Annotated in this window: 41 protein-coding genes and 1 other annotated feature (1 of these 42 running past the window's edge); of the genes, 28 read left to right on the top strand and 13 right to left on the bottom strand. The window is 54.8% G+C overall.

The features are described from left to right. Positions 1-190: 190 nt before the first annotated feature. On the top strand, positions 191-1,294 hold the full coding sequence (phnW, locus tag OC597_RS06540) for a 2-aminoethylphosphonate--pyruvate transaminase (RefSeq protein WP_262208070.1): 1,104 nt from the start codon (positions 191-193) through the stop codon (positions 1,292-1,294). Between the two features lie 8 nt (positions 1,295-1,302). Then, the gene (gene phnX, locus OC597_RS06535) at positions 1,303-2,112 is read left to right on the top strand and encodes a phosphonoacetaldehyde hydrolase (protein ID WP_262208069.1); all 810 of its coding nucleotides are present in this window, start codon (positions 1,303-1,305) and stop codon (positions 2,110-2,112) included. A 63-nt stretch (positions 2,113-2,175) separates the two neighbouring features. Here the strand turns inward: phnX and OC597_RS06530 are convergent, their stop codons facing one another. The 4 genes from OC597_RS06530 to OC597_RS06515 all read right to left on the bottom strand — a co-directional run bounded on the left by OC597_RS06530 (position 2,176) and on the right by OC597_RS06515 (position 6,707). Beyond that, positions 2,176-3,567, bottom strand: coding sequence for an L-cystine transporter (locus OC597_RS06530; RefSeq protein ID WP_261255409.1), 1,392 nt, complete (start codon positions 3,565-3,567; stop codon positions 2,176-2,178). A gap of 184 nt (positions 3,568-3,751) precedes the next feature. Then, positions 3,752-4,300, bottom strand: a complete 549-nt coding sequence (locus tag OC597_RS06525; RefSeq protein WP_085116429.1) for a metal-dependent hydrolase — start codon at positions 4,298-4,300, stop codon at positions 3,752-3,754. 399 nt (positions 4,301-4,699) lie between these two features. Continuing rightward, complete coding sequence (gene hxpB, locus OC597_RS06520) at positions 4,700-5,365, bottom strand: hexitol phosphatase HxpB (protein WP_261255405.1); 666 nt, start codon at positions 5,363-5,365, stop codon at positions 4,700-4,702. A 64-nt stretch (positions 5,366-5,429) separates the two neighbouring features. Beyond that, on the bottom strand, positions 5,430-6,707 hold the full coding sequence (locus OC597_RS06515; RefSeq protein ID WP_262208067.1) for an HdeD family acid-resistance protein: 1,278 nt from the start codon (positions 6,705-6,707) through the stop codon (positions 5,430-5,432). Between the two features lie 195 nt (positions 6,708-6,902). Between OC597_RS06515 and OC597_RS06510 the strand changes: the two genes are divergently transcribed. Continuing rightward, a complete protein-coding gene (locus OC597_RS06510) occupies positions 6,903-7,463 on the top strand; it encodes a YniB family protein (RefSeq protein ID WP_261255400.1) in 561 nt (186 codons plus the stop codon). A gap of 58 nt (positions 7,464-7,521) precedes the next feature. Here the strand turns inward: OC597_RS06510 and OC597_RS06505 are convergent, their stop codons facing one another. Continuing rightward, the gene (locus tag OC597_RS06505; protein ID WP_261255398.1) at positions 7,522-8,388 is read right to left on the bottom strand and encodes a fructosamine kinase family protein; all 867 of its coding nucleotides are present in this window, start codon (positions 8,386-8,388) and stop codon (positions 7,522-7,524) included. A 264-nt stretch (positions 8,389-8,652) separates the two neighbouring features. Here OC597_RS06505 and OC597_RS06500 point away from each other — a divergent pair, with 264 nt between their 5' ends. Then, positions 8,653-9,102, top strand: a complete 450-nt coding sequence (locus OC597_RS06500) for a GNAT family N-acetyltransferase (RefSeq protein ID WP_099065522.1) — start codon at positions 8,653-8,655, stop codon at positions 9,100-9,102. 38 nt (positions 9,103-9,140) lie between these two features. On the opposite strand, the gene OC597_RS06495 is transcribed toward OC597_RS06500, so the two are convergent. The 5 genes from OC597_RS06495 to ghoS form a co-directional block, all read right to left on the bottom strand. Then, positions 9,141-10,001 carry a metal ABC transporter permease gene (locus tag OC597_RS06495; RefSeq protein ID WP_085116435.1) on the bottom strand — a complete coding sequence of 287 codons (861 nt, stop codon included), beginning with the start codon at positions 9,999-10,001 and terminating at the stop codon, positions 9,141-9,143. After that, positions 10,001-10,861 carry an iron/manganese ABC transporter permease subunit YfeC gene (gene yfeC, locus OC597_RS06490; protein ID WP_112348367.1) on the bottom strand — a complete coding sequence of 287 codons (861 nt, stop codon included), beginning with the start codon at positions 10,859-10,861 and terminating at the stop codon, positions 10,001-10,003. Before yfeC ends, OC597_RS06495 begins: the two co-directional genes overlap by 1 nt. After that, on the bottom strand, positions 10,861-11,751 hold the full coding sequence (locus OC597_RS06485; protein WP_262208063.1) for a manganese/iron ABC transporter ATP-binding protein: 891 nt from the start codon (positions 11,749-11,751) through the stop codon (positions 10,861-10,863). The genes yfeC and OC597_RS06485 overlap by 1 nt, the downstream gene beginning before the upstream one ends. After that, positions 11,748-12,692: a metal ABC transporter substrate-binding protein gene (locus tag OC597_RS06480; RefSeq protein WP_262208061.1), complete on the bottom strand. Its 945-nt coding sequence runs from the start codon at positions 12,690-12,692 to the stop codon at positions 11,748-11,750. Before OC597_RS06480 ends, OC597_RS06485 begins: the two co-directional genes overlap by 4 nt. A gap of 132 nt (positions 12,693-12,824) precedes the next feature. Further along, a complete protein-coding gene (ghoS, locus tag OC597_RS06475; protein ID WP_261255394.1) occupies positions 12,825-13,124 on the bottom strand; it encodes a type V toxin-antitoxin system endoribonuclease antitoxin GhoS in 300 nt (99 codons plus the stop codon). A gap of 109 nt (positions 13,125-13,233) precedes the next feature. On the opposite strand from ghoS, the gene OC597_RS06470 reads away from it, so the two are divergent. The 6 genes from OC597_RS06470 to OC597_RS06445 all read left to right on the top strand — a co-directional run bounded on the left by OC597_RS06470 (position 13,234) and on the right by OC597_RS06445 (position 20,873). Then, positions 13,234-13,899, top strand: coding sequence for a transglycosylase SLT domain-containing protein (locus OC597_RS06470; protein WP_261255393.1), 666 nt, complete (start codon positions 13,234-13,236; stop codon positions 13,897-13,899). A 307-nt stretch (positions 13,900-14,206) separates the two neighbouring features. Continuing rightward, positions 14,207-14,929, top strand: a complete 723-nt coding sequence (locus OC597_RS06465; RefSeq protein ID WP_261462454.1) for a gluconate 2-dehydrogenase subunit 3 family protein — start codon at positions 14,207-14,209, stop codon at positions 14,927-14,929. Positions 14,930-14,931: 2 nt separating this feature from the next. After that, a complete protein-coding gene (locus OC597_RS06460) occupies positions 14,932-16,713 on the top strand; it encodes a GMC family oxidoreductase (protein WP_099065529.1) in 1,782 nt (593 codons plus the stop codon). A gap of 12 nt (positions 16,714-16,725) precedes the next feature. Beyond that, positions 16,726-18,045 carry a c-type cytochrome gene (locus tag OC597_RS06455; protein ID WP_261462455.1) on the top strand — a complete coding sequence of 440 codons (1,320 nt, stop codon included), beginning with the start codon at positions 16,726-16,728 and terminating at the stop codon, positions 18,043-18,045. A gap of 261 nt (positions 18,046-18,306) precedes the next feature. Beyond that, a complete protein-coding gene (locus OC597_RS06450) occupies positions 18,307-19,590 on the top strand; it encodes an SLC5/6 family protein (protein WP_262208057.1) in 1,284 nt (427 codons plus the stop codon). Between the two features lie 149 nt (positions 19,591-19,739). Beyond that, positions 19,740-20,873 (top strand): ABC transporter substrate-binding protein, encoded by a 1,134-nt coding sequence (locus tag OC597_RS06445; RefSeq protein ID WP_262208056.1) that lies wholly within the window; start codon positions 19,740-19,742, stop codon positions 20,871-20,873. Positions 20,874-20,908: 35 nt separating this feature from the next. Here the strand turns inward: OC597_RS06445 and OC597_RS06440 are convergent, their stop codons facing one another. Together OC597_RS06440 and OC597_RS06435 are read right to left on the bottom strand one after the other, a co-directional pair. Then, positions 20,909-21,598 carry a MarC family NAAT transporter gene (locus OC597_RS06440; protein WP_314733041.1) on the bottom strand — a complete coding sequence of 230 codons (690 nt, stop codon included), beginning with the start codon at positions 21,596-21,598 and terminating at the stop codon, positions 20,909-20,911. A gap of 116 nt (positions 21,599-21,714) precedes the next feature. Further along, a complete protein-coding gene (locus tag OC597_RS06435; protein ID WP_262208055.1) occupies positions 21,715-22,005 on the bottom strand; it encodes a hypothetical protein in 291 nt (96 codons plus the stop codon). Between the two features lie 310 nt (positions 22,006-22,315). Here OC597_RS06435 and thrS point away from each other — a divergent pair, with 310 nt between their 5' ends. The 8 genes from thrS (at position 22,316) to ihfA (ending at position 29,542) form a co-directional block, all read left to right on the top strand. Continuing rightward, entirely contained in the window at positions 22,316-24,244 is a 1,929-nt protein-coding gene (gene thrS / locus OC597_RS06430) for a threonine--tRNA ligase (protein WP_261255384.1), read from the top strand. Between the two features lie 3 nt (positions 24,245-24,247). Then, complete coding sequence (gene infC, locus OC597_RS06425) at positions 24,248-24,799, top strand: translation initiation factor IF-3 (RefSeq protein ID WP_013812633.1); 552 nt, start codon at positions 24,248-24,250, stop codon at positions 24,797-24,799. Between the two features lie 98 nt (positions 24,800-24,897). Next, positions 24,898-25,095 (top strand): 50S ribosomal protein L35, encoded by a 198-nt coding sequence (gene rpmI, locus OC597_RS06420; protein ID WP_085116448.1) that lies wholly within the window; start codon positions 24,898-24,900, stop codon positions 25,093-25,095. A 43-nt stretch (positions 25,096-25,138) separates the two neighbouring features. After that, on the top strand, positions 25,139-25,495 hold the full coding sequence (gene rplT / locus OC597_RS06415; protein ID WP_004943595.1) for a 50S ribosomal protein L20: 357 nt from the start codon (positions 25,139-25,141) through the stop codon (positions 25,493-25,495). Between the two features lie 115 nt (positions 25,496-25,610). Then, positions 25,611-25,733, top strand: a sequence feature (Phe leader region). Continuing rightward, positions 25,615-25,659, top strand: coding sequence for a pheST operon leader peptide PheM (gene pheM, locus OC597_RS06410; RefSeq protein WP_106120997.1), 45 nt, complete (start codon positions 25,615-25,617; stop codon positions 25,657-25,659). Its footprint overlaps the feature before it by 45 nt. A gap of 122 nt (positions 25,734-25,855) precedes the next feature. Then, entirely contained in the window at positions 25,856-26,839 is a 984-nt protein-coding gene (gene pheS / locus OC597_RS06405; RefSeq protein ID WP_085116449.1) for a phenylalanine--tRNA ligase subunit alpha, read from the top strand. Between the two features lie 14 nt (positions 26,840-26,853). Next, entirely contained in the window at positions 26,854-29,241 is a 2,388-nt protein-coding gene (gene pheT / locus OC597_RS06400; RefSeq protein ID WP_262208054.1) for a phenylalanine--tRNA ligase subunit beta, read from the top strand. A 4-nt stretch (positions 29,242-29,245) separates the two neighbouring features. After that, positions 29,246-29,542, top strand: coding sequence for an integration host factor subunit alpha (gene ihfA, locus OC597_RS06395; protein WP_004943604.1), 297 nt, complete (start codon positions 29,246-29,248; stop codon positions 29,540-29,542). 215 nt (positions 29,543-29,757) lie between these two features. Here ihfA and OC597_RS06390 read toward each other — a convergent pair whose 3' ends face one another. Continuing rightward, a complete protein-coding gene (locus OC597_RS06390) occupies positions 29,758-29,889 on the bottom strand; it encodes a hypothetical protein (RefSeq protein WP_261255381.1) in 132 nt (43 codons plus the stop codon). A 232-nt stretch (positions 29,890-30,121) separates the two neighbouring features. Here OC597_RS06390 and OC597_RS06385 point away from each other — a divergent pair, with 232 nt between their 5' ends. The 10 genes from OC597_RS06385 to arnE form a co-directional block, all read left to right on the top strand. Continuing rightward, complete coding sequence (locus tag OC597_RS06385; RefSeq protein WP_261255380.1) at positions 30,122-30,562, top strand: DUF2502 domain-containing protein; 441 nt, start codon at positions 30,122-30,124, stop codon at positions 30,560-30,562. A gap of 175 nt (positions 30,563-30,737) precedes the next feature. Beyond that, positions 30,738-31,745, top strand: a complete 1,008-nt coding sequence (gene btuC, locus OC597_RS06380) for a vitamin B12 ABC transporter permease BtuC (protein ID WP_261284428.1) — start codon at positions 30,738-30,740, stop codon at positions 31,743-31,745. 41 nt (positions 31,746-31,786) lie between these two features. Beyond that, positions 31,787-32,338: a glutathione peroxidase gene (locus OC597_RS06375; RefSeq protein ID WP_262208051.1), complete on the top strand. Its 552-nt coding sequence runs from the start codon at positions 31,787-31,789 to the stop codon at positions 32,336-32,338. A gap of 23 nt (positions 32,339-32,361) precedes the next feature. Beyond that, positions 32,362-33,117: a vitamin B12 ABC transporter ATP-binding protein BtuD gene (gene btuD / locus OC597_RS06370; protein ID WP_261423733.1), complete on the top strand. Its 756-nt coding sequence runs from the start codon at positions 32,362-32,364 to the stop codon at positions 33,115-33,117. A 400-nt stretch (positions 33,118-33,517) separates the two neighbouring features. Next, a complete protein-coding gene (gene arnB / locus OC597_RS06365) occupies positions 33,518-34,672 on the top strand; it encodes a UDP-4-amino-4-deoxy-L-arabinose aminotransferase (protein WP_261255374.1) in 1,155 nt (384 codons plus the stop codon). Further along, on the top strand, positions 34,659-35,639 hold the full coding sequence (gene arnC, locus OC597_RS06360; RefSeq protein WP_261255373.1) for an undecaprenyl-phosphate 4-deoxy-4-formamido-L-arabinose transferase: 981 nt from the start codon (positions 34,659-34,661) through the stop codon (positions 35,637-35,639). Before arnB ends, arnC begins: the two co-directional genes overlap by 14 nt. Then, positions 35,639-37,621, top strand: coding sequence for a bifunctional UDP-4-amino-4-deoxy-L-arabinose formyltransferase/UDP-glucuronic acid oxidase ArnA (arnA, locus tag OC597_RS06355; RefSeq protein ID WP_261255370.1), 1,983 nt, complete (start codon positions 35,639-35,641; stop codon positions 37,619-37,621). Before arnC ends, arnA begins: the two co-directional genes overlap by 1 nt. Further along, complete coding sequence (arnD, locus tag OC597_RS06350; protein WP_261255368.1) at positions 37,618-38,523, top strand: 4-deoxy-4-formamido-L-arabinose-phosphoundecaprenol deformylase; 906 nt, start codon at positions 37,618-37,620, stop codon at positions 38,521-38,523. The genes arnA and arnD overlap by 4 nt, the downstream gene beginning before the upstream one ends. After that, positions 38,520-40,187: a lipid IV(A) 4-amino-4-deoxy-L-arabinosyltransferase gene (gene arnT, locus OC597_RS06345; protein ID WP_262208049.1), complete on the top strand. Its 1,668-nt coding sequence runs from the start codon at positions 38,520-38,522 to the stop codon at positions 40,185-40,187. The genes arnD and arnT overlap by 4 nt, the downstream gene beginning before the upstream one ends. Beyond that, positions 40,184-40,463, top strand: the 5' portion of a protein-coding gene (gene arnE / locus OC597_RS06340) for a 4-amino-4-deoxy-L-arabinose-phosphoundecaprenol flippase subunit ArnE (protein WP_261284431.1). It continues 68 nt past the right edge of the window; only the first 280 of its 348 coding nucleotides appear in the window; the start codon lies at positions 40,184-40,186; its stop codon lies beyond the right edge, outside the window. Before arnT ends, arnE begins: the two co-directional genes overlap by 4 nt.

Here is a 40,463-nt window from a genome sequence, read left to right as displayed (position 1 = left end):
AGGAGCCATCGTGAAAAGACAAAAAGAAGTTAGCTCGAAAACCGCCTCCTTTCCTCCCCGGCCTGAAGGCCGAGGTTTCCCGGAGGCACTCTGATGAATTTTTTGTTTCAGCTGCGGTTGCCGTTTGACCCGAAGGCAAATTTACCGCCACTATACCCGCTATCTGGTATAGACCAAATGGGTGAGTGAAATGTCTGAACATAATTACCTGCTGTTGACGCCCGGCCCGCTGACCACCTCAAAAACGGTGAAAGAGGCGATGCTGTTCGATAGCTGTACCTGGGATGAAGACTACAACCTGGGCGTGGTACAGAGTATTCGTCAGAAGTTGGTGACCCTGGCGACTCAATCGACGGGTTATACCTCGGTGCTGTTGCAGGGCAGCGGCAGTTTTGCGGTAGAGGCGGTGTTGGGCACGGTGATGGGGCCGCAGGACAAACTGCTGATCGTCAATAACGGCGCTTACGGCGCACGTATGGTCGAAATGGCCAGACTGATGGACATCAACCACCACGAGTTTCACTGTGGTGAAGTGAATGAGCCAGATGTGGATGCCATGGAAACGGTGCTGAAAGGCGATGCACAGATTAGCCATATCGCCATGGTGCATTGCGAAACCACCACCGGAATGCTCAATCCGTTGGAGCGGGTTTCGGGCCTGGCGGCGCGTAACGGTAAAACCCTGATCGTGGATGCGATGAGCAGCTTCGGTGGCATTCCGTTGGACGTCGATGCGCTGGGCATTGATTACCTGATCAGCTCTGCCAATAAATGCATTCAGGGCGTGCCGGGTTTCGCTTTTGTGATTGCCCGCCGCAGCGAACTGGAAAAGTGCGCCGGACGGTCCCGTTCGCTCTCGCTGGACCTGTACGCCCAGTGGCGCTGCATGGAAGATAACGCCGGCAAATGGCGTTTTACCTCGCCGACCCACACCTTGCTGGCCTTTGCGCAGGCGCTGCGTGAACTGGAGCAGGAAGGGGGAATTGATGCCCGTAACATCCGTTACCGCGCTAACCAGCAACGTCTGATAGCAGGGATGCGCAAACTGGGGTTCGAGACTTTGCTGGAAGATGGGTTGCACTCGCCAATCATTACCGCCTTCTATTCGCCGAAGGCCGAAACCTACCGCTTTACCGAGTTTTATCAGCGTCTCAAGCAACAGGGCTTCGTCATTTATCCAGGCAAAGTCTCGCAGAGTGACTGCTTCCGCATTGGCAATATCGGCGAGATTTATCAGCAGGATATCGAAGGCTTGCTGACCGCGGTCGGGCAGGCGATGTATTGGGATCTTTAAGGATGAGCATGAAGCAGATTAACGCAGTGATACTCGATTGGGCCGGCACCACGGTGGATTTTGGCTCCTTTGCGCCGACGCAGATCTTTGTTGAAGCCTTTAAGCAGACCTTTGATATCGACATTAGCCTGGCGGAGGCGCGCATTCCGATGGGGTTGGGTAAGTGGCAGCACATCGAAGCGCTGGGTAAGCTGCCAGAGGTGGATGCGCGTTGGCGGCAGCGCCTTGGCCGCTCCATGAATCGGCAGGATATCGATGCGCTATACCAGGCTTTTATGCCGTTGCAAATTGCCAAGGTGGTTGACTTTGCCGAGCCTATCGAGGGGGTTCCACCGGTCATAGCGGCGCTGCGCGAGCAGGGCATCAAGATCGGTTCCTGCTCAGGGTATCCGCGTGCGGTGATGGAGGTGTTGGCACCGGCCGCGGCGCTGCGTGGTTATGCGCCGGATCATTGGGTGGCGACCGACGACCTGAGCGTGGGCGGCCGTCCCGGCCCGTGGATGGCGTTGCAGAACGTGATTACGCTGGGTATTGATGCGGTGGCGCACTGTGTCAAAGTGGATGACGCGGTGCCGGGCATTAGCGAAGGGCTGAATGCCGGTATGTGGAGTATCGGGCTGGCGCTGTCCGGCAACGAATTTGGCGCTACCTGGCAGGAATACCAGCAAATGAGCACCGCGGAGATTGAACGGCGGCGTGCGCTGGCGACGGACAAACTGTATGCCGCCGGGGCGCACTATGTGATTGATACGCTGGTGCAACTGCCGGGGGTGATTGATGAAATCAACCAGCGGCTGGCGTCCGGCGAACGACCATAACCTTTTCTCAGACATAAAAAACCGGGGCCAAATGCTGCCCCGGTTTTTTATTGCCGACGAAATTTACTGGTGAGCCAGTTCCACTTCGTCTTCACTGTCCATAATGGACTTGTCTGTCTGTTTCATCAGCTGGCTGGTCACGGTACCGGCGGTCATGGAGCCACTGACGTTCAGTGCGGTACGGCCCATGTCGATCAGCGGTTCAACCGAAATCAACAGGGCAACCAGCGTGACCGGCAGGCCCAGTGCAGGCAGCACAATCAGCGCGGCGAAGGTTGCGCCGCCACCCACGCCGGCAACACCGGCGGAGCTGATGGTGACGATACCCACCAGCGTGGCGATCCACACCGGATCCAGCGGGTTGATACCGACGGTAGGAGCAACCATCACCGCCAACATGGCCGGATATAGGCCCGCACAGCCATTCTGGCCGATAGTCGCGCCGAAAGACGCCGAGAAGCTGGCGATAGATTCAGGGATGCCCAGACGACGGGTTTGTGCTTCCACATTCAGCGGGATGCTGGCAGCGCTGGAGCGGCTGGTGAAGGCAAAGGTGATCACCGGCCAAACTTTGCGGAAGAATTTCGCCGGGTTAACCCCGGTGAAGGCCAACAGCACCGCATGCACGCCAAACATAATGGCCAGGCCCAGATAAGAGGCCACCACAAAGCTACCGAGTTTAACGATGTCGTGGATGTTGGAACCGGCCACTACTTTGGTCATTAACGCCAGTACGCCATACGGGGTCAGTTTCATGACCAGACGCACCAGCTTCATCACCCAGGCTTGCAGGGTGTCGATCGCTACCAGTACGCGCTGGCCTTTCTCTTTATCGTCTTTCAGCAACTGCAGCGAAGCCACACCCAGGAAGGCGGCAAAAATCACCACGCTAATGATCGAGGTTGGGCTGGCACCGGTCAGATCGGCAAACGGGTTTTTCGGCACGAACGACAGTACCAGTTGCGGTACGGTCAGATCAGCCACTTTACCGACGTAGTTGCTCTGAATGGCTACCATGCGCGCGCTTTCCTGCGTGCCCTGTACCAGACCCTCTGCGGTCAGGCCAAACAGGTTGGTCACCAGAACGCCCACCAGTGCAGCGATCAATGTGGTGAACAACAGGGTGCCAATAGTCAGGAAGCTGATTTTGCCCAATGAAGAGGCGTTATGCAGCTTGGCGACCGCGCTCAGGATCGAGGCGAAGACCAGCGGCATGACAATCATTTGCAGCAGTTGCACATAGCCGTTACCGACGATGTTGAACCAGCTGATGGATTCTTTCAGTACCGGGTTGTCCGAGCCGTAAACCAGTTGCAGTGCCAGACCGAACACCACACCCATCACCAGACCAACCAGTACTTTTTTCGCCAGGCTCCATTGCTTGTGGCGGGTTTGCGCCAACAGCAAAAGGAGGGCGACAAAAATCACCACGTTAATAACCAGCGGAAGATTCATCCCCAATGTCTCCAATTATTTTTTCTTATATAAAAATGGCTATGCACCAAGGCGTAGCGATACTAAATATCGTAACAGTTTGCGTAACGGCTCACTTATATCCAAATGGAATTTAATATAACTTTGTGCACGGATTTGTTTAATTAATCATCTGAGTGAAGATTAAATGGCCGCTTTTTTGTGATCACAGTCTGATATTTTTTATTTGTTCAAAATATGACTGCACTGGAAGGGTGCAACCCCCTTGCCAATAGATGGCGAAAGCCACCAGACACAGGCACAGGGCACGCTCGAGTTGATTGCCTTTTTGGGAGTTGAGCAGCGGCAGGCGAAAACGCCAGCGGCAGGGCCAAAGTAAGGGGACGCCGGCCGGAGTGAGCATATCTGCCAGCAGGTGGCTGAAGTAACCGATAATCATGGCGTGCAACACGTCGGGCGGGATCGGCCAACTGCGCGGCACGTCAAGCTGGAACAGTGCCATGCCGCCGGCGATCGCCAGCAGGCTGTGGGTAAAACCACGGTGGCCGAAGGCACGCGAGATCGGGATGGCAATCCAGCGCAGGCGCTGACCCAGCACCGATTTGGGGTGATCGATATCGGGCAGCAGTGAGGTCAGCAGCGCGGCGGGGATAATATGCCACCAATCGCCGGTAGCCAGCTCCGGTGTTACCTCGGCCTTCTTGGCGAAAATCGCGCAAGCGACAGAGAAAATAAGATGTCCTTCCGCGGTCATACTGCTGTTCCGACTGATAAACTGTTAATTTATCCAGTATATGGGAAAATTCCCAGTGGTGGAAGCAGTTACCCTGTAACCAATTGTTTATTTTATCCCGTTTTACAACGGCTTGTTATCTTAAGGGGTTAAGGGTTGTGCGTTTTTGAACTGACGCGAGGATTGAATGGAACGAAAACGCCGGGCGACCGGATTAGGCTGCGTGGCAGTAACAACCTGTACCGATCCCCCGGCGCTTTCTTACTGCCCCAGCATAGAGAGCGTGGTACGGTAATTCAATATAAATGAAATAAGGTTTTATTTATTTTGTGGCGTAGCGCCAGATTTTGAAATTAGGCGGTGGCAGGGGATTGAGCGGGGATGAATAACGGCACCGGGAGCAGACCGATGCCGTGCAGATTACGCCAGGTGGTCCGCGGTAAGCTGTTCCAGCGTCTCGAGCTTATGGTCGGCCAATGCCCAACGCTGATCATCGCGATATTCGTGCGCCGGGATAACAATTGAACGCATTCTGGCGGCCTTGGTGGCAATCATGCCGTTGAACGAGTCTTCCAGGGTGATACAACGCAGCGGATCGCTACCCAGGCGTTCGGCGGCGATCAGATACACCTCCGGGTGCGGCTTGCTGTAGGGCAGGTACTCGGCGGAAACCAGTTGATCAAAATAACCTTCGAGACCAAACATCTGCAGCACCTGCTGTTGCATGTGCAGCGGCGAGGCGGAAGCCAGGCCGATATTCAGATCCAGGCTGCGGCACAGCTCCAGTGCCTGGTGCACACCCGGCAGCAGTGGCTGCTTCTCACGGACTAACTCGATGGCGCGTTCGATGATTCGCGCAGAGACGTCTTCCTGCGAAACCCCTTGCCACGGCATGGCCTGGTACCACATTTTTACCACCAGATCGATGCGCAGACCCAGAGTATCCGGTAGCTTGTGGCGATCGGACAGGTCCAATCCCAGTGCGCCAAAGATATCCAGTTCCGCCTGTAGCCACAGGGGTTCTGAATCGATCAATAAACCGTCCATATCAAAAATAGCGGTTTCAATGCGTTGCGAATAGGCCATTAGCGGTTAACTCCTGCCGACGCCGGTGAATGTGCCCGCTACTTTAGCATCGCCGACGCCGAGACTAAAACTTTTGCCTGCGTGGCGAGGCTTTGCCAAAGCGCAGGATACGCCACATTTCTCGCAGTTTTAGCCACCAGCGTTGGTGCTGGCGTTCAGTGACCTGCTGCAACATACGTGCATAATCCAGCACTAACCCCGGCGTCCAGGTCATGCTTTCACCACGGCTGCGCAGCACCGCTAGCATCCACAGGTTGGGATCGAGCACCAGCAACAGAAATCGACGCCACAGATGCTTATCGCCCAGTACGCCCTCCAACGCGCTGTCGAGCGCCCGAATAACTGTGGTGGAACAGTTGCGCCGGGTCAGGTTGTAGGTACTGTCCTGTTGATAGCGTTGCCAGAAAGTGCGCAGTGCCGTTGGGTTATAGCGATGAAACTGGATTTTTTTGTCCGGTGGGCACCAGGCGGCAACCTCTTGCTGCAGGCCGGGCAGAAAGCGCCCGTTGACGTTGTTCTGCTCGCCGGAATGCAGCAGTTGGCGGAAATCCTGCGCCGAGTGGCTGATATCGTTAAGCGGGTAGTGGCTGATATACACATCGGGTGCCAGTGCCAAAGCGGCGTGACCGGTGGAGATATTGCCACCGCCATCCACCGCGGCGATGTAGCGATCGACAATGTAACGGCGGCGTGCGTCTTTTGCCGAGCCGATCGGCGTCCAGACATAGACGGTGAGTGGAAGGGTTTCATTGACCGGCGGCGCAGGCGGGGCCTGAATCTGATTCAGCGCAAAACTCTCCAACTGCCGGGCGATACGCAGCAGCGCCCAGCCGGAAAGCAGGATCATCACGCCGAGGCAAAAGGGCACCGTCATTCGGTGGGGGGCCGGCCAGCCGACAAAAATCATCAGCGAAAGCAGAATTTCGCCGCAGCCCGCCAAGGCTACCGGTTTCCAGCGACTGTGCTGGATCACCGTGGAGGAGGCGATACGCACTGCGCCGTCCAGCAGCAGCGCGCTGCCAAACACCAGCGTGGCGACGATATTATCGTCTGCTGGCACGTCCAGCATCAAAAAGGCCATAAACAAGAAGCCCAGTCCCTTCAGCAGCACCGGCCGGCTGGCGGATGAGCCAATCACCAGCGCGGCGGAGATTGCCACCAGCCCCTCCAGCGCCAGCATGACCGCCAATGCATCTAATGCCAGTACCGAACGGCCATCCTGCAATATGTCGAACAGCATCAGTGCGCCAACGGCGATCCACAGCCAGCCGAACAGCATCAGCAGGCGGCGCTGACCGTGCAGTGCCTGTGGGCCCAACAATAAGATAATCAGCCGGATCATGGTGGCCCCTGTCTAAACGGATTGATTTAACTATATAACTATTTAATGGTAACGCGCAGACGCCGTTAAGCTGTTGATTTCGGATAAACCCGGCTACGCTTGTAGCACAGCAAGGCTGAAGAAAACGGTGGGCGAGTTTCAGTAACTACAGGTAGACTTAGCCCATTACGGTTACGTCGCTTACAAGGGGAACACATGACGTATCAACAGGCTGGGCGCATTGCCATTATCAAACGTATTCTTGGCTGGGTGGTTTTTATCCCTGCGTTGCTGTCGACGCTGATCTCAATGTTGATGTTTGTTTATCAGCACAGTGAAAAAACCAAAGGGATTAATGCGGTGATGCTGGATTTTGTCCATGTGATGGTCGATATGGTGCGCTTCAATACGCCGTTCCTGAATATCTTTTGGTATAACTCGCCGGTGCCTGACGTAGAGAAAAGCTTGTTCAGCGGCGCCAATTTTATGTTTATCGTTATTTATATTCTGATTTTTGTCGGGCTGGCGCTGCAGGCTTCAGGTGCGCGCATGTCACGTCAGGTGAAGTTCATTCGCGAAGGCCTGGAGGACCAGATGATCCTCGAGCAGGCCAAGGGCAGCGAAGGGCATACCCGTGCGCAGTTGGAAGAACGCATTACGCTGCCGCGCCACACCATCTTGCTGCAATATTTCCCGCTGTACATTTTGCCGGTGGTGATTGCGGTGATCGCCTGGTTTGTGATCAAGCTGCTCGGTCAACTGGCCAGCGCGGCCTGAGATGAGATGAGGTCAGGTAAAGTAAAATAAAGGCGCTGGGTTCAGCGCCTTTATTTTATCAGGACTCGGGATGCAGCAGAATTTCTACCGCGCGCTGGGCCCGGACCAAATGCTGGCCGCCAAACAGATTGCTGCGGTTGAGCAGGTAATACAGCTGATACAGCGGCTGACGTTCGATAAACCCACTCTCCAGGGGCCAGACGCTCTGGTAGCCGTCATAAATCTGCGGCGGCAGCTCAGGATACAGCGGCAGCATCGCCAGATCGCACTCTCTGTCTCCCCAATAACAGGCCGGGTCAAACAGTAAGGGGCCATTGGCGGTTAGAGCGCAGTTGGCCGGCCACAAATCGCCATGCAGCAGTGAAGGTTGCGGCTGATGGTGTTGCAGGCGTAGATAAACCGCGTCAACAATCTCATCAATCTCCCCGAAGGTCATGCCTTTCTCCGCCGCCATCTGCAACTGCCAGCCAATACGCTGCTCGGCAAAAAACTCTGACCAGCGGCGCTGCCAGGCATTGGGTTGCGGCGTGGTGGACAGATCGTTGTCGAAGTCGAGACCGAACTGTGGTTGTTCACTCCATTGATGCAGATGGGCCAGTTGTTGGCCAAGACAGTAGGCGCCATGGGCGTCAAAGGGTTTCAGGGGTTGGTATTCCAGCAGCAGGAAGCTGTAGTCGCGATCGCTGCCGACGCCGTACACCTGAGGCACCCGCACGGTTTTACTGCGTGCGAGCAATTCCAACTGGTCGGCCTCGGCGGTAAAAATGGGCAACAGCTCACGGGCATCGCATTTGACAAACACCTGGTTGTCACCGTAACTCACACGCCATGCCGGGTGAATATCGCCCCCGGGCAGTTCGGTTCTTTCGCGGATTTCTGCGCTGCCAAGATGTTCACTTAACAGACGGCTAACGGCTTGCCACATGGTACACCCCCTCTGTGTTGCCTGCGAATTCATTAGGTTAGCGTCTTTAGCCTGAAGAAAACACGACCTGGCGCACAGCTGGCACCAACAACTGGCGATTTTCTCGCCACCCGCGTTTGCTCAAAGTATATACGCTATTGATTAATTTAAGCACTGTGCATGTTGCAACTTGCCGACGTGAGAGCGATGTTTATCAGGCCAGCCACGACTGAGGCGAAAGGGGTTTTTTCTGATGTCTTTTATTATCAATGAGATGAGAAATTAATGGAGCAAAACCAGCAGTGGCAACGCGGTGAATACCGGATCAACAGCGATAAAAGTGAATTAAATATCGCCTTTACCCACGCTTTTTTGACCACCTCGACCTGGGCGAGTGGTATTTCGCTGGCGACGGTGCAGTTGGCCATCGACAACAGCCTGTGTTTTGGCCTGTACCACCAGCAACAACAGGTTGGTTTTGCGCGACTGGTCACGGATTACACCACCTTCGGTTACCTGTGTGATGTGTTTGTCTCTCCGGATTACCAGCGGCAGGGACTGGCGCGTTGGCTGATGGATTGCACGCTGGAGCATCCGGTGTTGCAACGGTTGCGGCGAATTATGTTGGTGACCGGCACGGCGCCGTGGCTGTATCAGAAGGTGGGTTATGAAGCGGTGAATCGCGAGGACTTTGTTTGGCACATTGTCCGGCCAGATATCTACCAGCAGCAGTAAAATCAGGCGGCGGTGCTAATCGGGCACCGCCGCCGGTTTCAAGGCTTCGCGTTGAGCAAGCCCTCTTCGTGACGTTGTAACGGCCTAAATTTGCTGTAGAGCAGGGCGACCACAAACAGCATCGCCTGGACGATCACAATGCAGGGGCCAGTGGCTCCGTCGATGTGGAAGCTGATCAAGGTGCCAAGCACGCAGGAGAATACCGATACCACCGTGGCGACCATCAACATGCGATCAAAGCTGCGGCACAGCATAAAGGCAATAATGCCCGGTGCGATCAGCATCGCAATCACCAGGATCACCCCGACCGCCTGCAGCGAGGCGACAATGGTCAACGCCAGCAGGCACAGCAGCCCGTAGTGCAAAAGTTTCACCGGCAAGCCAATCACCCTGGCATGGTTGGGATCGAAACAGTAAAGCATTAAATCTTTGCGTTTCAGCAACACCACCAGCAGGGTAATACCGGCCATCAGCAGCGTTTGCTTCAGCTCGGCGTCGGTAATGCCCAGCATATTGCCGAACAGGATGTGGCTCAGATGCTGGTCGGTATCGACGCGGGAGAATAACACCAGCCCGAAGGCGAACATGCCGGAGAACACGATACCCATCACCGTATCCTCTTTCACCCGGCTGTTTTCCTTAAGGTAACCAGTGGCGACCGCACAGAAAATACCGGAGAAAAACGCGCCGATCACCACCGGGATGCCGAGCACGAACGCCAGCACGATGCCGGGCAGCACCGCATGCGAGATGGCATCTCCCATCAGCGACCAGCCTTTGAGTACCAGATAACACGACAGCACCGCACACACTACGCCAGTGACGATAGCGGCCAGGATCGCCCGCTGCATAAACGGGTAGGCGAAGGGTTCGCTGAGCAGTTGATACAGAGTTTCCATCAGTGGCCTCCGGTCTGTTCACGTGCCACACGGCGTTTGGATGCCAGCAGACCGTGTTTGGGGGCGAAGAAAAAGGCTGCCAGGAACACCAGCGTCTGCAGGGTCACGATCACCCCACCGGTTGCGCCGTCGAGGAAGAAGCTCAGGTAGGCACCGAAACCGCTGGTCAGTGCGCCGATCACGATAGCGATTATCACCAGCCGACTGAAGCGGTCGGTCAGCAGATAGGCAGTTGCCCCCGGCGTGATGACCATGGCGATCACCAAAATCGCGCCGACGGTTTGTAATGCTGCCACGGTGCAGGCGCTGAGCAGGGTGAAGAACAGGATCTTCAACCGCAGCGGCGACAGGCCGATCGACACCGCGTGGTTTTCGTCAAAGAACACCGCCAGCAGGTCTTTCCACACCAGGCACAGGATCAGCAGTGAAACGCCGATGATAATTTCGACCTGCAACACGTCTTCGTCGGCGATACCGAGAATATTGCCGAAGATAATCGACTGCACGTTAACCGAGGTCGGGTTGAGCGAAACGATAAGCAGACCGACGGCAAAGAAGGTGGAAAAGATAAAGCCGATAATCGCGTCTTCACGCAGGCGGGTGACGTGGCGTACCAGCGTCATGGCCAGCGCGGCCAGCATACCGGTGAAAAATGCCCCGGCGGCGTAGGGCAGACCCAGCGCATAGGCTCCGGCGACTCCGGGCACCACCGAGTGCGACAGTGCGTCACCCATCAGCGACCAGCCCTTCAGCATCAGGTAGGCGGAAAGAAACGCGCAGGCGGCACCGACGATGGCACTGACCCAAATGGCTTTGACCATGTAGTTGTAACTGAAGGGTTGCAGCAGAAGTTCCAGCATCAGGGTTGTTTCTCCTTTGGCTGGCTCTGCGCAGGCGGATCGCTCTTGGTATGGCCATAGAACACCGCCGGGCGCTCGTCATCGGTCAACACCGTCACGGTGCGCGGATCGTTGTCGTCGTGCAGGTCCGGGCCGGACAGGTTGATATGGCGCAGTACGCCGCCGAATGCCTGTTCCAGGTTGCTCTGGGTAAAGGTGGTTTCGGTCGGTCCTGTGGCCAGCACCGTGCGGTTAATCAGGATCACCCGATCGCAAAATTCCGGCACGCTGCCCAGGTTATGGGTGGAGACCAGGATCAGGTGGCCTTCATCGCGCAGCGCACGCAGCAGGTCGATAATGGCGTTCTCGGTTTTGACGTCAACGCCGGTAAAGGGTTCGTCCAGCAGCAGAACCGTGCCTTGCTGTGCCAGTGCGCGCGCCAGAAAGACGCGTTTTTTCTGGCCTCCGGAAAGCTCACCAATCTGGCGGGAGCGCAGTTCGCTCAGGCCAACACGCTCCAGCGCTTTATCGACCCGCAGTCGGTCTTCCTTTGAAGGAATGCGCAGGAAGTTCATCTTGCCATAGCGGCCCATCATCACCACGTCTTCCACCAACACCGGGAAATTCCAGTCGACTTCTTCGGTTTGCGGTACGTAGGCGATGACGTTTTTCTTTAGTGCCTGCCCGACCGGCTGCTCGTTGAGCTGTACGCGGCCGGTGGTGGGCTTGACCAGCCCCATGATGCTTTTGAACAGGGTTGACTTGCCGCTGCCGTTGACGCCAACCAGCGCGCAGATGGCGCCACCGCTCAGAGTAAAGCTGGCGTTGTGGATCGCGGTATGGCCGTTATTGTAGGTCACGGTAACGTCGTCCACGCTCAATTCAGGGCGGACAAAAACCTCGGTGGTCATTGATCAAATCCTTTGGCAATGGTTTGCACGGTGACATTGAGCAGGTCGATATAAGTCGGTACCGGGCCGTTCTGAGTGGACAGCGAATCGACATACAGCACACCGCCGTATTTTGCACCGGTCTCTTTCGCCACCTGTTTGGCCGGCTTGTCGGAAATGGTGCTTTCGCTGAAGACCACCGGAATATGGTGGGCACGCACGGCGTCGATCACCCGACGGACCTGCTGCGGTGACCCTTGTTCATCGGCGTTGATCGGCCACAGGTACACTTCTTTCAACTGATAGTCTTTTGCCAGGTAGCTGAAGGCGCCCTCACTGGTCACCAGCCAACGCTGGGCTTCAGGAATGCGTGCCAGGCGTTCGCGCAGCGGCGCGTCCAACGCGGCAATTTTGGCAGCATAGGCTTTGGCATTGCGGTTATAGATTTCTGCGTTGGCCGGATCGTGCTGCACCAGCGCTTTACGGATGTTTTCGATATACACCAGCGCGTTGCTGGCTGACATCCAGGCATGTGGGTTCGGGTTGCCGTTGTACGGCCCTTCGCGGATCGGCAGTGGGGTGATGCCCTCGGTGACGACGGCTGCAGGTACCTGTTTAATGTTCTCAAAAAAGCGTTGGAACCAGCGTTCCAGATTCATGCCGTTCCACAGGATCAGGTCGGCGTGCTGCGCCTTGACGATATCGCGCGGCGTTGGCTGGTAATCGTGGATTTCCGCGCCCGGTTTGGTGATTGACTCCACCACGGCGGCGTCACCGGCCACGTTTTGGGCGATATCCTGAATGATGGTGAAGGTGGTTACCACGCGCAGCTTTTTTTCCGCCAATGCGCCATGGCTGGCGAGGCCGGCGGTCAATAACAGACACAGCAGGGCGACAGGGCGGAAAATGCCCTTGGACTGACTAGTGGATAGGCAGGGAAAAGCGCGTTGTTTCATAAACATGGTGACATCTCCTGGGCTCAAATGAAAATGATTATCAATATCAATTAGAGCAAAGTCAAGCGTCACCTGCCGGCGAACTGCCGGTTATTTACTCAGTGGGAAAAATAATACCGCCCGGTGAGTTATAGCATTTTATGTATCAGTATGTAACCGCTTAAGGTAGTCGTCGTAGGTGACAATCTCGACCTCGGGCGTTTTCCCCAGAGCCACCTCCGCCAGCTTCTGTGCCAGTAGCTGCACATCCTGTTGATCCAATGGGGTTATCAACGCAAAGCTGTTGCTGCCCAGCTCATGCGGAACGCCATTTTCGCCGGTCACCGACGTGACAAATCCCTGAAGGGTTAATTGTCCTGTCAGCTTGGCCAAATCAGCTAATCCTTCTTCCTGATAGCGAAAAGTCACCACAAAACACGTCGTTGCAGATTGACTCATAAATCACCTCTTGGTATACGAGTAGCTTGAGATTAGACCAAAAAAAGCGTACAGGCGTCCTTACAAGTTGTATATGCTACGCAACTCATTGAAAGGAGTGAGGGATTCTGTGAAAACAAAAATAGGTTGCCTGACGGCAATTTTGCTTTTGTCGGGTTGTGCCAAAGACCCACAAACAGCAAACAATATTTCAGGCAGTGGCACATCGCGTGGCGGTTGGTTAAAGACTCCCCCGCAGGCGCCGGTTAACCGTACGGGGACACCGATAGCCTATAACGATTACATTCGTCAGGCCGCTAACAGCTATGGCGTAGACGAAACGCTGATTAAAGCGATTATTCAGGTGGAGTCCGGGTTTAACCCGAACGCCGTAAGCACTTCGAACGCAGTTGGGTTAATGCAGTTAAAACCTTCAACCGCCGGGCGTGACGCCTATCGTCTGAAAGGAAGAAGCGGGCAGCCAAGCTCGCGTGAGTTGAAGGATCCGGCGGTTAATATTGATCTGGGAACGGCCTATATCAATATTCTTCAAAGCCAGCAGCTAGCCGGGATCAACGATCCACAAACATTACGTTACGCTACCATCGTTTCTTATGTGAATGGGGCAGGCGCCATGCTGCGCACCTTCTCATCAGACAAGCGCGTGGCGGTGAACCGCATCAACCAGATGAGTCCGGATGAGTTCTATCAACACATTCAGAAAAAGCATCCGGCTCCACAGGCACCACGCTATTTATGGAAGGTGACCACGGCCTACCAGGCGATGTCACCCTAGTTCAGATTTGTTAGTCAAACCGGCCGCTAAAATGGCCGGTTTTTTTATGGCTAGACGGTAAAATCGCGACACATCTCCCATTTCTCGTTATTTCCCATCCTGTTACCTGAAAACCGCACGAATAGTTAATTTTACATTAACCATCAAATCTTTACGTTCATTCAATAAGTTACCGGTAACATTGTGGCGTTTGCTCACATTGTGGGCTTCAATAAATATACAAATAAGTAACAATTTATGTTTAAAACCCGCATCGACCGCAAGGTTGAGGTTAAATAGTTGTGATTATCTTTGGATGGAATGTGATATGTCGGACGATAAAACTAACAATTCACGGCGCGATTTCCTGTTGAAATCGATGACTTTAATCCCCGCAGCGGTGATTGGCGGCAGCGGCGTTAGCGCGCTGACGGCCTCCATACCGGCGGTTGCGGCAACTGACACCCCAAAAAACGACTACCAGCCTACCTTCTTCACCCCGGAAGAGTGGGCCTTCGTCAAGGCGGCGACGGCACGCTTGATCCCGGCCGACGATCGCGGCCCTGGCGCGCTGGAAGCCGGTGTACCGGAGTTTATCGATCGTCAGATGAATACCCCGTACGCCACCGGTTCAATCTGGTATATGCAGGGGCCGTTTAACCCGGATGTACCGAAAGAAATGGGTTACCAACTGCCGCTGGTACCGAAACAGATCTACAACCTGGGCATCGCGGACGCCGATGCCTACTGCAAGAAAACCGCCGGTAAACCCTTTGCTGAACTGGACGCTGCACAGCAGGATGCGCTGCTGCAGAAATTTGAGTCCGGTGAAGCGGAATTCGCTCAGTTGCCTGCCAAACTGTTCTTCTCCTACCTGCTGCAAAACACCCGCGAAGGTTTCTTCAGTGATCCGATCCATGGCGGTAATAAAGACATGGTCGGTTGGAAGCTGATTAATTTTCCGGGCGCACGCGCCGACTTTATGGACTGGGTTGAGCGAGGGGAACGTTATCCCTTACCTCCGGTTTCAATTCGTGGGGAGAGGGGGTAACAATGGCAACAGTAATGAAAAAAGTAGACGCGGTGATCGTCGGCTTCGGTTGGGTGGGCGCGATTATGGCCAAAGAACTCACCGAAGCGGGGCTGAACGTGGTGGCGCTGGAGCGCGGCCCGATGCGCGATACCTATCCGGATGGTTCCTATCCGCAGGTGATCGACGAACTGACCTATAACATCCGTCGCAAGCTGTTCCAGGATCTGTCGAAAAGCACCGTGACCATTCGTCACAATACCAGCCAGGCTGCGGTGCCTTACCGTCAGTTGGCGGCGTTCCTGCCGGGTACCGGCGTGGGCGGCGCAGGCCTGCACTGGTCTGGTGTGCATTTCCGCATCGACCCTATCGAGCTGCGCATGCGTAGCCATTACGAAGAGCGTTATGGCAAAAGCTTTATCCCGAAGGACATGACCATCCAGGACTTCGGTGTCACCTACGACGAACTGGAACCGTTCTTCGACAAGGCTGAGAAAGTGTTCGGAACTTCCGGCACCGCCTGGACCGTCAAGGGACAGAAGATGGCACCGAAGGGCGGCAACCCCTTCGCGGCTGACCGTTCCGACAACTTCCCGCTGCCGGCGCAGAAGAATACTTTCTCTGCGCAAATGTTCGAGAAAGCGGCGCGGGACGTGGGCTATCACCCGTATAACCTGCCTTCCGCCAACACCTCGGATTCCTACACCAACCCGTATGGCGCGCAGATGGGGCCGTGCAACTTCTGCGGTTTCTGCAGTGGCTACGCCTGCTACATGTATTCCAAGGCCTCGCCGAACGTCAATATTCTGCCGGCATTGCGCATGGAGAAACGCTTCGAACTGCGCACCAACGCCAACGTGTTGAAAGTGAACCTGACCGCCGACAAGTCTCGTGCGACCGGGGTGAACTACATTGACGCGCAGGGCCGTGAAATCGAACAGCCGGCGGAACTGGTGATCCTGGGCGCGTTCCAGTTCCACAACGTGCATCTGATGCTGCTGTCCGGCATCGGCAAACCTTACGATCCGGTGACCGGCGAAGGTGTAGTAGGCCGTAACTTCGCTTACCAAAACCTGACCACCATCAAGGCGTTCTTCGACAAGGACGTCTTCACCAACCCGTTCATCGGTGCTGGTGGTAACGGGGTCGGGGTCGACGATTTCAACGCCGACAACTTTGACCATGCCAAAGCGGGCTTTGTCGGCGGTTCGCCGTTCTGGGTCAACCAGGCGGGCACCAAACCGATTTCCGGTTTGCCAACCCCTCCGGGCACTCCGGCCTGGGGCAGCAAGTGGAAAGCGGCGGTAGCGGATGCCTACACTCACCATCTGTCGATGGACGCCCACGGCGCGCATCAGTCGTATCGCAGCAACTATCTGGACCTCGATCCCAACTACAAGAACGTGTTCGGCCAGCCGTTGCTACGCATGACGTTCGACTGGCAGGAAAACGACGTCAAGATGTCGCAATTTATGTACGACAAAATGGCACCGATCGCCAAGGCCATGAACCCGAAACTGATCGCCGGTAGCCCGAAAAACGCCGACAGCCATTTCGATACCACCAGCTACCAAACCACCCATATGAATGGCGGTGCGGTGATGGGGGAAGACCCGAAGACCAGTGCGGTGAACCGCTATCTGCAAAGCTGGGACGTGCATAACGTGTTCTCGATCGGGGCATCGGCCTTCCCGCAGGGGCTGGGTTACAACCCGACCGGCACCGTGGCCGCGTTGGCTTACTGGTCTGCCCGCGCTATTCGCGAGCAGTATCTGAAAAACCCAGGCCCTTTGGTGCAGGCATAAGGACGGCGACTGATGAAAGCATTTGTTCCCGCACTGGTTCTCAGTGCACTGAGTTTTTCCGTTTGGGCGCAGGACGCCACGGTCAGCAGCGAGCTGATCAAACGCGGCGAATATCTGGCACGCGCCGGTGACTGCGTGGCCTGCCACACTAACGGTAAAAGCGGTAAAGAGTTTGCCGGTGGCCTGGCGATGGAAACGCCGATCGGCACCATTTACTCCACCAATATCTCACCGGACAAGAAAACCGGTATCGGTGATTACAGCTTCGAGGACTTCGACAACGCGGTGCGCAAGGGTGTCGCCAAAAACGGCAGCACCCTGTACCCGGCGATGCCCTATCCGTCGTTCGCGTTGGTAAAAGAGGACGACATGCGTGCCATGTATGCCTATTTCATGCACGGCGTCCCGGCGGTGGAGCAGGCCAACAAGGATTCCGACATTCCCTGGCCGCTGTCGATGCGCTGGCCTCTGAGTCTCTGGCGCGGCATGTTTGCGCCATCACCGGCGGATTTTGTGGCTGACACCAAGGCCGATCCGGTGATTGAGCGGGGTCGCTATCTGGTAGAAGGTTTGGGCCACTGCGGTGCCTGCCATACGCCACGCAGCCTCACCATGCAGGAAAAAGCGCTGAGCAATAACGACGGTGACAATTATCTGGCCGGCAGCAATGCGCCGATCGACGGTTGGGTTGCCTCCAGCCTGCGCGGTGACAACAAGGACGGGTTGGGTACCTGGAGTGAGGCCGAACTGACCGAGTTCCTGAAAACCGGCCGTAACGACAAGTCGATCGTGTTTGGTGGCATGAGCGACGTGGTTGAGCATAGCCTGCAGTATCTCAGCGATGAGGATCTGACGGCGATCTCGCGTTACCTGAAAACGCTGCCGCCGAAAGACGGCAAGCAACAACCAGCACCGGTTGAAGACAGCGTAGCCAAGGATTTGTGGCGCGGTGACGACAGCAAGCCCGGAGCGGCTCTGTACGTCGATAACTGCGCGGCCTGCCACCGTACCGATGGCGTGGGCTACAAGCGCGCCTTCCCGGCGCTGAAGGGCAACCCGGTGGTGCAGACCGAAGATGCGACCTCGTTGATCCACATCGTATTGACCGGTAACACTACGCCGGCGGTGAAAGGGGCGGTATCCAACATCACCATGCCACCGTTCGGCTGGCGTCTGAACGACCAGCAGGTGGCGGAAGTGGTTAACTTCATTCGCTCAAGCTGGGGTAACAGCGCCAAACCGGTCAGTGCCTCGGACGTGGCCAGCGTGCGCAAAGACCAGAAGGACATGGGTAGCGCCGCGGTGCCGGAACATCCGGACGCGAACAAGTAAGTCATCCTCCCGGGGCCTCGTCAGAGGCCCCAGATTTTTGTGCTGCCAACGCCGATTTTCACCGCAATCATTGTTCGCGAAGTAGCCACTCAGCCAGTGAAAGATAGACCCGGGCAGCGTTTTTAATTATCCTTTGCCGTCCTTTTACCAGGCATAAGAATGAAAATCTGAGTTAATCCACTGATTATTATTAAAAATTCGCGGAGAAGGATATCCCGTTAGGCGCAATCGTTGTCGCTGCAGATTAAGGTAAGCTTTCCTATGAGTACGATTTCTCCCGATTCAGGCACGCTGGCTTCCGCCCAGCCGGGCAAATGGAACAAGACTGACACCGTCTGGATGTTCGGTCTCTACGCCACTGCGGTGGGGGCAGGTACGTTGTTTCTGCCGATCAACGCCGGCTTAAACGGCCCACTGGTGCTGTTGTTGATGGCGCTGTTTGCCTTCCCACTGACTTATTTACCGCACCGCGCACTGAGCCGCTTTGTGCTTTCCGGCTCCAGCCGCGACGGCAATATCCATGATGTGGTGGTTGAGCACTTCGGCGTGCTGGCCGGCAAAATCATCATGGTGCTGTACCTGATGGCGTTCTTCCCGATCGTGCTGGTGTACAGCATTTCGATCACCAACGCGCTGGACAGCTTCCTGACCCATCAGTTTCACCTGACGCCGCTGCCGCGTATCTGGCTGAGCCTGGCGGTGGTGGTAGTGCTGAATCTGGTGCTGTTGCGCGGTAAAGACGGCATAGTTTCGGCGATGGGCATGCTGGTGTTCCCGCTACTGGTATTTTTGATGGGCATCTCGCTGTACCTGATGCCGACCTGGCAAACCGCCAACTTCGTCAGTGGCCTGGCCAACACCCAGTTCAGTAGCCCGGACCTATGGCATTCGTTGTGGCTGGCCGTGCCGGTGATGGTATTTTCGTTTAGCCATGCGCCGATCATTTCGTCCTTCGCCTCGACCCAAAAGAGCCTGTATGGCGAACTGGCTGAACGCCGCTGCGCGCGTATCATGCGCTATAGCTATGTGCTGATCTGTGTCACCGTGTTGTTCTTTGTCTTCAGCTGCGTGCTGAGCCTGTCCCACGAGGAGATGCAGCAGGCGAAAGATCAAAATATTACCGTGCTGACCACGCTGGCAAACAAATTCTCCAATCCGCTGATCGCCTATTTGGGGCCGATGATGGCGATGCTGGCGATGGCCAAGTCTTACCTGGGCACCTCACTGGGGGTGACCGAAGGGGCGACCAGCCTGATTGACGGCCTGACGCGCGCGGTTGGCAAGCCGTTAAGCACACGCATTACGCACCGCATTTCCGCCGTGCTGTTGTTCCTGCTGACCTGGGCGGCCACGGTCTGGAACCCGAGTGCACTGCATATTATTGAAACCATCAGCGGCCCGCTGATCGCGGCGATCCTGTTTATTTTGCCGATGTATGCGGTACGTACCGTGCCTGCCATGCGTCGCTACCGTGCGCTGAGCAACGTCTTTGTGCTGGTGATGGGCCTGATTGCGCTGTCGGCGCTGATTTACGGTCTGATTTAACCTGGATGGTGCGCCGAAACTGGCGCGCCAGCTTGCTGCTGTTCACATCCCTTTTCAATTAAGCGAAAACTCGCCCAGCGTTCTCTTTGATAATGGGAGCAATTCTCATTATTATTTCTGGATTAATTTCCAACGCTAAGGAGTTTTACGTGCACCGTCGAATAACCCTGCTGGCTTTGGCCTGCGCCTGTGGTTTGTCTGCCCAGGCGATGGCAACCACTTATCCACTGACACTGACCGATACCGCCGGACAGACGGTGACGATTAAACAAGAGCCGAAACGCATCGTGGTGCAGGACGGGCGGGATATTCTGACGCTGGCCTTGCTGGACCGTGCCGATCCCTTTACCCGGCTGGTGGCGTGGAACAACCTGCTGAAGAAAAGCGATGGCGAAACCTGGAAAATCTTGCAGAGCAAGTGGCCTGAAGCGAACAACATTATCGATATGGGGTTCAGCGACAAGGGCGAGATCAACCTGGAAAGCGTGATCGCCAAACATCCCGACCTGATGGTGGCACAACTGCGCTCCAAACCCTCACTGAGCCAGACTGGCGTACTCGACAAGTTACAAGCGTTGAATATTCCGGTGCTGTTTATCGATACCATGCTCAAGCCGGTGGAAAACACCCCGAAAAGCATTAGCTTGCTGGGGGAAGCCCTGAACCGCGAAAGTGAGGCGAAACAGTACACCGATTTTTATCAGCAGCACTATCAGAGCATCCTCGACAAAACCAAAACGGTAGAGCCAAAGCCCCTGGTGTTTATTGAGGCCAAAGCCGGCCTGAATGGGCTTGAGTCTTGCTGCTTCACCCATGCGCACGTGGGTTGGGGGGGGATGATCGAGGCGATAGGGGCACGCAATGTCGGTTCTGCACTGCTGCCGGGCGCGACCGGTGACGTCTCGCTTGAAAAAGTGATCAGCATGAAGCCGGACGCCTATATCGTTTCCGGTTCCCAATGGGCCAGCAAAACCAACGCTGCGGTGCCCTTTGGCTATGGCGTGACGCAACAGCAGGTGGATGACGCGTTCAATCGTATGAAACAGCGCCCAGGCTTTGCTCAGGTCTCAGCGGTGAAAGATGGCCGTTTCTACGGCATTTATCACAACTTCTACAACCACCCTTACAATATTGTCGGGCTGGAGTATTTGGCGAAATTTATCTACCCGAATCAGTTCAAGGAATTGGACCCGGCGAAGACCTACAGTGAGATCCTCAGTCGCTTTACTGAAGTGCCGGAAGGTAAGGGGATTTTGGGTGCGCAGGCCCCGGCAGGTAAATAGTGAAACGGGCGCGGTCATCGCGCCCGCTTTATCGGTCAGGCAACGGCTGGTGTATAGGTGGAGATGATCTCCAGGATGCCGTTGATAATAAACTGTACGCCCATACACACCAGCAGGAAGCCCATCAGGCGTGAGATGGCCTCAATGCCGCTTTTACCTACCAGCCGCATGATCGCGCCGGAACTGCGCAGGCAGGCCCACAAAATCAGGGCGACCGTCAGGAAGATGGCGACCGGTGCGACCAGCAATACCCAGTGTGCAAATCCCAGGGTATTTTCTTTGACGCTCGATGCCGAGCTGATGATCATCGCAATGGTCCCCGGGCCGGCGGTACTGGGCATTGCCAGGGGGACAAAGGCGATATTGGCCGAGGTTTTCTTACGCAACTCATTGCTTTTGCTTTCAAACTCTGGAGCCTCTTCCGCACTTTGCTGCGGGAAAAGCATGCGAAAACCAATAAACGCCACAATCAACCCACCGGCGATCCGTAGACCGGGAATCGAGATACCGAAGGTGTTCATGACCAACTGGCCGGCATAGAATGCGACCGTCATGATGAAGAACACGTAGACCGATGCCATCAACGATTGTTGGTTGCGTTCTTCGCGCGTCATATTGCCCGACAGCCCGAGCAGCAGTGCGACGGTGGTCAGCGGGTTGGCCAGCGGCAGCAGCAATACCAAACCCAAACCTATGGCCTGAATTAACTGCAAAATACTTGTCATAACGCAAACTCCCTGTGTTCAGTCAAAAGCGCGGCGCAGGTTATTGCCTGGCTTGCCCTGCAAGCAGCGGCAGCAGTAAGAGACTAAAGGTTAAAATACAATGGCTTTGTACAACATCAACCCGGAGTGCCTGGGGGCGTAAGGTCAGGAACGGCGTCAACGTCGGCATCATCGTCGCTCACGCAATCGTTGGTTATCTCCGGCGTATCCTCACATTCCATAGGCGGCTCATTCACCGCGATAGCTCGGGGATGACGATCCGCTCCCAGGTGGAGCAAGGCAAAAATAACCGTCAGCACCACGCAGGCACCCACCAGTAACTTCAATAACCGATTCATGATACGGGGTACTGTCTCAACTCTGCCGTTAGTGGCATCAGAATAGCGGGAGTGGGGGATGTTCGCCATAGCTGATTTTTTCCCTGTGATTACTCGTCCGCTGCGAATAAATTTTTGGCTGCGGACGCCCAAACAGGGTGAGTGCTAAGCGCCGCCTGGGCGTTTAACAAACTCCGGGTAGATGGCGCGCTAATCATAGTGTTACACTGCCGGTTCCGTTATGGCGTCGCACCATGGCACATCTTGACTGTGTGCTCATGAGGGCATGTATTTGGCAGGGTAAAGCTGAATAGCGTTCGTAACACAATGTAGTTAAACGATATCGTATTTCTTCATGTGATCTGTCGTGTGGGTCACCACTGTAGATAAGGAATTATTAATGCCTGTTATTACTCTTCCTGACGGAAGTCAGCGTCATTTCGCAAACCCTGTTTCCCCCCTGGATGTTGCCCTTGATATCGGCCCTGGCCTGGCGAAAGCCTGTATTGCCGGCCGTGTAAACGGTGAATTGGTCGATGCCGGCGATCTGATTGAATCAGATGCACAACTGGCGATCATCACCATCAAGGACGCCGAAGGCCTGGAAATCATGCGCCACTCCTGTGCGCACCTGTTGGGCCATGCGATCAAACAACTGTGGCCAGACACCAAAATGGCGATCGGCCCAGTGATCGACAACGGTTTCTACTATGACGTTGATATTGACCGTACCCTGACACAGGAAGACCTGGATCTGCTGGAAAAGCGGATGCATGAGTTGGCCGACAAAGATTACGACGTCATCAAGAAAAAGGTGAGCTGGCAAGAAGCTCGCGACACCTTTGCTGCGCGTGGTGAAAACTACAAAGTGGCGATTCTGGATGAAAACATCAGCCATGACGACCGTCCTGGCCTGTATCACCACGAAGAGTATGTTGACATGTGCCGCGGTCCGCACGTGCCGAACATGCGTTTCTGCCATCACTTCAAACTGCAGAAAACTTCGGGCGCTTACTGGCGTGGCGACAGCAAAAACAAAATGCTGCAACGCATCTACGGTACTGCCTGGGCAGACAAGAAGCAGCTGAATGCCTACCTGCAGCGTCTGGAAGAAGCCGGTAAGCGTGACCACCGCAAGATCGGCAAGCAGCTCGACCTGTACCATATGCAGGAAGAAGCACCGGGCATGGTGTTCTGGCACAACGATGGCTGGACTATTTTCCGCGAGCTGGAAGCCTTTGTGCGCATGAAGCTCAAAGAGTATCAGTATCAGGAAGTGAAAGGGCCATTTATGATGGACCGTGTGCTGTGGGAAAAAACCGGCCACTGGGAAAACTATAAAGACGCCATGTTCACCACCTCGTCGGAAAACCGCGAGTATTGCATCAAGCCGATGAACTGCCCGGGTCACGTGCAGATCTTCAACCAGGGCCTGAAATCTTACCGCGATTTGCCGCTGCGTATGGGCGAGTTCGGCAGTTGCCACCGTAATGAACCTTCGGGTTCTCTGCATGGCCTGATGCGCGTGCGCGGTTTCACCCAGGATGACGCTCATATCTTCTGTACTGAAGAGCAGGTGCGTGCTGAAGTGAACGAATGCATCAGAATGGTCTATGATGTGTACGGCACCTTTGGCTTCGACAAGATTGCGGTGAAACTGTCCACCCGTCCTGAGAAGCGCATCGGTACTGACGATATGTGGACCCGAGCTGAAGAGGATCTGGCTGCGGCGCTGACTGAAAACGGGATTCCGTTTGAATATCAGCCGGGTGAGGGAGCCTTCTACGGACCAAAAATTGAATTTACTCTGCATGATTGTTTGGATCGTGCATGGCAATGTGGTACCGTGCAGCTCGATTTCTTCTTACCGGGCCGTTTAGGCGCATCGTATGTTGGCGAAAACAACGATCGCGTGGTCCCAGTAATGATTCACCGTGCTATTTTGGGCTCCATGGAGCGTTTCATTGGTATCCTTACCGAAGAATACGCAGGGTTCTACCCAACCTGGATTGCTCCGGTACAGGTGGTGGTGATGAATATCACCGACAGCCAGTCTGATTATGTCCAACAATTGACCAAAAAATTGCAGGACGCAGGTATTCGCGTGAAAGCGGACTTGAGAAATGAGAAGATTGGCTTTAAAATTCGCGAACATACTTTACGACGGGTTCCTTACATGTTGGTGTGCGGTGATAAAGAGGTCGAATCAGGCAAAGTTGCCGTTCGTACCCGCCGTGGCAAAGACCTGGGAAGCCTGGACGTAAACGAAGTCGTAGACAAGCTGCTAAAAGAGATTCGCAGCCGTAGTCTTCATCAACTGGAGGAATAAAGTATTAAAGGCGGAAAACGAGTTCAACCGGCGCGTCCTAATCGCATTAACAGAGAAATTCGCGCGCAAGAAGTTCGCCTAACCGGCGTCGATGGCGAGCAGATTGGTATTGTCAGTCTGAATGAAGCTCTTGAAAAAGCTGAGGAAGCGGGCGTTGATTTAGTAGAAATCAGCCCAAATGCCGAACCGCCAGTTTGTCGAATCATGGATTACGGCAAATTCCTCTACGAGAAGAGCAAGTCGACAAAAGAACAGAAGAAGAAGCAAAAAGTTATTCAGGTCAAGGAAATCAAATTCCGTCCTGGTACCGATGATGGCGACTATCAGGTCAAACTACGCAACCTGATTCGCTTTCTGGAAGATGGCGATAAAGCCAAAATCACCCTGCGTTTCCGTGGGCGTGAGATGGCGCACCAACAGATCGGTATGGAAGTGCTTAACCGCGTCCGTAAAGACCTGTGTGAAGATTCTGATCTGGCCATTGTCGAATCCTTCCCTACGAGGATCGAAGGCCGTCAGATGATCATGGTGCTCGCACCGAAGAAGAGGCAGTAAGGCTTCCAAGTAATAGAACCCACGCAGCGCTTGCGTTGTGTGGGCTTTATTCGCCTCACTGATTCGTTGTTTAACAATGCGAAGTGGATTTAATTAAAATGCCAAAGATTAAAACTGTACGTGGTGCAGCCAAGCGCTTCAAAAAAACCGGCAGCGGTGGTTTTAAGCGCAAGCATGCTAACCTGCGTCATATTCTGACCAAAAAAGCAACCAAGCGTAAACGTCACCTGCGTCCGAAAGGCATGGTGTCACAAAACGATCTTGGCCTGGTTATTGCGTGCCTTCCGTACGCATAAGCTATTTTTTTTGAATCTAGAATAAGACTTTAGGAGAGAGCATATGGCTCGCGTAAAACGTGGTGTAATTGCACGCGCACGTCACAAGAAAATTTTAAAACAAGCGAAAGGTTACTACGGTGCCCGTTCGCGCGTTTATCGTGTTGCCTTCCAGGCAGTAATCAAAGCAGGCCAGTATGCTTACCGTGACCGTCGTCAACGTAAGCGTCAGTTCCGTCAGCTGTGGATTGCACGTATCAACGCAGCTGCTCGTGTGAACGGCCTGTCTTACAGCAAATTCATTAACGGCTTGAAAAAAGCTTCTATTGAAATTGACCGTAAGATCCTGGCTGACATCGCAGTCTTCGACAAAGTGGCCTTTGGCGCACTGGTCGAGAAAGCGAAAGCAGCACTGGCGTAAGTCAGTTATTAAAGAGGGAGCTTGCTCCCTCTTTAATCTTTGTTTTCAGCTACAAATATTGACTTTTATTGATCGCCGACGTATCACTGGTGGACAATCATCGACAAGGTAACGCAATCATGAACGCTGCTATTTTTCGTTTCTTTTTTTACTTTAGCGCCTGATCTCAGGAGGCTTTGCGCGTAAGAAAAGAAACGAAAAGTAGCGCCTAAGCCTCCCCTGTGGAGGCTTTTTTGTTTTTGGCCATCTCCAGGCATTGCCGGGCTATAACTTAAAATGCTTTGGAGATGAGCTAAAGGCGTGTTCGAATAATAGATAACAATTACTTAGAGCCATATCGGCCAGAGGAAGAGGAAAGCAATGCCACATCTCGCAGAGCTGGTTGCCAATGCCAAGGCAGCCGTAGAAGATGCCCAGGATGTTGCCGCGTTAGATTTGGTACGCGTCGAATATTTAGGCAAGAAAGGCCATTTTACCTTGCAGATGCAATCGCTGCGTGAAGTGCCGGCGGAAGATCGCCCGGCAGCCGGAGCGGTGATCAACCAGGCAAAACAGGCGGTGCAGGATGCGCTGAACGCGCGTAAGAACACGCTGGAGTCTGCCGCGCTGAATGAGCGTCTGGCCGCAGAAACCATCGACGTTTCCCTGCCGGGCCGTCGTATGGAGAACGGTGGGCTGCATCCGGTGACCCGCACCATCGACCGTATCGAAGCCTTCTTCGGCGAACTGGGTTTCTCCGTAGAGACCGGGCCTGAGATTGAAGACGACTATCATAACTTCGATGCGCTGAATATTCCGGGCCACCACCCGGCACGCGCCGATCACGATACCTTCTGGTTCGACGCCACGCGTTTACTGCGTACCCAGACTTCCGGCGTGCAGATCCGCACCATGAAGAACCAGCAGCCGCCAATCCGCATTATTGCGCCTGGCCGCGTTTACCGTAACGACTACGATCAGACGCACACCCCAATGTTCCATCAGATGGAAGGGCTGATTGTCGACAAAGACATCAGCTTCACCAACCTGAAGGGCACGCTGCATGATTTCCTGAATAACTTCTTTGAAGAAGATTTGCAGGTTCGTTTCCGTCCTTCTTACTTCCCGTTTACCGAACCTTCCGCTGAAGTGGATGTGATGGGCAAAAACGGCAAGTGGCTGGAAGTACTGGGTTGCGGCATGGTTCACCCGAACGTGCTGCGCAACGTGGGTATCGATCCGGAAATTTACTCCGGCTTCGCTTTCGGTATGGGTATGGAGCGTCTGACGATGCTGCGTTACGGCGTCACCGACCTGCGTGCGTTCTTCGAAAACGATCTGCGTTTCCTCAAACAGTTTAAGTAAGGCGGGAATATCACATGAAATTCAGTGAACTCTGGTTGCGCGAGTGGGTAAACCCGGCCATCAGCAGCGAAGCATTATCCGATCAAATTACCATGGCCGGCCTGGAAGTTGATGGCGTGGAGCCGGTAGCCGGCGCCTTTAACGGGGTAGTTGTGGGCCATGTGGTTGAGTGCGGCCAGCACCCGAACGCCGACAAACTGCGTGTGACCAAGATCAACGTGGGCGGCGATCGCCTGCTGGATATCGTCTGTGGCGCACCAAACTGTCGCACTGGCCTTAAGGTCGCGGTTGCTACCGTCGGCGCCGTGTTGCCGGGCGATTTCAAAATCAAAGCTGCGAAACTGCGCGGTGAGCCTTCAGAAGGGATGCTTTGCTCGTTCTCCGAGCTGGGTATTACTGATGATCACGACGGTATCATTGAGCTGCCGGAAGACGCGCCGATTGGCACCGATATCCGTGAATATCTGAAGCTGGATGACAACGCGATCGAAATCAGCGTAACGCCGAACCGTGCCGACTGCCTGGGTATTATCGGTGTGGCGCGCGATGTTGGGGTATTGAATCAGGTTGCCCTGACCGAGCCGGACATGAGCCCGGTAGCGGCCACCATTAACGATACGTTGCCGATCCGCGTCGACGCGCCTCAGGCGTGCCCGCGTTACCTTGGTCGCGTAGTGAAAGGTATTGACGTCAAGGCGGCCAGCCCGCTGTGGATGCGTGAGAAGCTGCGTCGTTGCGGTATCCGTTCTATTGATGCGGTAGTGGATGTGACCAACTACGTGCTGTTGGAACTGGGCCAGCCGATGCATGCCTTCGACCTGAACCGCATCGAAGGCGGTATCGTGGTGCGTATGGCTAGCGAAGGTGAAACCCTGACGCTGCTGGATGGCAACGAAGCCAAACTGAATGCCGACACCTTAGTGATTGCCGATCACCAGAAAGCTTTGGCGATGGGCGGTATCTTCGGTGGTGAACACTCCGGTGTGAATGAATCCACCCAGGACGTGCTGCTGGAATGTGCGTTCTTCAGCCCGCTGGCGATTACTGGCCGTGCACGCCGTCAAGGTCTGCATACGGATGCTTCGCACCGTTACGAGCGCGGTGTTGATCCTGCGCTGCAGTACAAAGCCATGGAGCGTGCGACTCGCCTGCTGATTGATATCTGTGGCGGTCAGGCCGGCCCGGTTATCGATGTGACCACCGAAAGTGAGTTGCCAAAGCGTGCCACTATTACTTTGCATCGCGAAAAGCTGGATCGCCTGATTGGCCACGTGGTGCCAAGCGAGCAGGTCAGCGACATTCTGCGTCGTCTGGGCTGCCAGGTAACCGAGCAGGGCGATAACTGGCTGGCGGTTGCGCCGAGCTGGCGTTTTGATATGGAAATCGAAGAAGACCTGGTGGAAGAAGTGGCGCGTGTTTACGGCTACAACAACATTCCTGACGTGCCGGTCCGTGCTGATCTGATCATGACCAAGCATCGCGAAGCAGATCTGACGCTGAAGCGTGTGAAGACCATGCTGGTCGATCACGGTTATCAGGAAGCCATCACCTACAGTTTCGTTGATCCAAAAGTACAGACCTTGCTGCACCCGGGCGAAGAAGTACTGATCCTGCCAAGCCCAATCTCGGTAGAGATGTCTGCGATGCGTCTGTCGCTGTGGACCGGCTTGTTGTCCGCCGTGGTTTATAACCAGAATCGTCAGCAGACTCGTCTGCGCCTGTTTGAAAGTGGCCTGCGCTTTGTCCCTGATACGGCGGCAAATCTGGGTATCCGTCAGGATGTCATGCTGGCTGGGGTGATTGCGGGCCATACGCATGAAGAACATTGGGATCTGGCGCGCAAGCCCGTCGACTTCTATGATTTAAAAGGGGATCTGGAGTCTGTCCTGGAACTGACCGGTAAATTATCCGATATTCAGTTCAAGGCAGAGGCTAATCCGGCCTTGCACCCAGGGCAAAGCGCAGCCATTTATTTCCAGGGCGAACGTGTAGGTTTCATCGGTGTGGTTCATCCGGAACTTGAGCGTAAACTGGATCTTAACGGCCGCACAGTGGTGTTTGAACTGGAGTGGGACAAGGTCGCAAGCCGCGCCGTGCCTCAGGCGCGGGAGATTTCTCGCTTCCCGGCAAACCGTCGTGATATCGCCGTCGTGGTGGCTGAAAACGTCCCCGCAGAAGATATTTTGGCAGAGTGTAAGAAAGTTGGCGCAAATCAGGTAGTTGGCGTAAACTTGTTTGATGTGTACCGTGGCAAGGGCGTGGCAGAGGGTTATAAGAGCCTGGCTATCAGTCTGGTATTGCAGGATACCGCTCGTACACTGGAAGAAGAGGAGATAGCCGTTACCGTTGCAAAATGTGTAGAGGCTCTAAAACAGCGATTCCAAGCATCCTTGAGGGATTGAACCTATGGCGCTTACTAAAGCTGAAATGTCAGAACACCTGTTTGAAAAGCTTGGGCTTAGCAAACGGGATGCCAAAGACCTGGTAGAACTGTTTTTCGAAGAGGTTCGTCGTGCTCTTGAAAACGGTGAGCAGGTTAAACTGTCAGGTTTTGGCAATTTTGATTTGCGTGACAAGAACCAACGTCCGGGGCGTAACCCGAAGACCGGCGAGGACATTCCGATTACGGCGCGGCGCGTGGTCACTTTCCGTCCAGGGCAAAAACTGAAAAGTCGGGTAGAGAACGCAAGCCCGAAAGAGTAAGTTGTATGAAACCAAAAAAGGCCGCTTTTGCGGCCTTTTTCTTTTTAAAGGAAAAATTCAGTTTATTCTTAATCTACGGAGAATAAATATTCCCACTCAATAATATTGACGTCAGTTTTTCAAATTAAAATAATCTATGGCTTGCGGATTATTCTTATGGATATTTTACTTTCTGGTAATATTGGAAATAAAACAGGGGCCGAGGCCCCTGATGGTTAATAATGATTGTAGTAGTGGCCCGGTCCACCACCGCCACGATGACCACCACCGTGAGGCCCGAAGCAGCAGGCGCTCAGCGCCACGGACAGTAGGGTAACGGTCAATAGCAGTCCAATGCGTTTAATCATAATAGTGTCTCTCTGGTGGGTTTCAGCTTAATTATAAATAGCGACGAGGCTTGCGGTATGTCAGCGATCCGTTAAAGGTTGTTAGCGGCTATTTTATTCAAACAATAAAAATAGAATGTATGGAATGTGTAAGGGAGGTGAAAACGATCTGAAAATAGGCATTGGTGAGATAGGCGCAAAATAAACGCACTGATATAACCCCCTCAGCGAGAAAATAAAGTAGGAGCGAAAAATGAAAAAGATCCTGTTGCTGGTGTGTTTACCGCTGCTGCTGCCGGTGGCGGCGCAGGCGGATGTCTCGATTGATATCAACGTACCGGGTGTTGCGGTGCATCTGGGGGATCAGGACCGACGGGGTTACTATTGGGATGGCTATGACTGGCGTCCGCCGCAGTGGTGGCATGAGCACCAGGGGCGCGGCAAGGGTGAGCGCAATAATCGAGGCATGTACTGGGATGGTGGTCGTTGGCAATCTTCGCCACCGCGGGGTAACGATCACGGTGGCCCAGATCGGGGCGGCAACCCGTTCCACGGTGAGCGCGATAATCGTAACGACGGCAACCATCATGACAACGGCGGCCGCGACAATGGCCGTGACCATGATAAGGGACGCGGCAATGACAATGGTCAGGGTAAACCCTATCCGCAAAACGGTAACGACCAGCGTCGATAATTGATTCAACGGCGGCTGGTTTTGCCATCACTTACGGGTGACTGGCAAGATTAGCTGCTGTTTTCCCACGATTCTCCTGATGCAATGCTTTCCCTTCAGGCGTTAACCCCCTAATATTCGACCCAGACGTCAATATTCGGCCGCTGATCACGGCCCGCAGGGGATCTCCACGCCTATGCCAGCCAGCCAGACCTTTACCTTATTGCTGCACAAACAACGCCATCGCGATAAACGGCATCTGCTGTTGTTAACGCTGGGCGTTGCCGTGGCATTTGTTTTCAGCCTCAGTGCGGGCGACATTTGGCTTTGGCCTTCACAGTGGTCGAGTGATGCGGCGCAGCTGTTTGTCTGGCAATTACGCCTGCCGCGAGCGCTGGCGGTAATGTTGGTGGGGGCCAGCCTGGCGGTCGCCGGCGCGGTGATGCAGGCATTGTTTGAAAATCCGTTGGCCGAACCGGGCTTGCTGGGGGTGGCGAACGGGGCGGGGGTGGCATTGGTGCTCACGGTGCTGTTGGGAAACGGCCTGTTGCCGGTAGCGCTGATGAGCCTGAGCGCCATTGTGGGTGCATTGTTCATGACCTTCCTGCTGCTGAGTTTTGCCCGCCGTAAGCGCCTGACCAATGCACGTCTGCTGCTGGTGGGGGTGGCCTTGGGCATTGTGTGCAGCGCGGTGATGACCTGGGCGGTGTACTTCAGTTCCAGCCTGGATCTGCGTCAACTGATGTACTGGATGATGGGCGGCTTTGGCGGCGTCGACTGGCGGCAAAAATGGCTGGTGCTGGCGCTGTTACCGGTGTTGCTGTGGCTGTGTTGTCAGGGCAAGGCGCTAAACTTTATGGCGTTGGGCGAGGTACAGGCGCGTCAGCTTGGGTTGTCTTTGCACCTGTGGCGTAATCTCCTGGTGCTGGCGATCGGCTGGCTGGTGGGGGTGAGTGTGGCACTGGCGGGGGTGATCGGTTTTGTTGGACTGGTGATACCGCATATGCTGCGCCTCAGCGGCCTGACGAATCAGCGTTATTTATTGCCGGGCTGTGCACTGGCCGGCGCCGGCGTGTTGCTGGCGGCCGATGTGGTGGCGCGTATTACACTGTTGTCGGCTGAATTACCCATTGGTGTGGTCACCGCCACGCTGGGGGCACCGCTATTTATCTGGTTACTGACCCGGGTAAAAAGCGTAAGGTAGTTTCTCTGTTCACCTGCAAGTAAAACAAGAGGATAAGCTCCATGACTCAAGCGATTTATAACATTCCGCTGGACACTATCGAGAACCAATCCACCACGCTGGGCAAATATAAAGGCAGCGTGTTGCTGGTGGTGAATGTGGCTTCGGAGTGCGGCCTGACCAAGCAATATGAAGGGCTGGAAGCCTTATACGAAACCTACCGTGGGCAAGGGTTCGAAGTACTGGGCTTTCCGTCCAACGAATTCCTCGGACAGGAACCGGGCAGCAACGAAGAGATCCTGGCGTTTTGCCGTGGCACCTTTGGCGTTGAGTTCCCGATGTTTGCCAAGCTTGAAGTGAACAGCGAGAACCGCCATCCGTTATATCAGGCGCTGATCGCTGCTGAACCGCAAGCCGTAGCCCCGCAGGGCAGTGAGTTCCTGACGCGCATGAGCAGCAAGGGCCGCGCACCGAAGCAAACCGGCGATATTTTGTGGAACTTTGAAAAATTCCTGATCGGGCGTGATGGCAAGGTGATCCAACGTTTCTCCCCGGATACCACGCCGGAAGATCCTGCGCTGGTGGCCGCCGTCAAACAGGCGTTGGCCGAATAATAAACAAGGAGCGGTGATCCACAATGCTGCAACTCAGTCAGGTTGGGGTGGAAGGGCGTCTGGCCCCGTTTTCAGCGCAGGTCGATGCTGGGTTGCAGTTTCACCTTATTGGTCCGAACGGTGCGGGCAAGAGCACACTGTTGGCGCGACTGGCGGGTATATTGCCCGGTACGGGAGAGATCCTGTTGGCCGGGCAGCCGTTGGGAGGCTATCAGGGGAATGAATTGGCGCTGCGCCGTGCCTATCTCAGCCAGCAACAGCCGCCGGTGGCGCTGATGCCGGTTTTCCAGTATCTGGAACTGCACCGGCCTGCAGGTGCCACGGAACAGGCGTTGGAGAGCGCCATTGTGTATTTGTGCCAGCGCTTGAAACTGATGGACAAGCTTTCGCGTATGTTGACGCAGTTGTCCGGCGGTGAATGGCAGCGGGTACGGTTGGCGGCAGTATTGTTGCAGGTTTGGCCGACGGTCAATCCTCATAGCCAACTGTTGTTACTGGATGAACCGACCAATAGCCTGGATGTGGCGCAGAAGGTGGCGCTGGATCGGCTGCTGCGGGAGTTTTGTCAGAGTGGACGTAGCGCATTGGTCTGCGCGCACGATCTTAACCATACCTTACAGCAGGCCGATCGGGTTTGGTTGCTGCATGCCGGGCGCCTGGTTGCGCAGGGAACCACGCGAGAAGTGATGGAGCCGGTACTGCTTTCACAGATCTATGACGTGGATTTTCACCTGCAGGCGGTGGGTGACCAACGCTGGATTATGACCAAAACGGCATGATGCGTTAGTGCATTGAAAATGCACCATAAACGAAAATTAAACGGACCTGATATAAATAGCCGGGTAAGCACCGGCTTTATTTCCCTTCTTTCCTCAAAATCACCTCATCTATCTTGAAAACCGTCGCTGACGTGCTACGATGATTAAGTTCAAATAAAATAACTTAATAATTATATATAACTATAACTAATTGATTTTCAAATCAATTTAATTTAATGATGATGGCCCCCGCAGATCAGATAGTTAGCTGATAATAAATCGCATCTTAAGGTTTAGTTAAGCTTGCGGCCGTACATTGGCAGTTAATCCACCAGGAACGATTCTCTCTGGCGTTTAATATTCGTTAAATAAAAGAGATCTACAGTGTCTTTAAAGAAGTTTGATACGTTTGGGGTTAACTATGGATCAATTTTTACCTTTCTCACGCCCGGCGATTGGCGATGAAGAAATCGCGGCGGTAGAAAAGGTATTGCGCTCAGGTTGGATTACCACCGGGCCGCAAAATCAGCAGTTGGAAAGTGAGTTCTGTGCCACCTTCGGTTGTAAACACGCCATTGCCGTCTGTTCCGCTACTGCGGGTATGCATATCACTCTGATGGCACTGAACATTGGCCCGGGTGACGAAGTGATCACTCCTTCACAAACCTGGGTTTCCACCCTCAACATGATCGAATTGCTTGGCGCAACGCCGGTAATGATTGACGTTGACCGCGATACGTTAATGGTCAGCGCCAGCGATGTTGAAGCCGCTATCACTACCAAAACCAAAGCCATTATCCCGGTGCATTACGCCGGCGCACCGTTGCAGATGGATGCATTGCGTGAAGTGGCTACACGGCACAACCTTCCCCTGATTGAAGACGCCGCCCATGCGGTAGGCTCCCGTTATAACGGTGAGTGGGTAGGGGCACGCGGCACGGCAATTTTCTCATTCCACGCGATTAAAAACCTGACCTGTGCCGAAGGCGGCCTGATCGCCACCGACGACGACGAACTGGCCGATCGCCTGCGTTGTCTGAAGTTCCATGGCCTGGCCGTTGATGCCTTTGACCGCCAGCAACTGGGGCGTAAGCCGCAGGCCGAAGTGGTGGAGCCAGGCTACAAATACAATCTCTCCGATATTCATGCGGCCATCGCCGTGGTGCAACTGGCACGTTTGCCGCAGCTTAATGCTCGCCGCAAGGTGCTGGCTGAGCGTTACCTCCGCGCTCTGGAAGGGTCACCTTTCCTGCCGCTGGGGCTGCCTGATTACCCGCACGACCATGCCTGGCATCTGTTTATGGTTCGCGTCGACGCCGAACGTTGTGGTATCGATCGTGACCAACTGATGGAGCGCCTGAAAGAAGTGGGCATCGGTACCGGCCTGCATTTCCGCGCCGCCCATACCCAGAAATATTATCGTGAGCGCTATCCGCAGTTGTCCTTGCCCAATACCGAATGGAACTCGGCGCGCCTGTGCACCTTGCCGCTGTTCCCTGATATGACCGACGCCGATGTTGATCGCGTGGTTAAAGCCTTGTCTTCTGTTGTGGAGTCGTTACGTGTCTCGCGTTGAACCGATAAAAAAAGTTTCGGTGGTGATCCCGGTATACAACGAGCAGGAAAGTTTGCCTGCCTTGCTTGAACGTACCACCGCCGCCTGTAAACAACTGACCCAAGCTTATGAAATTATCCTGGTCGATGACGGCAGCAGTGACAATTCTGCCGATATGCTGACTGCCGCGGCCGAACAGCCGGGCAGCTGTGTGATTGCCGTCCTGCTGAACCGCAACTATGGTCAGCACTCGGCAATCATGGCGGGCTTCAATCAGGTGAGCGGCGATCTGGTGATTACGCTGGATGCCGATTTACAGAACCCGCCGGAAGAGATCCCGCGTCTGGTCAAGGTGGCGGAAGAGGGTTATGACGTGGTGGGTACCGTGCGTGCCAATCGTCAGGACTCCTGGTTCCGTAAAAGCGCCTCACGCATCATCAATATGATGATCCAACGCGCCACCGGTAAATCGATGGGGGACTACGGCTGCATGTTGCGCGCCTACCGTCGTCACATTATCGAGGCGATGCTGAACTGCCACGAGCGCAGCACCTTTATTCCGATCCTGGCGAATACCTTCGCCCGCCGCACCACTGAAATTGACGTGCTGCATGCCGAACGCGAGTTTGGTGACTCCAAATACAGCCTGATGAAGCTGATTAATCTGATGTATGACCTGATCACCTGCCTGACCACGACGCCGTTGCGTTTGCTCAGTGTGGTGGGCAGCGTGGTGGCGCTTTCCGGCTTTGTGCTGGCGGTGCTGCTGATCGCCCTGCGTGTGATTATGGGGCCTGAATGGTCGGGCGGCGGGGTGTTCACCCTGTTTGCCGTGTTATTTACTTTTATCGGTGCCCAGTTTGTCGGCATGGGCCTGTTGGGAGAGTACATCGGTCGTATCTACACCGACGTGCGTGCTCGTCCCCGTTATTTTGTTCAGAAAGTGGTCGGTGAACAACCGAACCACAATACTCAGGAAGAAGAATAATGAAAGCTATCGTATTTGCTTACCATGATATTGGCTGCGCGGGTCTGAAAGCGCTGACTGACGCGGGCTATGATGTTCAGGCGGTATTCACGCATACCGACGATCCTGGTGAGAACAACTTTTTCTCCTCTGTCGCCCGCCTGGGTGCAGAATTGGAGTTACCGGTCTATGCGCCGGAAGACGTTAACCATCCGCTGTGGATCGAACGTATTCGCCAACTGCAACCGGACGTTATCTTCTCATTCTATTACCGTAACCTGCTGAGCGAAGAGCTGCTGTCCCTGGCGCCAAAAGGCGGCTTTAACCTGCATGGCTCACTGCTGCCGCGCTACCGTGGTCGCGCACCGGTGAACTGGGCGCTGGTTAATGGCGAAACCGAAACCGGCGCTACGCTGCATAAAATGGTCAAACGCCCGGATGCCGGCGATATTGTTGGCCAGCAAAAAGTGGCAATCGCCGCAGACGACACCGCGCTGACGCTGCACAAAAAAGTGCTGGAAGCGGCGCAGGTATTACTGAAGCAGGAACTGCCAAAGCTGAAAAACGGCACCGCCTCCTTCACGGCGCAGAACGAAGCCGATGCCAGCTATTTTGGTCGTCGCACAGCGGCTGACGGTGAAATCCTGTGGCATAAATCCGCGCAGGAAATTAACAATCTGATCCGCGCAGTGACCGAACCTTACCCTGGGGCTTTCAGCTACCTGGGTCAGCGTAAACTGATCGTCTGGCGTGCCCGCGTGCTGGATACCCAGCATGACAAGCAGCCGGGTACTGTGCTCAGTACCTCTCCGCTGGTGATTGCCTGTGGTGAAGGTGCACTGGAAATTGTTGCCGGCCAAAACGATGTCGGTCTGTACGTGCAAGGCAGCCGTCTGGCGCAGGAAATGGGCATCGTCACCGATGTCCGTTTGGCCGCTAAACCTAACGCAGTGATGAAACGCAGAACCCGCGTACTGATCCTCGGTGTGAACGGCTTTATCGGTAACCACCTGACCGAACGTCTGCTGCGTGATGACCGTTACGATATCTACGGTCTGGATATCGGCTCTGATGCTATCAGCCGTTTCCTGGGTAACCCGCGCTTCCACTTTGTGGAAGGGGATATCAGCATCCACTCCGAGTGGATCGAGTATCACATCAAAAAATGCGACGTGATCCTACCGCTGGTAGCTATTGCCACGCCGATCGAATACACCCGCAACCCACTGCGCGTGTTCGAGCTGGATTTCGAAGAAAACCTGAAAATCGTTCGCGACTGTGTGAAATACAACAAGCGCATTATCTTCCCGTCCACTTCCGAAGTGTACGGCATGTGTGACGACAAGGAATTCGACGAAGATCACTCCCGCCTGATCGTCGGGCCGATCAACAAACAGCGCTGGATTTACTCGGTGTCCAAGCAGTTGCTGGACCGGGTGATCTGGGCCTACGGTGCCAAGGAAGGGCTGAAGTTTACCCTGTTCCGTCCGTTTAACTGGATGGGCCCACGTCTGGATAACCTGGACGCCGCGCGTATCGGTTCTTCCCGTGCTATCACCCAGTTGATCCTCAACCTGGTGGAAGGTTCGCCGATCAAACTGATGGACGGTGGGGCACAAAAACGCTGCTTTACTGATATCAACGACGGTATCGAGGCGCTGTTCCGCATTATCGAAAACCGTGATGGCCTGTGCGATGGCCAGATCGTCAACATCGGTAACCCGACCAACGAGGCCAGCATCCGTGAACTGGCGGAAATGCTGCTCGAAAGCTTCAATCGCCACCCGCTGCGCGATCGCTTCCCGCCGTTTGCCGGCTTTAAGGATGTTGAAAGCAGCAGCTACTACGGCAAAGGTTATCAGGACGTTGAACACCGTACGCCGAGCATCAAGAATGCCCGTCGCCTGCTGGATTGGCAGCCGACTATCGCGATGCAGCAAACCGTTGCCGACACGCTGGATTACTTCCTGCGCACTACCGTTCAGGAAGGCGATGGTGCATGAAGAAAGTCGGTCTGCGAGTTGATGTAGATACCTTCAGCGGTACCCGGGAAGGGGTACCGCAGTTGCTGGAGCTGTTTGACAAGTACAATATTCAGGCCAGTTTCTTCTTCAGCGTAGGACCGGACAATATGGGGCGCCATCTGTGGCGCCTTTTGCGTCCGAAATTCCTGTGGAAAATGCTGCGCTCGAATGCCGCATCGCTGTATGGCTGGGATATTCTGCTGGCCGGCACCGCCTGGCCGGGGCGCAATATTTCTCGCACTCTGGGGCCGTTGATGAAGCTTACTGCGCAGGCCGGGCATGAGGTAGGGCTGCACGCCTGGGATCATCAGGGGTGGCAGGCCAAGGTCGGCCGGTGGTCTGAGGCGGAACTGACGCAACAGGTTCAGCTTGGGGTGGATGCGTTGTCAGCCAGTACCGGCCAGCCGGTCAAATGCTCGGCGGTTGCCGGTTGGCGTGCCGACACGCGGGTGCTGGAAGTGAAGCAGCGCTTTGGTTTTCACTACAACAGCGACTGTCGTGGTACCCATCCTTTCCGTCCGCTGTTAAGCGATGGTCGTCTGGGCACCGTGCAAATCCCGGTCACGCTACCTACCTTTGATGAGGTGATTGGCAGTGAAGTCAGCATGGCGGACTTCAACGATTACATTCTGCAGGCGATTGAAAACGATCGCGGCGTGCCGGTGTACACCATTCACACTGAAGTGGAAGGGATGTCACAGGCCGCTATGTTTGAACAGTTACTGCAGCGGGCGCAACGGCAGGGCATAGAATTCTGTCCGTTAAGCGCTTTGTTGCCGCAAGATTTGGCTTCATTGCCATTGGGCCGCGTTGAGCGTGCTCCTTTCTCTGGCCGCGAAGGTTGGCTGGGTTGTCAAACCGATGTGAAGGACGATTCATGAAGGCGCTAAAAGGATCCTGGGCCATCTTGTTGGCCATTTTTTTTGCTCTGGTTTACCTGATCCCACTTAACGGTCGCCTGCTGTGGCAACCAGATGAAACTCGCTACGCAGAAATTAGCCGTGAAATGCTTCAGCGCGGCGACTGGGTAGTACCACACTTGCTTGGCCTGCGTTATTTTGAAAAGCCAGTGGCTGGATACTGGTTCAACAACATCAGCCAATGGCTGTTTGGTGATACCAACTTTGCGGTACGTTTCGGTTCGGTGTTCAGTACCGGTATGACGGCGCTGCTGGTGTTTACACTGGCGATGCTGATGTGGCGCAATGCCAACCGTGCCTGCATGGCGGTGCTGATTTTCCTGTCAATGGTGCTGGTGTTCAGCATCGGCACCTACAGCGTATTGGATCCGATGATCTCGTTGTGGTTGGCCGCCGCGATGGTCAGCTATTACCTGACGCTGAAAGCCACCACGGTCAAAGGCAAACTGGGCGGATACGTGCTGTTGGGACTGGCCTGTGGCATGGGCTTTATGACCAAGGGATTCCTGGCGCTGGCGGTGCCGGTGATTGCGGTGATCCCGATAGTCATTCAGCAGCGGCGAATCAAGGACCTGTTGATCTACGGTCCAGTGGCGATCGTAGTGGCGGTGCTGCTGAGTTTGCCGTGGGCGCTCGCCATCGCACAACGCGAGCCGGATTTCTGGAACTACTTCTTCTGGGTCGAGCACATTCAACGCTTCGCTGAAGATAACGCGCAGCATAAAGCGCCGTTCTGGTATTACATCCCGATTCTTATGGCTGCAGTGTTGCCATGGTTGGCGTTGCTGCCAGGGTCACTGCTTAAAGGCTGGCGTGAACGTGTTCAACGCCCGGAGCTGTTCTTCTTGCTGAGCTGGGTGATGATGCCGTTGATCTTCTTCAGTATCGCCAAGGGTAAGTTACCGACCTATATCTTGCCGTGTATGGCACCGTTGGCGTTGCTGATGGTGGCTTATGCCGAGGACTGCGTTGCGGCGTTGCGCAGCAAGGTATTCAAGGTTAACGCGGCATTAAACGGCTTGTTTGGTTTGATTGGCATAGTAGCACTGTTGGTTATTGGCGCGGGCCTGCTGCCGAAGGTGCACTTGTTTACCGCACAGGAATGGCCGAAAATTGTTATCGGCATTATCGCCTTTGCCGGCTGGTTGCTGTTTGCCGTAGTCTCGGTGCGCAATAACTCGCAGCGCTGGAGCTGGGCGGCGGCCTGTCCATTACTGCTGTGTCTGCTGATTGGTTATGCTATTCCGCAGCAGGTGACCGACTCCAAGCTGCCGCAAAACTTCGCACAGGTGAATATGGCTGAGTTAAGCCACAGTCGCTATGTATTGACCGACAGCGTGGGTGTCGCCGCGGGATTGGCCTGGGAGTTGAAGCGCAGCGACGTACTGATGTTTAACCAGAAGGGAGAGGTGTCCTACGGTTTGGACTATCCGGATGCTCGCAGCCATTTCATCAGCGACAGCGATTTCCCGCAGTGGCTGGCTCAGGCACGCAAGCAGGGCGATGTCTCACTGGTATTGCAGCTGTCGCGCGGCGAAAGTATCGATGAGCAGAACCTGCCGGCAGCGGATAAGGTGCAAGTGATGAACCGTCTGGCATTGTTCTGGTACTCTCAGCAGCCATGATCATCGGCTATTTGTTAGTGGTTGTGGTCAGCCTGCTCACCTGTGGTGGGCAGCTGTGCCAGAAACAAGCGGCCCAGAGTTGGCAGTTACCCCCCGACGTCAGACGTGGGGTAACGCTGCGTTGGTTGGCACTGGCCGTATTGCTGCTGGGGCTGGGTATGGCGGTGTGGCTCAATGTGCTGCAGCGTTTGCCTCTTAGCCTGGCCTACCCGACGCTCAGCATAAATTTTGTGCTGGTCACACTCGCTGCCCGTTGGTTGTTTAAAGAACCCACTA

It is taken from the genome of Serratia proteamaculans (assembly GCF_946227095.1).
Taxonomy (GTDB): domain Bacteria; phylum Pseudomonadota; class Gammaproteobacteria; order Enterobacterales; family Enterobacteriaceae; genus Serratia; species Serratia proteamaculans_E.
Note: the sequence above shows the minus strand (reverse complement) of the source record. Positions and strands in the feature narration are given on the sequence as shown.

Excerpts from the sequence above, each read along its gene's own strand:
- phnW (WP_262208070.1), top strand. The coding sequence starts at position 191 with ATGTCTGAACATAATTACCTGCTGTTGACGCCCGGCCCGCTGACCACC.
- phnX (WP_262208069.1), top strand. The coding sequence starts at position 1,303 with ATGAAGCAGATTAACGCAGTGATACTCGATTGGGCCGGCACCACGGTG.
- OC597_RS06530 (WP_261255409.1), bottom strand. The coding sequence starts at position 3,567 with ATGAATCTTCCGCTGGTTATTAACGTGGTGATTTTTGTCGCCCTCCTT.
- OC597_RS06525 (WP_085116429.1), bottom strand. The coding sequence starts at position 4,300 with ATGACCGCGGAAGGACATCTTATTTTCTCTGTCGCTTGCGCGATTTTC.
- hxpB (WP_261255405.1), bottom strand. The coding sequence starts at position 5,365 with ATGGCCTATTCGCAACGCATTGAAACCGCTATTTTTGATATGGACGGT.
- OC597_RS06515 (WP_262208067.1), bottom strand. The coding sequence starts at position 6,707 with ATGATCCGGCTGATTATCTTATTGTTGGGCCCACAGGCACTGCACGGT.
- OC597_RS06510 (WP_261255400.1), top strand. The coding sequence starts at position 6,903 with ATGACGTATCAACAGGCTGGGCGCATTGCCATTATCAAACGTATTCTT.
- OC597_RS06505 (WP_261255398.1), bottom strand. The coding sequence starts at position 8,388 with ATGTGGCAAGCCGTTAGCCGTCTGTTAAGTGAACATCTTGGCAGCGCA.
- OC597_RS06500 (WP_099065522.1), top strand. The coding sequence starts at position 8,653 with ATGGAGCAAAACCAGCAGTGGCAACGCGGTGAATACCGGATCAACAGC.
- OC597_RS06495 (WP_085116435.1), bottom strand. The coding sequence starts at position 10,001 with ATGGAAACTCTGTATCAACTGCTCAGCGAACCCTTCGCCTACCCGTTT.
- yfeC (WP_112348367.1), bottom strand. The coding sequence starts at position 10,861 with ATGCTGGAACTTCTGCTGCAACCCTTCAGTTACAACTACATGGTCAAA.
- OC597_RS06485 (WP_262208063.1), bottom strand. The coding sequence starts at position 11,751 with ATGACCACCGAGGTTTTTGTCCGCCCTGAATTGAGCGTGGACGACGTT.
- OC597_RS06480 (WP_262208061.1), bottom strand. The coding sequence starts at position 12,692 with ATGTTTATGAAACAACGCGCTTTTCCCTGCCTATCCACTAGTCAGTCC.
- ghoS (WP_261255394.1), bottom strand. The coding sequence starts at position 13,124 with ATGAGTCAATCTGCAACGACGTGTTTTGTGGTGACTTTTCGCTATCAG.
- OC597_RS06465 (WP_261462454.1), top strand. The coding sequence starts at position 14,207 with ATGTCGGACGATAAAACTAACAATTCACGGCGCGATTTCCTGTTGAAA.
- OC597_RS06460 (WP_099065529.1), top strand. The coding sequence starts at position 14,932 with ATGGCAACAGTAATGAAAAAAGTAGACGCGGTGATCGTCGGCTTCGGT.
- OC597_RS06455 (WP_261462455.1), top strand. The coding sequence starts at position 16,726 with ATGAAAGCATTTGTTCCCGCACTGGTTCTCAGTGCACTGAGTTTTTCC.
- OC597_RS06450 (WP_262208057.1), top strand. The coding sequence starts at position 18,307 with ATGAGTACGATTTCTCCCGATTCAGGCACGCTGGCTTCCGCCCAGCCG.
- OC597_RS06440 (WP_314733041.1), bottom strand. The coding sequence starts at position 21,598 with ATGACAAGTATTTTGCAGTTAATTCAGGCCATAGGTTTGGGTTTGGTA.
- OC597_RS06435 (WP_262208055.1), bottom strand. The coding sequence starts at position 22,005 with ATGGCGAACATCCCCCACTCCCGCTATTCTGATGCCACTAACGGCAGA.
- thrS (WP_261255384.1), top strand. The coding sequence starts at position 22,316 with ATGCCTGTTATTACTCTTCCTGACGGAAGTCAGCGTCATTTCGCAAAC.
- rpmI (WP_085116448.1), top strand. The coding sequence starts at position 24,898 with ATGCCAAAGATTAAAACTGTACGTGGTGCAGCCAAGCGCTTCAAAAAA.
- rplT (WP_004943595.1), top strand. The coding sequence starts at position 25,139 with ATGGCTCGCGTAAAACGTGGTGTAATTGCACGCGCACGTCACAAGAAA.
- pheS (WP_085116449.1), top strand. The coding sequence starts at position 25,856 with ATGCCACATCTCGCAGAGCTGGTTGCCAATGCCAAGGCAGCCGTAGAA.
- pheT (WP_262208054.1), top strand. The coding sequence starts at position 26,854 with ATGAAATTCAGTGAACTCTGGTTGCGCGAGTGGGTAAACCCGGCCATC.
- ihfA (WP_004943604.1), top strand. The coding sequence starts at position 29,246 with ATGGCGCTTACTAAAGCTGAAATGTCAGAACACCTGTTTGAAAAGCTT.
- OC597_RS06390 (WP_261255381.1), bottom strand. The coding sequence starts at position 29,889 with ATGATTAAACGCATTGGACTGCTATTGACCGTTACCCTACTGTCCGTG.
- OC597_RS06385 (WP_261255380.1), top strand. The coding sequence starts at position 30,122 with ATGAAAAAGATCCTGTTGCTGGTGTGTTTACCGCTGCTGCTGCCGGTG.
- btuC (WP_261284428.1), top strand. The coding sequence starts at position 30,738 with ATGCCAGCCAGCCAGACCTTTACCTTATTGCTGCACAAACAACGCCAT.
- OC597_RS06375 (WP_262208051.1), top strand. The coding sequence starts at position 31,787 with ATGACTCAAGCGATTTATAACATTCCGCTGGACACTATCGAGAACCAA.
- btuD (WP_261423733.1), top strand. The coding sequence starts at position 32,362 with ATGCTGCAACTCAGTCAGGTTGGGGTGGAAGGGCGTCTGGCCCCGTTT.
- arnB (WP_261255374.1), top strand. The coding sequence starts at position 33,518 with ATGGATCAATTTTTACCTTTCTCACGCCCGGCGATTGGCGATGAAGAA.
- arnA (WP_261255370.1), top strand. The coding sequence starts at position 35,639 with ATGAAAGCTATCGTATTTGCTTACCATGATATTGGCTGCGCGGGTCTG.
- arnD (WP_261255368.1), top strand. The coding sequence starts at position 37,618 with ATGAAGAAAGTCGGTCTGCGAGTTGATGTAGATACCTTCAGCGGTACC.
- arnT (WP_262208049.1), top strand. The coding sequence starts at position 38,520 with ATGAAGGCGCTAAAAGGATCCTGGGCCATCTTGTTGGCCATTTTTTTT.